Here is a 57,671-nt window from a genome sequence, read left to right as displayed (position 1 = left end):
CGGGATGCCATTTCACCGAACATCCCGTTTGTTCAAGCAGATATTAGCGACGATGCTGCACTGAACAGAGTCTTTGAGGAATTCAAGCCTGCTGCAGTCATTCACATGGCCGCTTTGATCGAAGCAGGTGCGTCGATGGTCGAGCCCGCCCGGTTTTACAAGGTCAATACCGCAGGATCACTCAACCTGTTTGAGGCCATGCGCCGCAATGACTGCAGACATATCGTGTTTTCATCCACTGCGGCCGTCTACGGCAACACGGATGTCGATCTGCTTGATGAAACGATGCAGGTTCAGGCAGAAAACCCTTACGGGCGTTCAAAGGCCATGGTCGAAACCATGCTTGCAGACTATGCGTCCATTTACGGGTTTCATGCTGTTGCCCTGCGTTATTTCAATGCTGCCGGTGCTGACCCGATGGGCCGGACAGGTGAAAGACATGACCCGGAAACGCACCTCATTCCGCTCGTACTGCAAACTGCGGCCGGCCAACGTGATCACATAAAGATATTCGGAGCGGACTATGACACACCTGATGGTACCTGTATCCGCGACTATATCCACGTTGATGATCTTGCAGATGCCCATGTAAAGGCGCTGGGTTATGTTACTTCATCTGACGAACCGGCATTCGAAATCGCCAATATCGGAACAGGTCAGGGTTGTTCGGTAAAAGAAATCATCGAGCTCTGCAAGGAAGTCACCGCCCTGGATTTCAACGTTGTCCAAGATGCCCGCCGCCCGGGGGACCCGGCCAGATTGGTTGCAAACCCGGCAAAGGCCAATGAATTGTTTGGTTGGCAGCCAAAGTACCCGTCACCGCGCAAAATCATTGAGCATGCATGGAACTTTTATCAGGCGAACATCCAAAGGTCCTGATAACCTTGAGGACTGCATTTGGCCCCAGGGAGAGCAGCCTGCCAATTGGATGTTGAACAAAGAGCCAGTCGGAAATACTGTTCGCACAATCCACCCACATTCCTGCTCTGGACTGGGGTTTCACACGTCGCAAAGGGGAAGCTTGCGTGCATAAGGTCTCAGTCATCGTTTCGACCTATAATTGGCCCGAAGCACTCGAAATGGTTTTGCAATCGCTCATCGATCAGAAGGACGACAACTTCGAAGTGATTGTTGCAGATGACGGCTCCGGGCCGGCAACCGCCGAGACCATCGCCAGAATGCAGGAAAAGTCCCCTGTTCCCATCAAACATTTCTGGCAAGAAGATCAGGGCTACCGTCTGTCACGTGTGCGCAACGGCGCCATTGCTATGTCGGAAGGCGACATCATCGTGTTTACCGACGGTGACTGTTGCTTGATGTCTGATTTCGTCTCAAGCCATCGCAAGGCGGCAGAGTCCGGTTGTTTCGTCACCGGCAAACGCGTGTTCCTCAAGGAGCGTTTTACCAAACTTGCAATGAAGAACCACCTTCGCTTCCACAAATGGCCACGTGCGATTCTCTTCATGCTGGGCCTGACCGGCAATTGCAACCGTCCATTTCAGTTCATCCCGATCCCGCAAAGCCAGAAAAGTCTGTGGGAACACGTCGATTGCTGGAAGAAAGCACAAGGATGCAACATTGCGGCCTTCCGCGAAGACATCATGAAAGTCGGCGGCTTTGACGAAGCCTATGAGGGACATGGTCTTGAAGACTCGGACTTTGTCTTGCGCATGATCCGGTCTGGCCTTAAGCGCAAGAATGTCGAGTACAGCTCCCCGGTTCTGCATCTCTTCCACGGGCGCTCCATGCCGAGCCGCCATGCAAACGCTTCGAAGAACCCCGGATATTTCAAAAGTCTTGAGGCAGATACAGATCGCTTCGTTCCGATCAAAAGCGCGTTGCTGCAGGTCGGCGAAACCGCATAACGTTTCTGATCAAAAGTATCATTTCCTGCCCCCTTGGATACGACAGCGTTTCGCGATAAAAGGTCGGCATCATTTTCCTTCGGGTGCATCTGTGCATCTCCGAAGCTCATATCAGCCGCCCTGGTGATCGGGGCATGCGTTCAAAAAGCGAAAGGGATTTTCCCAGATGGATCTCAGCAAGATTGCCGTTGGCAAAGATGTTCCGTGGGACGTAAATGTCGTCATCGAAATTCCGCAGGGCGGACCGGTCAAATACGAAGTCGACAAGGACTCCGGTGCTGTGTTCGTAGACCGTTTCCTGCACACTTCGATGTATTACCCGGTCAACTATGGCTTCATCCCCAACACGCTTGGCGAAGACGGTGACCCGGTTGACGCGATGGTCATGTTCCGCGAGCCGGTCGTTGCCGGTTCGGTTATCCGCGCACGTCCGATCGGTGTTCTGATCATGGAAGACGAAGCCGGTCAGGACGAAAAACTGATCTGCGTTCCGCATGACAAGATCGACCCGTACTACACCAACATCAAATCCCACGAAGATCTGCCGCAGATCCTGCGCGACCAGATCCAGCACTTCTTCGAGCGTTACAAAGACCTCGAAAAAGGCAAATGGGTCAAAGTCACCGGTTGGGAAGGCGCAGAATCTGCTGCCAAGCTGATCGAAGAAGGTGTGACCCGTCTGGGTAAATAATCAAAGCGCGACCGCGTCTTCGGACCGGTCTCGGCTTTCAAATGCGACGCCCCGTTAAATGTGACGGGGCGTTGTTTTTTTGACTTATTGCTTACGGAACAATACTTTGGTGGAGGGATACCACCCTTACAGGGTGGAAAAGAGGGAAAAGTTCACGTTACAGGATATCGTCCGTGACCCACAAAACGACGCCCGACAAGACCCACGCCATCGAAATCATTCTCGGCGACATCACGACCCTTGATGTCGATGCCATCGTCAATGCCGCGAACGAGGCCCTGTTGCCTGGCGGCGGTGTGTGCGGTGCCATTCATCGCGCGGCGGGCCCGGAACTGGCAGCCGCCTGCCAGCCGTTTGCGCCCTGCCCGACGGGTGAAGCCCGGATCACGCCGGGATTCGGTTTGAAAGCAAAATACGTCATCCACACGGTCGGTCCGGTGTGGCACGGCGGCACGCAGGGTGAGGCTGATCTGCTGGCAAGCTGTTATCGCGCATCAATCCTGCTTGCGGTTGAGAACAATCTGGCATCTGTCGCTTTTCCTGCCATATCCACGGGAATATTTGGCTATCCGGAAGACCAGGCCGCCAAAATCGCCGTATCAACGATTTGTGAGCTGACTGGCGAAATGCCACAAATTTACCTTTGTTGTTTCTCACCCTCGGCGCGTCAGCATATTGAGGCCGCCTACCACCAACTCAAATAAGGTCCCCAAGCAGAATGCAAAGCGACGCTGTTGCGCACACCCCGTCCCAAACGCTTGAACTGTCTGCCTCGGCCGACGGGTTGTTGCGCGTGGGTGATCACAGTTTTCGCTGTGCGCTGGGCGTCAATGGCATCACTGATGCGGATACAAAAACCGAGGGCGATGGCAAAACACCCGCCGGACGTTGGCAGCTACGTTATGTGATGTATCGGGCAGACCGCAGGCCGTGTCCACGCACGAAACTTCCGGTCACCACCATTTCCTTCTCGGATGGCTGGTGTGACGATCCCAAGCACCCCGATTACAACTGCCCGGTCCGCCTGCCCTTTGATGCCAGCCATGAAAAGCTGTTTCGTGACGATGATCTCTATAACATCATCGTCGTTCTGGGCCACAATGATGACCCGCCCGTGCCCGGCAAGGGATCGGCGATCTTCATGCATATCGCCAAACCTGATTATGCCGGCACCGAAGGGTGTGTCGCGCTGGCCGAACAGGATCTTGAAACGCTGCTTGGACTGGCGACCTATGAGACCTTCATCACCATCAATCCGTAAAATCATGGACTTGCCGTTTCCGTGGCAACAGCCTAGGTTCTAGTCCTGATTGCACGTGCCCGATCAATTCACAGGACAGGCCATGATTGAAGACGATTATCTCTATAAAAAAGGCGGCGTTGCAGGATTTGGCGCACGACTGAAAGCCATTTTCGGGTCGGGCAAATTCTGGGTGCGCAGCCTTGCTGTAATCGTTCTGATTGCCGTGATCTATTATCCGGCAGGCATGGCGTTTGTGCATAACATTGACGATGATCCCGACTTTGTCGGGGATTATCAGGGCGGCAGTCACGCGGTCAGCACCGCGGCCGGTCTGATCGATCGCGAGGTCAATCAAAACCGCTGGACGGCCAATGACCCGTTCTTCCTGCCAAGTGCGGCCCTTGATAACATGCCGAACTTCCAGACCGGCATTGTCTATGCCCTGTCGCGCTTTGCCATCGAGCTTTCCGATCAGATCGGACGCGCCCGTGGGTCCAGTCAGGTTGACCCCGATCTTGATGACGCCGCCGGCCTATTGAAGTTCCGCGGCGACAAATGGGTATTTGATCCCAGTGTTTCGCTGCTGCCCGGTGTGACGTCCGAACAGCAATACCGTCAGGCCATCCGCTCGCTGCAAAGCTATAATACCCGTCTGACCAACGGAAATGCCGTTTTTGAACGCCGTGCCGATAACCTTCAGGAAACGCTGAACCGTATTGCCAATGATCTTGGCTCGGCCTCTGCCCTGATTGATGAAAAGGTTGAAAACCCGTCGATCTTTGACCGTACGGCCGATGATGTTTTCTATGCGACCAAGGGGCGCCTTTATGCCTACAGCCTGATTCTGCGTGATCTTGGTACCGATTTCGAACAGATCATCAATGAACGCCAGATCGCCTCGGTCTGGGCTGAAATGATCTTCTCGTTGCAGGCCGCAGCCGCCCTTGACCCACTGGTTGTTGTCAACGGATCAGCCGATGGCATCGTTTTCCCCAACCATCTTGCAGGGCTTGGTTTCTATCTTTTGCGTGCACGCACCCAAATGCGCGAAATCAGCAGCATCCTGCAACGCTAACGTCAACGTGATCACAGTTTGCGCCGCACGGAATACCTGAGTTGCGTACTGCGACTTGATCTTTTGGGTTTTTTGCCCCATTTAGGGCCTAACCAAATGCAATGCAGACTGTTGAGCGGGCAGCATAAGCCCCGACAGTCAGAGTGAGAGGACCAGCCGAAATGTTCATTCAAACCGAACCGACCCCAAATCCGGCGACACTCAAATTCCTTCCGGGTGAAGAAGTCATGGGCCGCCTTGGCACGGCAAACTTCGTCAAGGGTGACGAAACCATCAAATCGCCGCTTGCACGCAAGCTGTTTGAAATTGATGGCATTGCCGGTGTTTTCCTGGGTGGCGATTTCATCACCATCACCAAGGATGACTCCAAGGACTGGCAGACCCTGAAACCGCAGATTCTTGGCGGGATCATGGAACACTACACGTCGGGTCAGCCGGTTCTTGATCAGGATTCGAACGCCGCAACCGGTACCAGCTCTGCCGCCGAGGGCGATGATGAACTGGTCAGCCAGATCAAGGAACTGCTTGATACCCGTGTCCGCCCGGCGGTGGCACAGGATGGCGGTGATATCGTCTTCCATCGTTTTGAAGACGGTGTCGTCTTCCTCGAAATGCATGGCGCCTGTGCAGGCTGCCCAAGCAGCACCGCGACGCTCAAAATGGGCATCGAGAACATGCTGCGTTATTACGTGCCTGAAGTTCAGGCCGTCGAACCGGTCATGGCCGACTAGGGTCTTATCACGATCTTTGTCGGGACTGACACGTCACCGCCCGAAATGGCAACAGACCATCGGTGACAGGTTCAGGTGCATTTTTACGAGTCGTTAACAAATTCAGACGCCCGGCGCGAACTTTTGCCCGCGCCGGGCGTTAAAATTTTGCGCCGAACGAAAAGGTTTTCTTGGCGTTTTCAACTCTCGGAGATATTGGCCGTTGCGATCATCGCGTGTCGCAGGCATAGATAACCTCCACTTGGGATGGACAGTCTGACTGATCCTGGAGATTCAAAGATGACTAGCGCAAAAACAAACAATTACCGGAATTATGCGCTTGCTTCGATTTTCGGAGCAGTAATTTTCCTGTATATTGGTATTTTCGCCGGAATTGATCTCTCGCCAACTCCGGAAGGTCTCGGCACCGAAAACGCCGAAGTCACGCCTGAAGCAATCAAAAACAAAAAGAAGAAACCGGTTTATCGCCGCGGCCCGGAAGTCGTCGCGCTCAATCAGTATTTCAAAAGCATCGACTATCATCTTGATGAGGTCGGCGAAGTCCCGCGCGTTTATATCAAGCGTGTACCCAAGGGCCTTGGCGAACTGGCATCGGTCGATGAACGCAAACACCTTTTCCTGCGGATCATGCTGCCGCTGGCCATGCGCGTGAATGAAGAAATCAGCGCACGCCGCGAACGTTTGATGTCCATTCAGGCCAAGGGTATTTCCGGCACCCAGGTCAGCCAGGCCGATCAGCAATGGGTCAACCAGCTGATGAAACGCTATCGGGTGACCGATGGCGGCATCACTGCCCTGCTTGAACGCATCGACGTCATTCCGACCTCGCTCATTCTTGCCCAATCGGCCGAAGAAAGTGGTTGGGGCACCTCGCGCTTTGTGCGCAAGGGCAACGCCCTGTTTGGCCAGTGGGCCTGGGGGGATGATGAAGGCATCGTGCCCAAGGATCGCGAAGATGGCAAAACCCACGTGATCAAGGCATTCGGCAGCCTGATGGACAGTGTCCGGGCCTATGCGCGCAACATCAACTCGCACCCGGCCTATCAGAGCTTGCGCGAACGCCGCGCGGCACTTCGCGCCGAAGGTCAGATCGTCAGCGGCTGGGACCTGGCCGATACCCTGACCAAATATTCCGAACGTGGCGCTGAGTATGTCGACAGCCTGCACGCCATCATGAGTGTCAACGGCCTCAATCAGCTTGATGGCCTGACCTTTGCGGCCGGGGATGTGCCACCGCCCCCAAAGGTTCTGGCCTCACTCGAAGAGTGAGATGACTTTTGCCACAATAAAAAAGGGATCCTTCTGGATCCCTTTTCTGCGTTTTGGGCACAACATCAGCGCTGATCAGGATCCGCCGCGATAAATCCAGCCCTTTTCGGACTTCAGCAAACGAATTTCGTCTTCGATCTCGCGGCGGTCGCCCACCTTGTAGCCCCCTTCCTTAAGGGTCAGCATCTTGGTCTTCACAAGATCAAGCGCATCACGCGCAGTATTGCCAACTTCATCCATCGACCCGGCTGCCTTGCCTTTCTCGGTCACGTCATCGGCAAAATCTGCGACGGTACGATCAAACACAAGCTCGTAACGCACCATGACAACCACTTCATTTTCATCTTCGGAAATGCTGTTTGTCTTGGTCACGTTTTCAACATGACCAACCTTGGCATAGGGATCATCGCGAAACCGTTCGATCACCGCCGTGGTGATTTCATCAGCAGTCGGCCCACTTGCCTGTTCATCTTCGCAGGCGGCAAGGAGCGGGAAAAACATGATAACGGCGAAAAACCGGGTCAACTGGCCCATGAGCGATTCCTGTTTTCTGGATTTTAGGTCGAATTATCGACTATTGCTTCTTTGATGTGGCAAAAATCAGGTCGAATGTCACATAACACTCTTTTGCGCGTCTATATGTGCATCCAGCCGTCTGCTTGTCGCCCGTTGGCGCAAAAAACGCCAAACGCATTTATGCCACGAATTTTGGTTGTCCTTTAATCATGGCAACGATACAGACATCACCTGATATGGTAATCAATACAAACGGTTTTCAGTCCTTGAAAATCAGCACACCGCTTTGCGAAAGTCTGAGCAAGATACGTGATATTTGACCTGATCATTGCTATCGCAACCGTCGGCGTTGCAATCGTGCTCTCCATGCCCCGTGTTTCGCGCTCCACGACCTGGCGCGCGGTTGTCACCCCGCTGGCCTCGATCATCGGCAGTGGCTTTCTGTTGCTCGGTCCGGTGCTCAACCTTGGCTACGGTGGCTATGCGCCGCTGGTCATGCTGGCCCTGTGCCTTGTGGCATACATGTATGGGTCGGTGATCCGCAGCAACATCGCCGCCGGTGAAGACAAGATCATCGATGGGACACACGGCAAACTGGCCCAACAGGTCGAAACCCTGTCCTCATGGTCGCTGGCCTTTGCCTATGTCATCTCGGTGACCTATTACCTCAATCTGCTGGGCGCCTTTTCGCTTAGCCTGACACCGTTCAGTTCGGCTCTTGACGCCAAACTGATGACCACGGCGGTCTTCATCATTATCGTTCTGGTCGGCTGGCTACGCGGCTTCAAAAGCCTTGAGCGTCTCGAATATGTTTCGGTCGGATTGAAACTGGCGATCATTGCCGGTCTTCTGGCCGGGCTGATTGCCCATTTCGGCGAACAGGCCATCAACGACAGACTGACTTTTAATGCCCAGAACGTCAGCGGCTGGCCCGCCATCACCATGGCATTCGGCCTTTTGATCACGGTTCAGGGGTTCGAAACATCGCGCTATCTGGGATCAAACTATGATGCCACCACGCGTATCAAGTCGATGCGGCTTGCCCAGTGGCTCTCCACCCTGATCTATCTGGTCTACATCCTTCTGATTTCCTATGTCTTCGCGCCAGATGAAATGTCGTCTTCGGAAACCGCGATTATCGACATGATGGGAATCGTTGCCCCCATATTGCCTTTCATGTTGGTGGCCGCCGCACTGGCATCGCAATTCAGTGCCGCAATTGCCGATACCAGCGGGTCTGGCGGGCTGTTTTCCGAAGTTTCGCGCAATCGCATCACCGAACCGCAGGCCTATCTGGCACTCGGTGTCATTGGCATCGCCCTGACATGGTCGGCCGACATCTTTGCGATTGTAAGTTACGCCTCGCGCGCCTTTGCGATCTATTATGGCCTGCAGGCTCTATTGGCCGCCGTCATCGCCACAAGGCAGGATAACGGATGGGTCAGGGTCGGGTTCTTTGGCCTGCTGGCCGCACTGGGGGCTGCAATCGCCATCATGGGTCAGGCTGTCGAATAATCCGGGCACTGCACCGTGCAAAGACCAGAACAGAAAAAAGGCGGAGACTGACTGGTCAGCTCCGCCTTTTTGATCTTTGGTTTCAGGACGGCTTAGCCGTGCTCTGCCTCGTGCGCAGCAAGGGCGGCCAAGTTGACCAGATCGTTCACGGTCGCGCCCATCTGGGCAATCTGGGCCGGTTTTTCCATGCCGATCATCACCGGACCGACCACCGTGCCACCACCAAGCTTATCAAGCAGTTTGGAGGCCGTCGTCGCCGCATGCAGGGCCGGCATGACCAGAACGTTGGCAGGACCCGAAAGGCGGCAGAACGGATAAAGCTTCAGAAGCTCGGTATCGAGTGCGACATCAACCGCCATATCCCCGTCAAACTCGAAATCAACATTGCTTTTTTCAAGAATGCCGACAGCTTCACGGATACGGTCGGTATCCTCGCTATAGGGGTTGCCAAACGTCGAGTGCGAAACCATCGCCACACGTGGCTCATGACCCATCTGACGGGCCTTCTCGGCCGCCTGAATGGCGATCTCGGCCAGTTCTTCGGCGTTGGGCACGTTATGGACACGCGTATCAGCGATGAACACCGTACGGCCCTTGGCAATCGCAATCGACAGCCCCATCGGGATTTCACCCTCTTTGGCGTCAATCACGCTGGCGATATCGGTAAAGCTGCGATTGAAGTTCCGGGTCAAACCGGTGATCAAACCGTCGGCATGGCCCTTGGCCACCATCAGGGACGCAAACACGTTACGCTTCTGGTTCACCATGCGCTGGCAATCGCGCCACAAATAGCCCTTGCGCTGCATGCGTTCATACATGAACTCGGCATATTCCGTGTTGTGCTCGGAAAGGGCCGCGTTGCTGATTTCAACACCTTCCAGGCTTTCGATACCAAGCTTGGTGGCACTTTCCTGAATGCGGTCTTCACGCCCGATCAGGATTGGCGTGCCATAGCCCGAGTTGCGATAGGCCACCGCAGCACGGATCACGGTTTCTTCCTCGCCCTCGGCAAAGGCGATGCGTTTCGGATGCGCGCGGACATAATCGGAAATCAGCTGCAAGTGTGCGGCAGTCGGATCCAGACGACCACGCAGCTGGTTTTCATATTCTTCCATGTCAATGATCGGACGACGCGCGACACCGCTATCCATGGCAGCCTGTGCAACTGCCTTGGGCACCGCCATGATCAGACGCGGGTCAAACGGGGCCGGGATGATATATTCCGGACCATATTGCAAACGACGCCCGGAATAGGCCGCAGCCACTTCATCAGGCACGTCTTCGCGTGCGAGCGACGCCACCGCCTGCGCAGCAGCAATCTTCATGTCCTCGTTGATCGTTGATGCCTGAACATCAAGCGCACCGCGGAAGATATAGGGGAAGCCCAACACGTTGTTGATCTGGTTGGGATAGTCCGAACGCCCGGTCGCGCAAATCGCATCATCACGAATAGAAGCAACATCTTCCGGGCTGATTTCCGGATCCGGGTTGGCCATGGCAAAGATGATCGGCTGTTTGGCCATGCTTTTGACCATCGCCGAGGTCACCGCACCCTTGACCGACAGGCCAAAGAAGGCATCTGCCCCATCCATTGCATCATCAAGGGTGCGCGCATCGGTATCCGCCGCATGGGCCGATTTCCACTGGTTCATGCCGTCTTCACGGCCCTTGTAGATGACCCCGCGCGAGTCACACATGATCACGTTGTCATGGGCAACACCCATGCTTTTGACCAGCTCACAACACGCAATGGCCGCCGCACCGGCACCATTGATGACAAGTTTGATATCTTCAAGTTTGCGACCCGTCAGGTCACAGGCATTGATCAGACCGGATGCGGCAATAATCGCCGTGCCATGCTGGTCATCATGGAACACCGGAATGTCCATGACTTCACGCAGGCGCTGTTCAATGATGAAGCATTCCGGCGCCTTGATGTCTTCAAGGTTGATCCCGCCGAATGATGCACCAAGGAAGCGCACGCAATTAACGAACTCGTCGACATCCTCGGTCGAAACCTCAAGATCAAAGCCATCAACATCCGCAAAGCGTTTGAACAGAACCGCCTTGCCTTCCATTACCGGCTTGGAGGCCAGCGCGCCAAGATTGCCAAGGCCCAGAACGGCAGTACCGTTGGAAATGACCGCAACGATGTTGCCCTTGGAGGTGTAATCATAGGCCGTCGCCGGGTTCTTGGCGATTTCAAGACACGGCACCGCAACACCCGGTGAATAGGCGAGCGAGAGGTCGCGCTGAGTGGTCAGCGGTTTGGATGCGGTGATTTCGATTTTGCCGGGGCGGCCGCTGGAATGAAACAGCAGCGCTTCGCGGTCACGAACCTTGATTTCTGTATCTGACATTGTGTTTTTTCACTGACGCTTACGTGATGAGATGGAAAGCAACCTGTTCGGTCTGTTTTGTTTTTGAAGTCCTGATTTTCCTGATCGACAAATTTCCGGTGTGGGACCGTCATGTCGAACCGCACAATAAATCAGGCTTCGGGTCCCGGGTCAAAGGCGACGTTAACGGCAACCGCAAAATTACGTAGCGTTTTCTGTATGTTGCGACGCAACATCTTCGCCCGAACCAGCACTTTTGATGCTGACATTCTGCCCGTTTCACCGAAATGATCGGTCAATCACACCACCATGATCGGCAATAGGACATGATTTTTCAGGGATATAATCGCACGCCCGCAAATCGCCGGGCAGAATAGCTTTGCTATTGTGCCGTGCACACCAGAACGGGACTATTGCCGGGGCATGAACTTTCCATGATACGAAAAACGGGGGCTAAGGCCCCCGCATTCCTGCATCTGCAACTATCAAAGTCGTGTTTACGCGCCAGACTCTGCTGCAGGCCGTTGGCAGCTTATTTCGGCATATGCAGATGGATGTTGGTCGCACCATTCTTTTCAAGGATCGCGCGTGCCTTGGCTTCTGCACCGTCATGGTCGGGATCAATGCGCACCCAAAGGATGACCGATCCGGCATCGACTGCACGGGCAAAATCCTCGGTATGCGGGGTCGACGTCACTTCTTCGATAAATTCGCGAAGGGCCACCGCACCCACGCCAGCCCCCACCGCAAGGGCCGCTGCCGCTGTTGCCGCACCACCAAACAGCGCAATCGCACCCGATGCCACCAGCGGCACTTCATATTTGGTTTCACCGACCAGTGCCGTCAGCACATCCGACCAGGACCGGCCATCCTTGCCAGCGACATCAATGGACTCGTGGGAGCTCAAAACCGACAGATCGGTGCGCTCAAACCCGGCATCACGAAGCGCATGCATCGCCGCATCGAAACCGTCCTTGGTGTCAAACAGTCCGACCAATTCCGGTGCCTGCGGGATGGTTTGTTCTTCTGCCATTTTGTACGCTCCTTGCTCACTGTTATTCTGTCACCGAAGCCGGTGTTTGGGTATTGATCCGTACCCTTATATATTTCGCAGAAATTCAGGCGTTGCAATGGCATAGATCAAGTTTTATTACCCCGCCAGTTTCCTGCTCTCGTCTTTGCACTCAGGGTTTGCTATCAAGTCATCATGAACCAGATCGCCGATACATCCGATACCACACCGACAGCACCTTCTTTTTCCAAGGATGGCGCGACACCGATGATGATGCAGTTCCTTGAAATCAAGGAACAGTATCAGGACTGCCTGCTGTTTTATCGGATGGGCGATTTCTACGAGCTGTTCTTTGACGATGCGGTCAAAGCCGCCGAAGCCCTTGATATTGCCCTGACAAAACGCGGCAAGCATCAGGGTAACGAAATTCCCATGGCCGGTGTTCCCGTCCATAGTCACGAAACCTATCTGCAACGTCTGATCCGCAAAGGGTTCCGGGTCGCTGTCTGTGAACAGATGGAAGATCCGGCAGAAGCCAAAAAACGCGGTGCCAAATCCGTGGTCAAGCGCGGTGTGGTCCGCCTGATCACGCCGGGAACCCTTACCGAAGACAGCCTGCTGGATGCACGGCGCCATAACTATCTGGCCGCCGTTTCGGAAGTGCGCGGCAAGATCGGCCTCGCCTGGCTTGATATGTCGACCGGCGATTTCTTTGTTCAACCGTGTGATATGGCGGGCCTTGGGGCAGCACTCGCCCGGCTTGATCCGGGTGAGATCCTGTTTTCGGAAAAGATGCTGAACCGATCCGAGGTTTTCGACATCTATGCCGAATATAAAAACATCATTACCCCGCAGCCGACCGCACGCTTTGATGCCGAAAATGCCCAATTGCGCCTTAAAAAGCTTTATGAGGTCGAGGCCCTTGATGCCTTTGGCGGCTTTGAAGTGGCCGAACTTTCTGCCGCCGGGGCGCTGATTGATTATGTCGAACTGACCCAAAAGGGCCAGATGCCCCGCCTTGCCCCGCCGACCCGTGTGGCCGAAGGGGCAGCGATGGAAATCGATGCCGCGACGCGTCGGTCACTGGAACTGATCCAGACCCAGTCAGGCGAACGCAAGGGATCACTGCTATCGGTCATTGATCGCACCCGTACCGGGGCTGGCGCACGTTTGTTGGCCGCCCGCCTGTCAGCACCACTGACCAATGCCGATGACGTCAACAAGCGCCTTGATCTGGTGGAATATTTCCATGATCGCGATGGGTTGCGATCAGACCTGCGCGCCGCCCTTGGTGAATGCCCCGATATCGAACGCGCGCTTTCGCGCCTGTCGGTCGGGCGTGGCGGTCCGCGCGATCTGGCCGCGATGCGCGATGGGTTGTCCTGCGCCTTTGCCATCGGCAACCTTTTGAACAAGCCCGATGGCGGCAATGACGGCCTGACCGCGCAGCCCGAAGCGCTTTCTGATCATTTGACCATGATGGGCCATCATGGCGACCTGATTGATCTGTTGCGCTGGGCCATAGCCGAAAGCCTGCCGCTTCTGGCGCGCGATGGTGGCTTCATTGCCGGCGGCTATCACCCGCCGCTTGATGAACTGCGTATGCTTTCAAGCGAAAGCAAAAAGCTGATCGCCAATCTGCAGGCGCGTTATACCGAACAGACCGGGATCACCAACCTTAAGGTCAAGCACAACAACGTACTTGGCTATTTCATCGAAGTGTCGGCCAAAATGGCCGACAAGATGATGGAAATGGATGAGTTTATTCACCGCCAGACCATGGCCAATGCGGTGCGCTTTACCACGGTCGAGCTGTCCGAACTTGAAAGCAAGGTTTCCAAGGCCGGTGATCAGGCGTTGGCTCTTGAACTTGAACTGTTTGAAGAACTGGTTCAGGCGGTTCTGGCCAAGGCCGATGACATCGCCAAATGCGCAGCCGCCCTGGCGGGGCTTGATGTTTCGGCAGCCCTTGCAGAACTCGCACGTGATCAGGGATGCATTCGCCCGACAATTGATAACAGCCTTGCATTTGACATCAAGGCCGGTCGCCATCCGGTGGTCGAAGCCGCCTTGCGTGAAAATGGCGATGCGCCGTTTGTTGCCAATGACTGCCGCCTTGAAGATGAACAAAGCCTGTGGCTGATCACCGGTCCGAACATGGCCGGTAAATCGACCTTCCTGCGCCAGAACGCCCTGATTGCGGTTCTGGCCCAGATCGGCGCCTTTGTTCCGGCGGCGAAGGCGCATATCGGTGTGATTGACCGGCTGTTTTCGCGCGTCGGTGCGGCCGATGACCTTGCCCGCGGGCGATCAACCTTCATGGTTGAAATGGTCGAAACCGCATCGATCCTTAATCAGGCAACCGATCGTTCCTTGGTCATTCTTGATGAAATCGGCCGTGGGACTGCGACCTTTGATGGATTGTCGATTGCCTGGGCGGTGGTTGAAAATCTGCATGAAATCAACAAATGCCGTGGGCTGTTTGCCACCCACTATCACGAACTGACCGCCCTTGCCGCCAAGCTTGCCCACCTGTCCTGCCACACCATGCTGATCAAGGAATGGCAGGGCGAGGTTGTCTTCCTCCATGAAGTCGGTGCCGGCAGTGCGGATCGATCGTATGGCATTCACGTCGCCCAGCTGGCTGGCCTGCCAAAACCGGTGATCAAGCGTGCCGAACAGGTCCTCAAGACTCTGGAAAAAGGCGAACAGGGTGGTGCGGTTTCCAAACTTGCCGAAGACCTGCCGTTGTTTGCAGTGGCGATTGAACAGGCCGCCAGGGAAGAACGCGCCAACACCCCGGCCCTTTCCGACGGCCAAAAGGCAGTTCTGGATGCGGTGGCCGATCTTGATCCCGATAACATGACCCCGCGCGAAGCCCTTGATGCGCTCTATCGGCTGCAAACCCTTAAGGGCTGATCACCCTGCAAAACCGGTTGCTTGTCCCCATATCACTCAAGCGCCTGTTATCTGGGTAGGTGCAGAAGGATGAAATTGTCGCTATGGTGCGGCAACTGTTAAGAAAATTGATATATAAACCCTGTCGCCGACAGACCGAATGCCAGGGCCGAGGAAACCGATCAACGTGACCTACAAGATCAAGAAGCAGCGCGAAATCATTGACCGCAAAAAGGTCTTTGCCGAGCTTGAGGCCATTGCAAACGATCCGGCCCTGAAAAGCTTCAAACAGCGCACAGCAGTACTCAACAAACTGAAATCGGTGCTTGAGGCCGGGCGTTCCGTCATTCGGGCCCGCTTTGAAGAAAGCAATTCCGGGCAGGATACGGTCTTTTCCAACAGCTTTCTGATGGATCAGATCGTGCGTCTGATCCATGATTTTGCCACCAAGTTTGAATATCCGCTGCACAATCCGACCAACGAGCAACGCATGTCAGTGGTCGCCGTCGGGGGGTATGGCCGTGGTGACATGGCGCCGCATTCGGACGTCGATATCCTGTTTCTGTTTCCCTACAAACAGACCGCCAATGGCGAACAGGTCGTCGAATTCATTCTGTATATGTTGTGGGATCTCGGGCTTAAGGTCGGTCATGCGACGCGCTCGGTCGATGATTGCCTGCGCATGGGCAAACAGGACATCACCATTCGCACCAACCTGCTTGAAAGCCGCTTTGTCTGGGGCGATGAGGAAACCTATAAACTGTTTCGTACCCGCTTCATGGAAGAGCTGGTCAAGGGCAGTGGCATCGAGTTCATCGAAAAGAAGCTTGGCGAACGTGACGAGCGCCACACCCGCATGGGGGACTCGCGCTATGTGGTCGAACCAAACGTCAAGGATGGCAAGGGCGGTTTGCGCGATCTCCATACGCTGTTCTGGATCGGCAAATACCTTTATCGCGTCAACTCCCCGATGGAGCTGGTCGATCTCAAGGTGCTGACCCGCAAGGAAGCGCGCGGCTTTCTGAAAGCGCAGAACTTCCTCTGGGCGGTGCGCTGCTGGTTGCATTATCTCTCAGACCGTGAAGAAGACCGTCTGACCTTTGACATGCAGCGCGAAATCGCCGAACGGCTTGGCTATACCGACCATGCCGGGGCGTCCGGTGTCGAACGCTTCATGAAGCACTATTATCTGATGGTGAAGCATGTCGGTAACCTGACGCGCATTTTCTGCGCCGCCCTTGAAGAAAGCCACCAGCGCCGCCCGCTGATCCGTTTTCCGGGCAAGCTGTTTGGCACCAAGGAAATTGACGGGTTTGAACTGCGCAATGATCGTCTGACCGTCGAAAGCCTTGATGTTTTCAAGAATGACCCGATCAAGATTTTGCGCCTGTTTCTGGTTGCCCATCAGAACGGGGTTGGCATTCACCCTGAAACGCTGCGTTGGGTGACGCAAAGCCTGAAATATGTTGATCACAAGCTGCAAAACGATCCCGACGCCAACGAGGTCTTCCTTGAAATCCTCACCCAGCGTGACAGTCCGGATGTAGTGCTCCGCAAGATGAACGAGGCCGGTGTTCTTGGTCGCTTCATCCCCGATTTCGGCCGGGTTGTCGCCCAGATGCAGTATGACATGTACCACACCTACACCGTGGACGAGCATACGATCCGCGCCATTGGCATCCTCAATCAGATCGAAACCGGCGAACTGGCCGAAGACGCCCCTGTGGCGACCCGTATCATGGGGCAGGTCATTTCGCGGCGCGTGCTGTATGTCGCGGTATTGCTCCATGACATTGCCAAGGGTCGTGGCGGCGATCATTCCGAACTGGGTGCCGAAGTTGCCGAAAAACTGTGCCCGCGTCTGGGCCTGTCCCCGGCAGACACCGAAACCGTCGCCTGGCTTGTCAAGGCACATCTGTGGATGAGCCTGACGGCGTTCAAGCGTGACCTAAATGATCCCAGCACCATTCGCGCCTTTGCCGATCTGGTGCAATCCCAGGAACGCCTGCGCCTGTTGCTGTGCCTGACGGTGGCGGACATCCGTGCAGTCGGCCCCAATGTCTGGAACGGCTGGAAGGCCACCCTTCTGCGCGAACTTTATTATGCCACCGATGATATGCTGTCAGGCGGTCTTAATGCCGATAGCCGCGATTCGCGTGTCGCCAACGCTCAGGCCGCCCTGCGTGACGCGCTGAAAGACTGGCCGGAAAAGGATATCGAGGACTTTATCGAACGCGGATATCCATCCTATTGGCTGAGCTTTGATACCGACATTCACGTCCACCATGCCCATCTGACCCACGAGGCGCGCAAATCCGGGGCCGACATCACCATTGATGTCCGCATTGATACCGAAATTGATGCCACCGAAATAACGGTCCACACCACTGACCATCCCGGCCTGTTTTCCCAGATTGCCGGCGCCATGGCGCTGTGCGGGGCCAACGTGGTCGATGCAAAGATCCTGACCCTGGCCGATGGCATGGCGCTTGATACGTTCTTTGTCCAGGACACCAATGACGAGGCGTTTAACGACACCGCCAAACTCGAACGCCTGCGTGAAACCCTTGAAAAGGTCATTTCCGGACAGATTCGCCCCAGTCAGGAAATCGAACGTCGCCAGACCAAGGACAACAAGCACCGCACGGCGGTCTTCAAGGTCGAACCGAATGTCATTATCGACAACAAGGCCAGCCGCACCCACACCGTGATTGAAATCACCGCCCGCGACCGGTTGGGATTGCTCTATGACATCACGCGCGCCTTGCGCGATCTTTCCATGCAGATCGCCTCGGCCCGGATTTCCACCTTTGGCGAGCGCGCGGTTGACGTCTTCTATGTCAAGGATGTGTTCGGGCTTAAAATCGACAGCCGCACAAAGTTCGTCCAGGTCAAGGAAACCCTGACCCAGGCGATTCGCAACGACTGATTCCCTTCGACAAGCGTTCCAGACGCAAACAACCCGGATCGATCCAATACCCATGCGCTACCATCAGCAACGCCACGGTATGGATCGGATCCGGCTGTTCCAGCCGATTTGGCCGGTACAGTGCTCGTGTTATTTCTTGGAAATAGTGACGGACAGGGAAGGGTAAAACCAAACCCGACAACGTGACCTGTTAACCACGGTGTCGAAATCCTCGGAGTGCAGCAGGTTGAGGTGGATCCCTGTGTTCCCCGTCCGTCAGATATTGAGGCTCGCGTCCCAACGAATCCTCAGCGAGTCAGAATATGAGGCTTCAGCAACTGTTTTTCTGTGACGGTTGTCACAGGGACCCCAAAAAAATCACCTAATTCAACTACTTTCACAAAAATGCGATATACGCCGCCGGTTTAGGATCCAAAATTACGACTATTTTCACCTTCGGCTGTCAGATTTCTCTGCTTTGGGCCTGAAAATACCGCAATCGCACGTCATCACCGCCAGAAAACCAGCAGCTGTGATGAAACTTAACGACGGAATGCCAACGCATGTCGCTTGTCCGCTCTATCGCCACGGTAAGTGGCTTTACCCTGCTCTCCCGCCTTCTGGGATTTTGCCGCGACATTCTGATTGCCGGAATGCTCGGTGCTGGCGGCATGGCCGATGCGTTCTTTGTTGCGTTCAAGTTTCCCAATCTGTTTCGCCGCCTGTTTGGCGAAGGCGCGTTTTCCGCTGCCTTCATTCCGCTTCTGGCTGGCGACATTGAAAAACGCGGACTGGACGCGGCGCGTGAATTTGCCGCACGTGCCATGTCGATGCTGGTCCTGATCACCGGTTTTCTGGTGGCAATCATCGAAATCCTGATGCCGTGGGCGATGTATGTCTTTGCCCCGGGCTTTGCCGAAAACCCTGAAAAGTTCGCACTTGCCATCGAACTGTCGCGCATCACCTTCCCGTATCTTGCCTTTATATCCGCCGTCGCCCTGATGTCGGGCGTAATGAACACGCTTCATCGTTATGCCGCCGCCGCGGCTGCGCCGATCATTCTCAATATCTGTCTGATTGGCGCATTGCTTGGCCTGACACCGATCACCGAAACCCCGGCTCACGCCTTGGCATGGGGGGTCGCGATTGCCGGGGTGGCGCAGTTCCTGATGCTGGTAATTGCCTGCAAACGGGCCGGTTTTGCCATCAAATGGCAGCTGCCGCGTATTGATGACCGCATCAAGCTTCTGGGCAAACGCATGGTCCCCGGCATGATTGGTGCGGGCGTCTATCAGATTAACCTACTGATCGATACCATGCTGGCCTCGCTTGTGTCTGACGGGGCGGTTTCCTGGCTTTACTATGCTGATCGCGTGCAACAGCTCCCGCTTGGCGTGATTGGCATTGCCATTGGCACCGCCCTGTTGCCGACGCTTTCGCGCCAGTTACAGGGCGATGATCCAAAAACCGCGATGTATAGCCAGAATCGCGGCATTGAGATCGCCCTGCTTCTGACCCTTCCGGCCGCCGTTGCCCTTGGTGTTATGGGTCTGCCGGTGATCAATGTTCTGTTTGAACGCGGTGCGTTCGGGGCGGAAGAAACGCTTATGACGGGCATGGCGCTGACCGTGTTTGCCTTTGGCCTGCCGGCCTCGGTTCTGGTCAAGGTGTTGGCGCCGGGCTTCTTTGCGCGCGAAGACACCAAGACACCGATCCGGATTGGCATTTCCTGTATGGTGCTCAACATCATTCTGATCGTGGTACTGATGCCGTGGTTCGGGCATCTTGGCATTGCCGCGGCGACCTCTGTCTCGGTCTGGGTCAATGCGATGTCGCTGGGCTTCCTGTTGCGCCGACGCGGGGATTTGGAATTTGATGCCCGCCTGCTCAAACGGGTTCCGCGTATCCTGCTTGCATCAGCCCTTATGGGCTCGGCCCTTTGGTTTGCCATTGATGCCTTTTGGCAAAATGACGCGCTTTCGATCACGCGGATCATCACCATGGCGATCTGTGTTGGCGGCGGCATGGCGGTCTATGCGATTGCTGCCCAACTGCTTGGCGCAACCAGCTTTTCCGAACTCAAAAGTACTTTGAAACGCGGAAAACCCGCCTGATTGCAATTAATCGGCTCGTTTCCTGACAAGCAGCTTGACCAAATCGGGCCAGACCCTAAACTCGCGCGCTGTTTGCTTGCATGCTCGTCCGCCGGCGGGTGTCCAAAACCTGGCGGAGTATGCAGGCCCTGTTAAACATAAATTGAAATGGACGACGACGTTATGGAACGTGTGTTTTCGGGCGCTCAGCCCACCGGTAACCTTCACCTTGGCAACTATCTTGGCGCGATCCGCAACTGGGTCGAATTGCAGAAGAAATATGAATGCATCTTCTGCGTGGTCGATATGCATGCCATCACGGTCTGGCAAGACCCCAAGGAACTGCGTTCCAACATTCGCGAACTGGCCGCCAGCATGATCGCCTCGGGCATCGACCCGGACAATCAGGTGCTGTTTAACCAAAGCCAGGTTTCCGCCCATGCCGAACTGGCCTGGATCTTCAACTGTGTTGCGCGCATCGGCTGGATGAACCGCATGACCCAGTTCAAGGAAAAGGCAGGCAAGCATCGTGAAAACGCATCCCTCGGCCTGTATGCCTATCCGAGCCTGATGGCAGCTGACATTCTGGCCTATAAGGCAACCCATGTGCCGGTTGGCGAAGATCAGAAGCAGCATCTTGAACTGGCACGTGACATCGCGCTCAAGTTCAACACCGATTACGAGGTCGAAGGCTTCTTCCCGCAGCCTGAACCGCTGATTCTGGGTCCGGCAACACGTGTGATGTCGCTGCGTGACGGGTCGAAAAAGATGTCGAAGTCCGAGGCATCGGACATGTCGCGCATCAACATGACCGATGATGCCGATACGCTGACCAAAAAGATCCGCAAGGCCAAAACCGATCCGGAACCGCTGCCAAGCGAAGCCGCCGGTCTTGAAGGCCGCCCGGAAGCCAAGAACCTGATCACAATCTATGCAGCCCTCACCGACAGCACGGTCGACGCGGTTCTGGCAGAACACGGTGGCACGCAGTTCTCTGGCTTCAAACAGGCGCTGACCGACGTGGTTGTCGAAAATCTGGCACCGATCACCGAGGAAATGGCACGTCTGAATGCCGATCCGGCCTATATCGATTCTGTTCTGGCCAAGGGTGCAGAACGTGCAAATGCCATCGCCCAGCCGATCCTCAAAGAGGTCAAGGAAATCGTCGGTTTCCTCAATGGCTGAGTGCAGCAAACAGATCTGAACAGCAATAAGCCCGCCGGTTGAAACCAGGCGGGCTTTTTATTTCTATATCGAAACGTACGCTATCAGATTGAATTTCCAGGCTGTGCCGGGTTGTTCTGCTGCATTGCCTGATATTTCTTCAGGCCATCCATCATGGTCTGACTGAACCATGCACCTACCGGCGCATCACCGTTCATGTTGCTGGACGCCTGCTGCAACAGGGGATGGTTGGCCGGATCATCAGATGCCGACGCATTTGCCACGGCGGCAGAACCGTTTTCTGTGCTGCGTGCCGTTTCGCGCGCGGTCATCTGGCCATCGTCTGCAACCGGATTGCTGCTGGCAACGGCATCAGCGGCCATTGTTTGTGCCTTGTCCCGGCCAAGAGCGGCATTAAAGCGCGCCGCCATTTCAGCGGCTGAAAGCGGGGTGCCATCCGCGGCGGTGGTCTGGATTTTCGAGGCTTCGCGTTCTGCAGTCTCGGCCTTCACGGCATTAATTTTTGCATATTTGGTTTCATGGGCCGCCATTTCAGCAGAAATCGCAAAGTGGTTGGTCTGGCGGCTAAGCCGACCGCTGCTTGCCGCGCGGGCCCAGACGGTATCGGCATCTTTGGCCATCGGACGACGCACCGGTTCATTCGCCGTGGAGCTTGAAGATATGGTCTGCGCCAGTGACGAAGCCGGGTTTGCGGTTCCGGCCGAGGCCATGGCAACGGTCAGTTCCGCCGGATCGGTTGTTGGTGGCGTTGGTGCAGAAGCAATTTCTGCTTCAGCTGGTGCAGAGTTCACGGATGCAGGGTTTACCGGGCTTTGGGGCGATGGTGCTGCTTGTGCGGCCTGCATGCCCTGTGCCCACGGTACGTTCAGATCAGATGCCTTGACCGCCAATCCACCGGTCGCATCTGCAGACGCCAGAACGGTCTGATCCACTGGTGCGGTCGGGGCCGATTGCACGATGGTGGCCTGTTCGGCAGCACTTACGCTTTGCTGGGCCTGATATCCGCTCATCCAGGGCAGAACCAGATCGCCCTGATAAGCCCCGTTTTGCGCCATGGAGTTCTGCGGGTTATTGGTTGTACCCGTCGCATCCGTTGCATCCGCCACAGCCGTGCCATCATCAATGCCACTACCGCCAAAGCTGTCCTCGACAAAGGCCATGACGTGACTGCCGGTATCATCGCCAGTCACCGCATCGACCACGGCATCAATCGCTGCCCCGGCAAGGCCAAATACCCCGCCAAACAGGCCGCCGCCCGCCACGCGCGCGCCATTGCCGATCTCGTCACCCGTCAGTGATCGATAAATCATCCCGACACCGGGAATATGCTGCAAGGGATTGATCACATCGAGGACATCGGTGAACTCAAAGCCGTCTTCACCAAACATGTATTGCGAAAATGTCCGGCCTTCGCCGTTACCTGACAACTGGTCGGCCGCATTGGATTGGGCAAACTTGCTGTCTGCTACCCCACCTGTGCCACCTGCGCCACCGGTTATGGTACCGGGCGAAATTTGCCGCCAATTCTCACCAATCGACATGTCTGTCCTCCTCTTGCCACCTGATTTGCAAAAGGAGTGCCAGTTTTAGTGTTAACTAACGCATTGAAATATATTGGTTTTAGTGGGAAGGAATTTCGCCGGATCTGCCTGTCGGAATCTTCTGCCGGGTAACATCGGCACATTTAAACGAGGCGGAATTCAAACTGTACGGGATGTGGCGAAAATGATGGGTTCGGCGGGCACTGGCGCTTAAGCGTACTTCAGGCGCGTGAACCATGCGCAGATGAGATCGTTATGTGCAGGCCATCCCACCCAGATCAAAGAAACTTAGAACAGGTGACCGGCCCGTTCCTTCTTGGTCTGCAGATAAAACTCATTGTGACCATTGGACGGGAATTTGTGCGGCACACGTTCCGATACCGTCACGCCCCAGCTTTCAAGTCCGGTGAGTTTTTCAGGATTATTGGTCAGCAAGCGCACGCTTTCAAAGCCCAACTGACGCAGCATTTCCGCCGCCGGGCGATAGACCCGTTCATCGGCATCAAAGCCAAGCTCCTCGTTGGCATCAAGGGTATCAAACCCGCGATCCTGAAGGGCATAGGCGCGCAGCTTATTCACAAGGCCGATACCGCGCCCTTCCTGACGCAGATAAAGCACGATGCCGCCCTGCCCGCTTTTGGCGATTTCGGAAATGGCGCCGCGCAGCTGCGGTCCGCAGTCACAGCGCAGCGACCCGATCAGATCCCCGGTAAAGCATTCCGAATGCAGGCGGATCAGAACCGGTTTGTCCTTGGCCGGTTCATCAATGACGATTGCCAGATGTTCCTGCCCGCCATCTTCGGGGCGAAACGCAATGACGGTAACGTTTTCCGCATCTTCAAGCGGCACACGTGCTTCGCTGACCTGGCGCAAGGATGCGGCCGAGGCATTTTCATAGCCATTGATGCTTTCGGACTGCAAAACCAACAGGTTCTGCGATCGTGCCAGGGTTTCAAGCTGATCGGCGCTGACCGGCACGGTCACAACGGCGGGCAACAGGCGCGCGAGTTTGGCCAAACGAATGGCGGCATTTTCCGCCATACTGATCGGTCGCCATTCGCCCTCGGGCAGCGCATCAAGATCAAGCAACGGATTGGCAATTTCACCCAGACGATCAGCATCAATATTGGATTGCGCCCCGCAGACAAAGGCAACAAACGGATCATCCTTGGCCGTCTGACCAAGCGATTTGGCCCGCACACGCGGCAGCACAATCGCAGGCGCCGTATCATTTCCTGCAATTTCACAAAGACGTTCCAGACCATGCTGAGACAACGGCTCGGCCGCAATCACCGCAACATTATGGGCTTCGCCGTTTTCGTGGCCCTGGACCAGAACGATCTCGCCGCGGCGCAAATCTGCCACGGCGCGCGAAACCGTCACCAGATCGGTTGCCGGGATCAGATTGCTGTCATTTTGGGCCGTCACGGCGGAGCTTTGGGTCATCGGCATCTTGTCTTTGTGATCACAACATCGCGATCCGGTGGCTATGGGGCTGGATAAAGACCCGGTTTAATTCATATAAGCGCATCAGGTGGTGCGAGACTGCTTGGTCGGTGATGCGCAAAATCGCAGGAAGAGGCGCATCTTTCAAGATTTTACGACACGCCCTTGCAGACAAATCTCCCCTACTACCTAATCCGGTTGGGTCAGGAGTTAAAGGACCAAAGCGAAAACAGTTTGTTCTTGAAAATACACCTCAGGGTCAGGACCTGTTAATTAGATTTGAATGGCAGAGCTTATATTTGTGAAATCCGAGGAAAATCCCGCAGGGCGGGTCGGCATCCCGCTCAAGGGGTTTGACATGGGAGTTCGCAAATATAAACTCTGTCCTTCGGATCGCTCAGCTTTACACGGCCTACTTTGTCGCAAAACCTTGAAAGATGAACATCTTCCGTCGGTTTTGCTCCGCGTATCCGCACAAAGCTGAGCGACCATTCGAACCAAATTCACAGGTCCTGACCCTATGATGCTGATCCTATGGTTTGGCTCTGGATACTTAATTCATATATGGCGGGCCGGACCCGAAATCGCCACAAAAACAAGCCGGTAAAATCAAGATCAGGCACAGATCCGGAATTTGCAGAAGGATCTGACAAGCAGCAAGGGATGGTGAATGTCGACAGGTAAACAGGTTCTGGTGGTTGAGGATGACGCAGCACTCAGCCAGTCTTTGACAGAACAGCTCAGACTTCATGAGGACTTCGAATGCATCGTTGCCAACAGTGGCAAGGAAGCCCTCGATCTTGCCAAGGATACTTATTTTGATGTGATCCTGCTGGATGTCGGCCTGCCCGATATGGATGGACGCGATGTCTGCAAACTGATGCGGCGCGCCAATGTCAAATCCCCGATCATCATGCTGACCGGGGCCGATAGTGACTCTGACACCATCCTTGGTCTTGAATCGGGCGCCAATGATTATGTTACCAAGCCATTCCGCCTGAACGTGCTTTTGGCCCGTATTCGCGCCCATATTCGCCAGCACGAACAAAGCGAAGACGCGGTCTTTGTCATCGGCCCCTATAGCTTCCAGCCCAGTGCCAAGATCCTGATTGAAACCGCAACCGAGAAAAAAGTCCGTCTGACGGAAAAGGAAACCTCGATTCTGAAATTCCTGTTCCGGGCGGGCGACAAACCGGTCAGCCGCGAAACCCTGCTTGATGAAGTTTGGGGCTATAACGCCGGTGTTACCACCCACACGCTTGAAACCCACGTGTATCGCCTGCGCCAGAAAATCGAAAAAGATCCGTCCAACGCCGCGATCCTGATTACCGAACCCGGCGGATACAAGCTAATCCCTTGATCGGACGATGGTTTTAAGGTCCAACAAAAGAAAATCCCGCTGACGCGGGATTTTTTTGTCACAAATTGGCTGGTGTTGCGTCTATGTCCTTGTCCTGATTATCCACAGGAAAGCAAATACGGCATCAATTGACGCCAAATACATGCAAACAGCTCAAAAACAGCCTGTTTTGCAGATTTTTGCCTCGAAACCGAATTAAATACCCAATAATTTGGCTTTTATAGCCAATCAATAGCCTCGGGACCCAAAAATAGCGGTCCCAACCCGCACATGGGTCGCACCAAACCGGATTGCGGCCTGGTAGTCACCGCTCATCCCCATGCTTTTGATTTTCAAGCCATGCCGATCGGCGATCTTGCCAAGCAGGGTGAAATGCGGGGCTGGTTCCTCATCAACTGGCGGAATGCACATCAGGCCGATGATCGGAAGATCAAGCTCTTCGCGACACATCTTGATGAAGTCATCAGCATCATTTGGCGCGATCCCAGCCTTTTGCTCTTCCTCGCCGGTATTGATCTGAATGAACAGATCCGGGCAGGTGCCGGTTTTGTCACGATGCTTGGCGAGCGCCTTGGCCAGTTTCGGGCGATCCACCGTTTCGATCACGTCAAACAGGGCCACCGCATCCTTGACCTTGTTGGTTTGAAGCGGCCCGATCAGGTGCAGCTCGATATCGGGGAATTCGGCGCGCAATCCCGGCCATTTTCCGGCGGCTTCCTGCACCCGGTTTTCTCCAAACACCCGCCGGCCATCCACAAGTGCCTTGCGCACATGATCGGCATCGTGGTTCTTGCTGACACAGACCAGCGTCACATCCTTTGGATCACGATCGGACGCCTTACATGCCGTATTGATATTGCTCTGGATTTCGGCAAGGTTGGCGGCAACATCGGTTTTGTCAGATGACAGATCATGACTGCTCATGGAGGGTGGTCCTTCATCGGTGACGGGCTCAGGTACGGCAGGTATAGCCGCCAAATCGGGAGTGTATCAATGGATAAGGCCCTGTTAAAGCAGGCACGCAGGCTAAACGCGCGCAATGGCGGCCCGAACTGCCCGATTCCGCCGATTGTCCTGATGACCGATGATCAAAGGCTCCCCGACCCCGAAGCCGCCATCCGCAGCTTGCCCCGCGACAGCATGGTAATTTTTCGACATTACGATCATCCGCAGCGGGCAAAACTTGGCGCGAAGCTCCGCACCATATGCCACGCAAAGGGCATGCCCTTTCTGGTCGCCAATGACGTGGCGCTGGCACTGAGGCTTGATGCCGATGGCGTGCATTTTCCCGAATACCGCGCCCTGACCGATCCGGGCATCTATCGCCGAATCCCGCAAGATTTCCTGCGCACCTCAGCTTGCCATTCCATGCAAACACTGCGTCAACTCACTCTGCTCCCAGAACCGGTTCGCCCCGATGGCGTGCTGATCTCGCCGATCTTCCCAACCCAAAGCCACCCCGGTGCCGCGCCGATGTCGCTCGCCGACACCAACGAAATGACCCGCATGTGCCAAAAAGCCAACATGACCCCGATCGGACTTGGCGGAATCAACGCGCAAACAATCGAAAATCTGCGGAATTCCGCCCTTGCCTCGGTGGCCGGGATCGGGTTTTCTGTTGCCAGCCACCCGCCATCCCGTTGACCGGAGTTCTCCCGCAAAATGTCCCGGGCCCCGCACCCATCACGCAAGACTTTTACCCGTTTTGCTTCCAGGCAGCCTTTTCAATTTGGCCTGCCCAATGTCAGCGCTGACCTGACCCAGGCATCAGATAACAGCCCAATCTATTTCACTCGCGCGACGTCCTTACTGCGTCGTCAGGTTTTGGCAACTGCTCCCGGTGTCAAAATCAAGTCTGACAGTTACCGGTTTCAGGTTCTGCCGCGCGATGGTTGGGGGGAGCACGATTTCTCTAACAAATCAGTTCTGTTTCTGATCCCTGACGATGCACTCGGCGATTGTGTCGGCATGGCGCTGTTTTTCCGCGCGCTCAAACAGCGTTTTGCCCATATCCGCATCGGCGTTCTTAACAGCGGTAGCGCATCGGATATCTTCGCGCTTGTCCCGGATATCGAGGTTTTCCAGCTTTTTGTCTCAGCGACACGGCTGAAAAGCTTCGCTCACGTGATCGATCTCAGTGAAATGGAAGGTTGGCGCGATATCGCCACCATGCCGGTCAATCCGGAAGAGGCGCTCTGCGAGGCCTTTGGCATCCCGCCCGTGCCACTTGAAGAACGGCAAGCCCCAACCGGAACCGGGCTCAAGATCGGCATCGTCCCAATGGCCTCCTCACCGCTCCGCACCTTGCCGCCCAAACTGGTCAGCGAAATTGCCGCGATGTTGGCCAAACAAGACTGCGACATCACCATCGTGCTCAACGCCTATCAAGGTGTGATGAAGGCCTACAAAGCAGCACTCGGTCCCTTTTCCGGCAATAGCATCCGGGTTGTTGATGGCTTCAAGACAATTGGGAACCTGATCAAGTTCGTTGGGCAGCAGGACTATCTTATCGTTGCCGACAGCGGCCCCGCCCATATCTCCAAGCTGTTTCAAACACCGGGGATCGGCATTTACACCTCTGCCGACGCCAAGACTTTGCAAGGTCGACACAAAAACCTGCGCACCTGGCAGAGTAGTTTCGAGGGACCACACTGCAGCGCGCCCTGTGGTTTGGCCAAGCTTCGCGCAACGGTGGATGGCAAAATCGGCTGTATGGGAAGCCTCGAGCTGCCAATCACCGCACTTCCCGACATTCCGGAAAAGGGTGATGCTTCATTGGCGCAATCGTTGGTCACAAATGCACCCGTGCCATGTGTCGCGCGGTTGGAAGCGGATATTCCCGAGATCTGCCACCTAATATCTCAAGACTTCGCCCAAGCCTGATCGGCAGCTGAGCACTTTCCTGCGAAACAGGCCTAATTGGGAAATAGGCAAAAAGAAAGGGCGGCCGAAGCCACCCTTTCAAAGCCTTGCATAATTCCGAAGAATTAGAAGGTAAGCGCAAGACCGGTAACGGCACCGTAGCCGTCATTGTCGGCAACTGCTGCGCTGTCAGACTCATCATCGAACCAGAAGATCGACGATTTCCAGGCAACACCTGCACCCAGAGCATAGGACATGCCAAGGTCAACCGTGCTGATTTCACCTTCGGTGGTGGTGGAACCAACGGTGCGGTTGCCGTATTCAGCATAACCATAGGTCAGGGAAACAGTTGCTGCATCCATCGCATAGGAAACGCCTACGTCAAATGCGTCGGTGTCGTCAGCAGTGACGGAGTTCTCACCCTGTGCATAATCGTCTTCGATGTGACCCCAGGAGGTACCAACAACGAAGTTGCCAAATCCAACGGTTGCACCGAGACCGTACCAGTTACCTTCGCCCTGATTTTCGCCAGTTGCGGAGAGACCAAGCGAAACTCCATCGAATTCGCCCTGATAGTTGATACCGGCCGAAAGGATGTTATCGCCATCGGTCGCGGTGTCGTTATTGTTCGAACCGCTGTCATCTGCGTAGGAAACACCAACCTGGAAGCCACTGATGCTCGGGGTGTAGTAGGTAACGCGTTTCTGGTCGCCGCTCGACGGAACGGTATCAATCAGGTATGCGTCAACCCAGTTGGTCAGGTCGCCGTCGTTCACACCGACCGGGCCAACAGACGGGGCGGTGAAGCCCATCGAGTCAGCCGCGCTGTCGTCTTTGCCGAGGCGAACCTGGCCAAAGCCGCCGCTGACATAAAGGTACTGTTCATCGATTTGGTCAGACGAGGTCTCGCCTTCGAGTTCGATTTTTGCACCAACTTCGATACCGTTATCGAGTGTGGTCGAACCGGAGAAGTGAACTTCGGTGTCAGACTGGAACGCATTTTTGGATTCGCCAACATCTTGGTCAGCAACACCAGCCCACTGTTCCATGTAACCACCGACCGAAAGTTTGATCGGCTCGGAAGCCTGTGCGGTGCCTGCAGCGGCTACAGCGACGAGTGCGCTGCTAGCAAAAAGAATCTTTTTCATCATAACCCTCAATAGAATGACGTTTCGGGACGAAGGGATTTGAACCGGACGGCCCTTCGTTCTGTCGAGGGTGATAAAGCCATTATAATGACTATTGGTCAATTATGATAACAGACCGCTGGTCATTTATATGGCAAACCGTTGTATTTTTGTCACACACATATAAGTGCGATAGCTATTTTTAGGCATATGAACACGGTTGTTATAATGGAGATCACTAAACTGAGATACTCTCTATCCCATATAAATATCTATTGGTCATTTAATTGCTTGAAAATGCTTGCTGTCGACAGGCTTTTGCCTATCTACCCTGTGAAGCCCTGACTGCAATTTAATCTAATTGGATTCCGGGGAACTGACAGAAATTGTGCCTGTAGGAAAATTGGATCAAGAATATCTTTGAAGGCAGTAAGTCAGTACAACGCCTGCTTATCGGTATCGCCAAACTGGGTTTTTCTAGTTGGTGAGGTGTTGCAGCTACCTGCATGCAAGTTATACAAAACGCGCGTGACATTAGTACTGGCGACCGAAAACAAAGACAAAAAAAGAAGGGGGTGGAAAATCCACCCCCTTCAATTCTTCGACTAATCCAGAAAGGATTAGAAGGACAGTACGAGACCGGTAACGGCACCGTAGCCTTCGTTGTCGTCTGCGTTGCCTGCGTCTTCACCCTGATCGTCGAACCAGAAGACAGAAGACTTCCAGGTCACGCCAGCACCGAGGGTGTAAGCAAGGCCGAGATCAACGGTGTTGATTTCGTTAACACCAGACTGAGCAGCGTTGTCGTCTGCTTCACCGTAAGCATAGGTAAGGGAGACAGAAGCTGCGTCCATTGCATAGGAAACGCCGATATCGAAGTCAGTGGTGTCTTCGAATTTATTAGCACCCGGCTGCGGCTCACCCTGACCGAATTCGCCGTCGGTTTCAGAAACAGAAGCGCCAACGGTGAATGCGCCGAAGCCTACGTTTGCGCCAACGCCGTACCATTCGCCTTCGCCCATGCTTTCACCAACAAGGGAAACAGCAACGGAAACACCGTCGAAGTCGCCTTTGTACTCGATACCACCAGAAACGCGGCTGTCGCCGGTGGTTACGGTGTCGTTGTTTTCCGAGGAGTCGTCGTCAGCGTAGGAGAGACCTGCACGGAAACCACCGAGAACCGGGGTGTAGTAGGTCAGACGCTTGGAGTCGCCACCAGCCGGAACGGTGTCCGGAATAGCATTGGTTGCTACCCAGTTGCCGAGGTCGCCATCGTTTGCGCCAACCGGACCAACGGACGGAGCAGTTACGCCCATGTCAGCTGCTGCGCCATCTTCAGCACCAAGTTTAACCTGACCGAAGCCACCGTTAACGTACAGGTACTGTTCGTCAATCATGGTGCCTGCGTTGCCGCCTTCACCTTCGAGTTCGATTTTCGCACCAACTTCGATGCCGTTGTCCAGCGTGGTCGAACCGGAGAAGTGAACTTCGGTGTCGGACTGGAAAGCATTACGGGACTCGAAACGGTCTTCCTGATCGGCAATACCGGCCCACTGTTCCATGTAACCGCCTACGGACAGGCTGATCGGCTCAGAAGCCTGAGCTGCGCCTGCGAAACCAACAGCGACGAGTGCGCTGGAAGCTACCAGAATCTTTTTCATCTTTTCCCTCAACGTCTTTGAATGCGTTTTACGCAATACAAATATTTGGACAGCTTATGCCGCCCGGTTCGAGGAGGATGGAGCCATCAAATCGTGCCCACGTCAACCAAAGCTGTGACCAAAATGGCACATTGATCAAATGGTGTGGCAAAAAAAACACACTGGTTTTCTTTGCTCATCTGCGAATTCCACCCTATATTCGCTGAAAATTCGGTGTGCTTGTTGAATACAATTGTCTTAAGGGCAGGAAATGCTAACCTTTTCTTCGTTCAAATCGCTGGTCATCGGAATGGGTACAGCTCTCATTCTTGCAGGCTGCTCTTATGGTACAGTTGATTATGATCAGTTCCCTGGATCAGCAAATACCGATGAACGTATCAATGGACAGGCAATGACCCGCGCCCAGGAAAAAGAACGCGGCGGTTTGTTTGGTTCCGAAGGCCTCAACATCTTTGGCGGAGACGACGCACAGCAAGGTGGCGGCTCTGGCATCGGTGTTAACAGCTTCCTGTGGCGCGCCTCGCTCGATACACTTTCCTTTATGCCGCTCAACTCTGCGGATCCGTTCGGTGGTGTTATCATCACTGACTGGTACACACCGCCAGAGTCGCCAGACGAACGCTTCAAGTTGACGACGTATATCCTCGGAACATCCCTACGTTCTGATGCCATCAAGGTATCCGTCTTCCGCCAGGTCAGCGTCGGTCCCAACCAGTGGCAGGATGCCGTTGTTGAGCCGGGAACAGTAACCTCTATGGAAGACGCCATTCTGACCCGCGCCCGTCAGCTGCGCATTGACAGCGCGAATTCTGAATAAGGGTAATGTCGCAAGACACGCTTTATATATCGCCGGAATACAACCCCCACTCGCTGAAACGCGACTGGGGGTTTCTTGTATGCCCCGAGCGCTCTGAAATATTTGAAGCATTAATGGGCGATCTGACCGGACTTCGGGCAACACTTTACCGCTCACTCATGCGAAGAGCGCTAAAGGGTCAGGAGAGGTCAGCCCCGATTCCCGATCATCCGGCAAAGGTCAGCACAGACGGACTGTCAGAGAGCAGCAATGAACTTTGCGAGGAGGCTGGACTTGATATCGTCGCACTCGCATTGCTGGCTGATGTTCCAATCCATCGCCCGTTGCATCTGACCCAAAGCGGTCTGATCGGACATTGGCGATGGCTGCGCGAGGTCTGGCGCGGTTGTGCATTGCTTCCGGCGCACCGAAGCTTGGCTCTGGAATGCACAACGCACACCCCCCCTGTGAAGGACGCCCTGAAAAACAGTAAGAACAATCTGGCAATTGCCGAATTGCGGAAACAGTTCAGAAAGGTTCAGCAGGCACCAGATGATGCTGAGCTCTACCTTTCTTTCCTGAACGACCTAACTCTGTTTTGCCCTTTTATCGGAACCGAACTATTGTGGCGCCAGGGACGGATTGATCATTATCCGTTCAAGAGATCCGACACCAAAGATAAAGAAGGTCTAATTGAATGACTTTGCGCGCGGTTTTTCCAATTGTGGCAATTTTGGCCCTGACAACACTCAGTGCCTGCGGATTTCGCCCGCTCTATGCCACAGCTGGCGACGATTACAACACTGCAGCCAGCATGGCGCGCGTCAATGTCGCGCTGATCAATGATCGCGTTGGACAGCTGACCCGTAATGCCCTGCTTGAAACCCTCACGCCGCGCGGTCAAAGCACAAACCCGCTTTATGATCTGAGCGTTACTTTGACCGAATCCACTAGTGAGCAAGGCTTTACCAAGGACAATGAAGCGACGATTGCGGATTACCTTATCAGAGCAAACTATCAACTCGTTCGCAGATCTGATTCAAAGGTATTGCGCGAAGGAACCGTTCGCGCCCGTACCAGCTACAACATCGTCGAATCGGACTTTGCCAGCATAGAGGCTGAGGACTCGGCTCGTCGCGACGCAGCACGCAATCTCGCTCAGCAATTGGCCAACCAGGTCGCCATCGGCCTGCGCTCGCAATAACACCGCCCATATTCGTCGCTCTATTCGAACACCATACCCAAGGAACCACAAGGCGCATCATGAAGCTCAAGGCAGCACAGGTTGAAAACTTCTTGCGTGCCCCGGATGCGAAGGCGCAACTCGTTCTGATTTATGGCGAGGACGAAGGGCTTGTACGTGAACGTGCGATTCGTTTGGCCAAAACCGTGGTCGAGGACCTCAAGGATCCTTTCCGCGTCATTGAACTTGGCACCGCCCAACTGAAAGAAGATGCCGGCCGTCTGCGCGACGAAGCCGCAGCCATGAGTTTCGGCGGCGGACGGCGTGTCATCCGGCTCCGCGATGTCGGCGATGCACAGGCCCCGGTGATTGCCGATTTCCTTGGCGATCCTGCCGGCGATGCCTTGATTGTCATTGAGGCCGGAAGCCTCCCGACCCGTTCCAAACTGCGTCAGGCGGTTGAAAAGGCGGGCAACGGCATGGCCCTGCCCTGCTATGCCGACAGTGGCCGGGATATCGAAACCCTGATCCATTCTATCATGGAAGAACACAAACTGCGCATTGACCGCGACGCGACAAGCTATCTGGTCGCCAATCTCGGCTCTGACCGGATGATTTCGCGAAGCGAGCTTGAAAAACTTGCCCTCTATGCGCTTAAGGACGGTCAGGTCACCTTGGCTGACGCCATGGCCTGTGTTGGCGACAGTTCCGCGCGCCATTATGACGACGTCATTCAGGCGGTGTCACAGGGCAATGTCGTCAATCTTGATGCCGCGCTCACACGATTGGTTGAAGAAGGCCTCAACCCGGTCGGCGCGCTGCGCATGATGATCAGCTATTTTCAAAAACTGCATCTGGTCAAGGGCCAGGTGTCTCAAGGTGCCAATGCAGACCAGGCGATGAAATCACTTCGCCCGCCGCTGTTTTTCAAGGCCGCAGATCAGTTCCGCACTAATCTGAATAACTGGGCGGTCAACACCCTGCAGCGTGCCCTGCAAATCCTGCTAGAGGCCGAAAAGGATTGCAAAAGTGGTCTGGCGATCCCGGAAACCATCGCCCATCGCGCCATGATCAAGGTTGCGGTTGCCCGCCAGAAACAGGTTCGGCGCTAACCCCACCTAACATCCCGTTCCACCACACGCGCCGATTCGGCCCCGCACATTTCCGCCCCTACGCCAAGAAAACAGGCATGCCGCCGCAGTACGACATGCCTGTTCAAAGACCATAGCTTTTCAAAGTAGGACCGGATTGAGCCCTAGAGAATCCGCTTTACCTCAACCGACCCCCGACGCGCTTTCGCGTCTTCCTCTTTAAGCTTCTTGAGCTGATTGATCTTTTCGCGATCAAGATCCTTCATGCTGGTTTTGGTTACGGCTTTTTTCCGGTGCCATCTGTAACCTCCTTGATCACGCCTTCATCGACATCTTCCGGCGTGATTGCGGTATCGCCTGCAGTTTCCTCGATCAGATCGTCAAGCTCGTCCTCGCTGACTTCTTCGCTTTCGATCGGTTCATCACCTTCGGGGCCTTCGATGACGAAATCATCATCTTCGCTTTCCGGAAGGGTCGCATCGGCGATCGTTTCAAGCTCTGCGGTCAGATCATCCTCGTCGGAGTCGTCACCCTCATCCGAGTCGTCATCTTCGATAAACATCGAATCGAATTCGTTCTCATCGCCATCCGCTGTTTCGACCTCGCCCCCATCATCATCGCCAAGCTCGGTCGCCTTGCCATGGGTCAGGCGCTGCAGGATGTCATCAAGCTGCTCAAGCGTTTCATAGCGGATCGAGATTTTACCCGCCGCCCCGTCAAAGTCGATATTGACCGCCAACCCCAACATATTGCTAAGGTCACGCTCCAGAGACACTGTATCTGGGTCTTTTTCGGCCGATGCGCTACCAGACGACTTCTTCGGGCGTGATGCCTTGCCGCCATCAGTTTTCACAAGCTTCTCAGCCTGACGGACATTCAAACCCTTCTTGACGATCTGTCCGGCAAGCTCAACCGCGTTTTCAGCCCCCAAAAGCGCACGCGCGTGGCCAGAGCTCAGAACCTTGTCAGACAGCATTTGCTTGATCGGGGCCGGCAGACCCAGGAGGCGCAGGCTGTTGGCAATGTGGCTTCGGCTTTTGCCCAATGCCTGACCAAGTGCTTCCTGTGTGTGGGAAAACTCGCTCATCAGGCGGTTATAGCCTTCGGCTTCTTCCAGCGGTGACAGATCCTGACGCTGCAGGTTTTCGATCAGGGCAATTTCGGCCGTTTCGCGATCATCAAATTCGCGGACCAGAACTGGCACTTCATGAAGCTGTGCGCGCTGGGCTGCGCGCCAACGACGTTCACCGGCAATGATTTCATAGGTGGTTTCGCCGGTTGAAGACGCCCGCACCAGAATCGGCTGAATGATGCCCTTTTCGCGGATCGAGGCCGCCAGATCATCAATCGCGTCATCATCAAAATTGCTGCGCGGCTGAAACGGTGACGGTTTCAGATCGGTAATCGCAATATGCTGCGTCGTTCCGCCCGGGCCCGGATGGGCGACCTCGCCGGTATCATCACCGCTGGCGGCAACCGCGACATCCTCGTCCTCTTCGCCCAGAAGTGCAGACAGTCCCCTTCCCAAGCCGCGTTTTTTTGCTTCGCTCATGCTTTCACCCCTTCGCGTTTCAGGACTTCGCTCGCCAAATTCAAATAGGCCCGTGAACCCGGGCACTTCATGTCATAAACCAACACCGGTGCGCCGTGGCTGGGCGCTTCGGAAACGCGGACATTGCGCGGAATCACCGTGCGATAGACCACATCCCCGAAATAGTCGCGCACATCATTGGCAACCTGGGCTGACAGATTGTTACGCTTGTCATACATGGTGAGCACAATGCCCTGGATCTCAAGGTTCGGGTTGAATGCCTTTTTGACCCGCTTGATGGTCCGCACCAGGTGGCTGACGCCTTCAAGCGCAAAGAACTCGCACTGCAGCGGCACCAGAACCGCATCAGATGCCACCAGCGCGTTCAGGGTCAAAAGACCCAGCGACGGCGGGCAATCGATCAGGACGTAATCAACATCATTTGGCAGTTTGCCAAGCGATTCTTTCAGCTGCGTCTCGCGGCGTTCGAAATCGACCAGTTCAATCTCCGCCCCCGAAAGATCCATGCCTGACGGCACAATGCTCAGCCGCGGAATGCTGGTTTCCTTACGCGCCTCTTCGAGGGTATTTCCATTGATCAGCACATCATAGGAACTGATTTCGCGATCTGACGGCCGCAGGCCCAAGCCGGTGCTGGCATTGCCCTGCGGATCAAGGTCGACAATCAGCACGCGCTGGTTCACCGCCGCCAATGCGGTCGCCAGATTGATGGTCGTCGTGGTTTTGCCCACCCCGCCCTTCTGGTTGGCTACGGCGATGATACGCGGGCGATGCCCGACACCCTCTGATTTTGTCGAAAGCGGCAAATCAATAACATCCGTCACCGGCCCACTCCTTTTAAGATCATCACAACACCGTCCGGATCAACCAGACTGGCATGCGTGGTTACATCAAATGCCCAACCGGCATCGCGTGCGTCCGCCAGCTCATCCTCAAAGGCACGTCCCTTCAGCAGCACATAATGGCCACCGTCTTTCAAATGGCGCTGCCCCAACTCCAATAGCTTCGGCAAAGGGGCAAAGGCCCGCGCTGTAATCACGTCGGCCTGCCGCGGGGCGGCGGCTTCGATTCGCTCGCGGGCAATTTCAGTTTGGCCCAGCACACCGCATACCCGGGCGGCTTCCATCAGGAAGACCGTCTTCTTGGTGTTGGATTCCATCAGGGTGACGTTGGTGGCGCCAAGGATCGCCAAAACGATCCCCGGGAAGCCTGCCCCCGAGCCAAAATCAACAATCTTGCCGTTGGTCGCGACATCCTGAAGATGCGGCCAAAGCTGCGCGGAGTCCTGTAAATGACGTCCCCAAACGTCTTCGGCCGTGCTGGCGCCGACGATATTGATGCGCGGCTGCCACTTCACGACAAGGTCTGCATACTGGTTGAGCCGGTCCAATGTTTCACGTGAAACATTCAAATCCTGCTCAAACCATGTTTTTACGGGTGTGGAAATTGTCTGCATACTTGATTTATAGGCCGAGGCAAAAAAACACTCCAGTCTTGATTTTCGTCCTTTTGCATTTTTGGCTGTGTCGGATGCGATAAATCCCCTAAAAACGCATCGAATGTTTCACGTGAAACACTCACACACTCAAAACACATCGCCGCAGACCGAAAACACCACAGATTCGATGAACTTCACGCTTTGGCAAATGACACAACGGCGACTCCACGCTCCTGCCGGGCTAATAATCCCTGCGACTCGACAAAACGCTGTGATACCCCATAAAAAAAACCGGGCTTGCTTATCCACCTAACGACCTACCCTGCGCAAGCCCAAAAACAAAACGCCCGGCCAGTGGATTTGGCCGGGCGCTGTGAATTGGCTCAGACGCGTCCCGCTAGGGACACTATATATACTGTATGACCGAAACTCGGTCAGGCCGTCCTGCTGACCGCGCTGGTCTGATGCTTGTGGCTTTTGATATGGCCGAGCAATGCGGTGACCGCTGCCGGAGTGACCCCCGGGATCCGCGACGCCGCCCCAATAGTTTCTGGCTGGATTTCTTTTAGCTTGAGACGGATCTCAGCCGACAGCCCGCCGACCTTGTCGAAATCAAGACCGCGCGGCAGACGCAATTCCTCGTCCCGGCGGAAGGCCGCGATGTCCGCTGCCTGGCGATCGAGATAGCCTTTATACTGGGCATCAATCGACACCTGTTCCTTGATCGCCGGATCAAGCGCACCAAGCTGTGGCCAGACTTTGGTCAGGGTATCGAAATCAATATCCGGATAGGCCAGAAGGTCATAGGCCGACCGGCGCACGCCGTCCTGATTGATCCGGATATCAAACTTGGCCAGACCATTTGGCGTCTCGGTCAGTTCTGAGACTTCCGCCTTGGCCGCATTCAGAGCCGCCTTCTTGGCATCCCAAACCTGCGCACGGGTCGATGCGACACAGCCAATATCAAGACCGCGATCTGTCAGGCGCTGATCGGCGTTATCGGCGCGCAGCATCAGGCGATACTCGGCGCGCGAGGTAAACATGCGATACGGCTCGCGCGTGCCAAGGGTGACCAGATCATCAATCATCACCCCGATATAGGCATCGGCGCGATCCAGAACAAATTCACGTTCGCCACCGCCCGCGATGAGTGCGGCATTCACACCGGCGACAAGCCCCTGCCCGGCGGCTTCTTCATAGCCGGTCGTGCCATTGATCTGACCGGCAAAGAACAGCCCGGCGACCTTTTTGGTTTCGAGCGTATGGCGCAGCTCGCGCGGATCAACGAAGTCATATTCCACTGCATAGCCGGGACGGAAGATCTCGACCTTTTCCAGTCCCGGGATGGTGGCCAGCATGGCGAGCTGCACATCTTCAGGAAGCGAGGTTGAAATGCCGTTCGGATAGACGGTCGGGTCATCAAGGCCTTCGGGTTCGAGGAAAATCTGATGCTGATTTTTCTCGGCAAAGCGCACGACCTTGTCTTCGATTGATGGGCAATAGCGCGGACCGCTGCTTTGGATTTTGCCGCTATACATCGGCGCGCGATCCAGATTGGCGCGAATGATTTCGTGGGTCGCCTCGGTCGTCCAGGTCAAATGACACGGGATCTGCGGCACGGTGATTTCTTTGGTCAGGAAGGAAAACGGCTCTGGCGGGGTGTCGCCCGGCTGTTCCTGCAAGCTGGCCCAATCGATGGTCCGGCCATCCAGACGCGCAGGCGTGCCGGTTTTAAGCCGTCCTAATCGGAAATCATATTTTGCCAGCGTGTCCGAAAGGCCCGTTGCCGGGGCATCGCCCATACGACCGGCCGGTTCGGATTTCTCGCCAATGTGAATAAGCCCATTAAGGAACGTGCCGGTGGTCAATACCACCGCACCGGCCATGTATTCGGTCCCGTCGCCAGTGATGACACCCTTGACCCGGTTATTGTCATCAACGATCAGGTCTTCAACGCCACCTTCCAGGATGGTGAGGTTTTCCTGTTCGGCCAGGATATCCTGCACTGCCTGACGATAAAGCTTGCGATCTGCCTGCGCACGCGGGCCACGAACCGCCGGCCCCTTGGAGCGATTGAGCATGCGGAACTGAATACCGGCACGGTCAATTGCACGGCCCATGACACCGTCAAGCGCATCGACTTCGCGCACCATATGCCCCTTGCCCAGACCACCGATGGCCGGGTTGCACGACATTTCCCCGATGCGATCCGCACGGTGCGTAACCAGTGCCGTGGATGCCCCCATGCGCGCAGCAGCCGCTGCGGCATCACACCCGGCATGGCCACCGCCCACCACGATCACGTCAAAACGGTTATTTGGCACGTTCTGTGACATCGACTTCCTCACTCAATCCCCGCTGCTTATCGCGCGGCGGGCGTGAACCTTGTTTGGTTCGAATAGGCATATATGGTCAAGCTTGTGACGAATGTTTCACGTGAAACATTGGCAGGGTTCAAGTCTAACGACTCTTCCCTAACTCTATTTGCCGATACAGAAGTCCCCGAAGATAATATCGAGCAAGTCTTCCACATCGACGCGTCCGGTAATCTTGCCGATTTCGCGAACAGCAAGGCGTACATCCTCTGCTGCCAATTCTGCGATATCGGTCTGCAATCCGCGATCCAGATGATCGCTGGCACTTTCAAGTGCCCGCCGATGGCGCAGCCGTGTCAACGGCACGGGCCCGGCGAAATCGAGCCCCTCTTTTACGCGAGTCTCCAGCAGTTGCAAGAGGCTTTCCATCCCCTGCCCGGTCATGGCCGATATGGCCAAAACGGGAAGCTCCAGCGCCTGACCGTCTGCCGAGGTTCCCTGCCAGCTTGCCGGGATGTCCCTGGCATCGGTCGCATCGACCTTGTTGATCAGGATCAGTGTCTTGTCATCGATCAGGCGCGCGGCCTCCGGATCGATGTTCGGCCAGTCATTGCGATCAATCACCACCAAACGCAGATCAGCATTTTCGGCCCGCTCGGTCGCGCGGCGCACCCCTTCGGATTCGATGACATCACCGCTTTCGCGCAGGCCTGCGGTATCGACCATGGTCACCGGGAAGCCGCCCAGATCCAGATGGACCTCGATCATGTCGCGCGTGGTGCCGGCAATCTCGGAGACAATCGCGGCATCGCGCTGTGCGAGACGGTTCAGCAGGCTTGATTTACCGGCATTGGGCGCACCGAGGATAACAATCTGAAACCCTTCGCGCAGGCGTTCGCCGCGGCGGTTATCGGCCAGATGGCGTTTGACCGCGTCATTCACACTGCGCAAATCGCCATGCACCACCGGCACGATGCCGTCTGGCAGGTCTTCGTCGGGGAAATCAATATCGGCCTCGATATGGGCAAGCGCCTTCATCAGGCGCGCACGCCAGCCTTCATAGAGCGTACCCAACTCACCGGCCATCTGGCGCACAGCCTGACGGCGCTGGGCGGCGGTTTCGGCATCAATCAGATCAGCGATGCCTTCGGCAGAGGTCAGGTCCATCTTGCCGTTTTCAAAGGCACGTCTGGTATATTCGCCGGGTTCGGCCACACGCAGACCATCCTGACGCGACAGGCAATCGAGCACCCCTTCAACCACGGCCCGCCCGCCATGGACATGCAGCTCAACCACGTCTTCACCGGTAAAGCTTGCCGGGCCCTGGAAATAGATCGCCACCGCATCATCAAGCCGCTCATCCGATTGCGGATCGCGGATCGGGGCATAGATCGCATGGCGGGCTTTGGGCATGGTATCGCGACCCAGCAAAGCACACAGCACCGCACCCGACCGTGGCCCGGACAACCGGATCACGGCAACACCGGCGCGGCCTGCGCCGGACGACAGGGCAAAAATGGTTTCTCGGCTGGCAATCATGTTGGGTCCGTCAGTTTGAATGCGCGTTTGCTTGGCCTGAGGATATCGTTCAGACAGCGGCAAAGGTCAACATATCGCAGAAAATAACCAACAGGGCTTTAATGAAAGCACGCATGAAAAAACCGGCCAGCGATATATGCGTGGCCGGTTTTTTGGTCTCACTCGCCTATTGATCGGGCGTAAGCTGCAATCGTTCGACGACCTGCCCGCCGATCAGATGATCATTCAAGATCGCCTCGATGTCTTCCATCGTCTCGTAGCGATACCAGGTGCCTTCGGGATAAACCACCATCACCGGGCCCAGTTCGCAGCGATCAAGGCAGCCTGCGGTATTGATCCGCGTCATTGGCAGGCCCAATTCCTTGGCACGCACCTTCATGTAATTGCGAAGCTTGGTGGCCCCTTTGGATTGGCAACATCCGCGTTCATGGCCCGCGGGGCGTTCGTTCTGGCACACAAAGACATGTGCCTGATAGTAATGTTCACGCATGGTATCGGATCTGCCTAGCCTTTATCCTTGTCACCGGTGCCACCGGTGCCTGCATTGAACTGGCCCCAGAAGGCTTTCTGAAGCTGTTCCCAGTTCTGAATGCCCTGCGGCAGCCAGGTGTTGAGCATGGTTTCCGGATCCATCGCCGCCAGATTGGCTTTCATGCGGTCTTCGATATCTTGCATCATCGCCTTTTGCATCGGCTGAACATCAGGAAGACCAAAGAAGACCCGTGCCTCTTCCGGGGTGCAATCAATATTCACGGTTACTTTCATGGCCCTGATCTCCTCATGCGCTTTTTGTTCGCGTTATCGCTGTCTGTTTGTCGCCATTATGACGGGGAATGGCAACATCTCAATCACAAAGCGCGCAGAGATCCGACAGCCGGATACAAAAATCCCGGCAGATTTGCAAAAATAGATCGCCCGGATGCCCTTAAATCGGCAAAACTCCGATGTCCAAAACCGTGCGTCAGGCTGTGGCCCGCGCCAGCGGCGCAATCACCGGTCGCCCCCCCGGGCGTGCCACAAGGTCCACATCAAGCCCATAGCACCTGCGGATGTTTTCAACAGAAAGCACATTCTCGGGCGCATCCTGATGGATAAGCCGACCATCATGGATCAGGACAAGCTGATCGGCATATTGCATGGCGATGTTGAGATCATGAATGGCCATCAGGGCAAGGGCGTTGTGGCGCACGACATAGCGTTTCAACAGCATCAGCACCGAAATCTGATGGGACATATCGAGCGCACTGGTCGCCTCATCAAGCACAAGCAATCCCGGCTGACGCACCAGACGTTGCGCCAAAAGGACAAGCTGCTGCTGCCCGCCCGAAAGGGTCGTCATGCAGCGCGACGCCAGATGGGACAATGACAATTCCGCCAGAATATCGGTGGCACGCGCAATATCGCTTTGCGACACCCGCCAGCCCAGCCGCTCATGCGTGCCCAAAAGCACAGTTTCAAGCACCGTCAAGGCAGCCGAGACCTTACACGATTGCGGCATATAGCCGACATCGGCACTTTCGGGCCGCCGCCCATACCCGGAGCCAGCCCCAGAACCAGACCAAGTTACCGTCCCTGAAAAGCCCGATTGCCCGGCCACGGCCGAAAGAAGCGTTGATTTGCCCGCCCCGTTGGGACCGATCACACCGACCACCTGCCCGGTGGTCAGAGAACAACTTACACCCGACAGAATATCCGTGCCTGAACGCCGGACATGCAGATCATCGATGGCAAGGGTTTGCGTTTTCATGAGGACCGCCTTTTACGTGCGTAAATAACCAGAAACAGCATGGGAATGCCCGCCACCGCGGTGATGATGCCAACAGGAATAACCCCGCCCGGCGAGATCAGCTTGCCAAACACCGATGCACTGGCAAGGATCACCGCCCCCACCATGGCCGACAGCGGAATGGCAAAGCGATGGTCTTCGCCAACCAGTGCCTTGGCGACATGCGGGGCAACAAGCCCGACAAAGCCGATGGTGCCGACAAAACTGACGGCCGCGGCTGTTAAAAGCGCAATCAGCACAAAGCTGCGCCGACGCAATCGACCAACCGAAATGCCCAGACTTGCCGCATTGGCATCGCCCAAACGCAAAACGGTCAGTTTCCAGGTATCGTGTAAAATGAAGGGCAAACAGGCCAATGCCACCAGGCTGGTCACCGTCACACTGGTCCAGTTGGCTTTCAACAAGCTGCCAAACAGCCAGAAAACGATCTGCTGCAGGATTTCCGGCGAGGCAAGATATTGCAAAAGCGATTGTAGCGACTGGAACAGAAACAGCACGCCAATCCCGCACAAAACAAGGATTTCCGGCGTTTCGCCCAGCGCGTGCACCATGCCATAGACAATCACACAGGCCAAAATCGTCATGGCAAAGGCGGCAATCGGCGTGATGAGATATTCCGGCAACGGCAAAGCCGCCCCGAACATGATGGATAATGCTGCCCCGAACCCGGCAGCGGCCGAAAAGCCCAGCGTAAAGGGGCTGGCCAGCGGGTTATCAAGGATCGTCTGCATCTGAAGCCCGGCAATGCCAAGGCACATGCCCACAATCACCGCCATCAGGCTTTGCGGCATGCGCAAATACCAGATGATGGTCGCTGTGGCGCGGTCCGCACCATCCGGCCCGGCCAGAACGGCATCAATGACGTCTGACAGCGGCATGCCAGATGGCCCGATCGACAGATCAAGAATGACCAGCCACAGCATCACGACAAGGGCGGTGACCATGGCAATGGCGCGCTTGAAGGCCATGCGTCGATACCCGGCAATGTGCCGGGTATCGAATGCCACTATTTCGCTGCTCATTGCCCGACAGGAACGTACCGGGCAACAAACACACCATCCGGCGCAATCGGCAGCCAGTCGGCATAGAATGCTTCAAGCTCCTTGAGCGGATGGACATCGGCAAAGCTGTCAGGATAGAGCGCCTTGGCAACCATGCGCATATAGACGAAATCCGAAAGTGTCCGCGCACCACCATGGTAAAGCGCATAGATCTCGCCGTTTTTAACCGCCGGCAGGTCCGACCAACCCGGACGGGTCAGGTACGCCGCCATCCGTTCATTGACCAGTTTGGGGTCGGCACCAAAGCCAACCGGCACCGCACCGGGCGACCCCAGCCATTCAGAACCGGCAAGGAAAATGACGTCCGGCTTGTTGGCCAGAACATATTCCGGGTTCAGCGGACCCCAGTTTTCGATCTGACCATTGGCGATATTGTCCCCGCCGAGCGTATCGATCAGACCACCCCACATGCCATTGGCATAGCTATTGCCGATTTCAGACGGACCATTTTTGGCCAGTTCGACATAGACTTTCTTGCGCGCAGCGCTGGATTCCCCGACCCGTTTAAGCGTGTCGTTGTAATAGGATTGATAAAGTTCTGCGAGCTTCTCTGCCCGGTCTTCGGTGCCCATGGCCTTGCCAAGTGCACGGGTCGAGGCCAGGTGACGTTCCAGCGTCTGGGCATTGTAGTCAATCACCAGAACCGGAATACCGGCCTGTTCGATCTGCTCGACATTCTGACCAAGGGCGCGGTATTGCCAGGCGGCCATGATCGCCAGATCCGGACGGGTGGCGATGGCGGCCTCGATTGAGAACGTCCCGCCCTCGGTATCGCCAACGTCGGTCATCTGATCAATTTCGGGGAATTTGGCGACATAGGCTTCGTATTGTTTGGGACGCCATCCCTTCCAGACCGGGCGAGAGATCGCAACAACACGATCAAGCGCATCGTCGCCGGCAATCGCCATAAAGTCTTCGAAGTTAAAACCAAGCATCACCCGTTCTGCGGGCTTTTCAAGGGTAATGGTGCGGCCTTCAACGTCGGTGATTTCAATTTCGGCCTGTGCCTGGGTCGCGCCAAACAGCGCAATCGCACCAATGGCAACTTTCGCAAAGAATTTCATTGTCGTTTTCCTGATAGGATTTTCTCATCACCATGACCTTGCCACTGGAATCTGTGCTGCGAACCAAGCGCGCAGCAGCAATCTCCGTGGGATCACGGTCTTTTCGTGCACTCGCAAAAAGCGGGATTCACCCGATCAGGACGGGCGGTGCACGCGGAGAGATATCCTGGAAAACAGGTTCTGCGAGATAAACGGGTTCCTGTGCCTTGGGAAAGACAATCCTGGCATAGGGATCACGGACCTTAAGCCCGGGCTCTGGCGCTGGCAGAACGATAGAGGAAATAATACGACAGGCCGGGCAATCCTGCGTCAGACCGGATGCCGGTTCGTCATCTGTGCCTGTCGGGTATGCGGCAGAGCAAATGAACGGGATCGATCCGTCTGGCAGGGCATAAGAGGCAAGATCAAGCTTCCCTGCCCCGTTGCCCTGCGGAAACTGCGGGACCAGATGAGCAAACCCCACCAGAACAAGCGCCAACGCACAAAGCGCGCGGACGACATTGCCTGCCAGAGGATTTTTGAACTTGCTCGTCACAATAAGCTGATCTCGAAAGTTTGACGCATTCGGGCTTTTTCAATCAATCGCGCGTCATTTGCCATGATTTATCGCAAATGTGTCAACGATCATCAAGAATTAGTGAAATTTGCCCCCTAACAACCTCCGATGACTTGTTATTTTGTCCACGATCTCTAGGCTTGGTGACAACAAACAGCCATGAACTCAAAAACAGCCTAGCCACATAACCAATTGGCGTTCGGGCACAGGACACAAAATGGAACTCGCGCGCAACAACCTCGGTTCGGAAACAAGCCCCTATCTTCTTCAGCATCGCGACAATCCGGTGCATTGGCAGCCCTGGAGCAACGAAATCCTTGCCGCCGCAAAGGCTGCGAACAAGCCGATCCTGCTGTCGGTCGGTTATGCGGCGTGCCATTGGTGCCATGTCATGGCCCATGAAAGCTTTGAAGACGCTGAAATGGCCGGGTTGATGAACGAGCTTTTCATCAATATCAAGCTCGACCGTGAAGAACGCCCGGACCTTGATGCGCTGTATCAGAATGCGCTCGCCCTTCTGGGGCAACAGGGCGGTTGGCCGCTGACCATGTTCCTGACACCGGATGGCGAACCGTTCTGGGGCGGGACCTATTTCCCCAAGGAAGCGCGCTATGGCCGACCGGGATTTGGTGATGTGCTTAAAACTGTGGCGAAAATCTATGCCGAAAAGCCCGATGATGTGCGCCACAATGTCAGCCAGATTTCCAATGCGCTGATGAAGATGAACCGGGCGACAGTCGGCACGATCCCGACCCTTGAGATGATTGATCGCTGCGGCCATGGCTGTTTGCAGATCATGGACGGGGAAAATGGCGGTACGTCAGGTGCACCAAAGTTCCCGCAGCCCAGCCTGCTGTCCTTTATCTGGCGGACCGGTGTTCGCACCGATGACGACGAACTTAAACGCATCGTCAAACACAGCCTTGATCGCATGTGTCAGGGCGGGATTTATGATCATCTGGGCGGCGGGTTTGCCCGCTATGCGGTTGATGATCAGTGGCTGGTGCCGCATTTCGAAAAGATGCTGTATGACAATGCCCAGCTGATTGATGTTCTGTGCGATGTCTGGCGCGTTGATGCCAATCCGCTTTATGCCAAGCGGGTCGAGGAAACCATTGGCTGGATCTTGCGCGAAATGCGCATTCCCGGTGGCGCCTTTACCGCAAGCCTTGATGCCGACAGCGAAGGCGTCGAAGGCAAGTTTTATGTCTGGTCCGAGGATGAGATTGACACCATCCTTGGCGCCGATGCCGACCTGTTCAAGAAATTCTACGACGTTTCCAAGGGCGGCAACTGGGAAGGCCACACGATCCTGAACCGCACGGCGTCGGGCTTGGGTCTTTCTGATGAAACAACCGAAGCAAAACTGGCGGAGCTTCGCACCAAGCTTTTGTCTGAGCGCGCCAAACGCATTCGTCCGGGCTGGGATGACAAGGCGCTGACCGACTGGAACGCCATGACGATTGCCGCCTTTGCCGAGGCCGCCATGACCTTCCACCGTGCGGACTGGCTGGATTATGCCAAGCTTGCCTACAGCTTTGTCACCAATACCCTGATGCAGGGTGACCGCTTCCTGCACAGCTATCGCGATGGCCGGGTCCAGCATGCCGGGATGCTTGAAGATTACGCGCATATGATCCGCGCGGCGCTCAGACTTTATGAATGCTTTGGCGAGGATGCCTATCTTAACGAGGCCATCAGCTGGTCGGCGACGGTCGAAACCCTGTTTGCCGATGCGCAGGGCGGCTATTTCCAGTCAGCTTCTGATGCCAGCGACCTGATGATCCGCCAGAAACCGTTCATGGATAATGCCGTGCCGTCGGGCAATGCGATCATGGCGCAAAACCTGGCCAAGCTTTATGCCCTGACCGGGGATACCCAATATCGCGACCAGGCCGAAATCACGCTTTCGGCCTTTGCCGGGCGGATTGGCGAACAGTTCCCCAACATGCCGGGCCTTATGATGGCGGCTGAAATGCTGCAAAACCCGGTACAGATCGTTTTGATCGCCAAGGATCGCAGCCAGACCTATCTGGAAATGCGCCGGGCGATTTTTGGCGCTTATCTGCCAAACCGGGCGATCACCATCCTGTCTGACGGCGATCCCCTGCCCGATGGCCATCCGGCCCAAGGCAAAACCGCGATTGAGGGCAAGGAAACCGCCTATGTCTGTCAGGGGCCGGTTTGCTCTGCGCCGGTAACAAATGCCGCCGATCTGACCAAGCTGCTGGCCGAACTGCCAGCCAAGGTCGCCTAGCCATGGCGCAAATCTCTCTCAACAGCCCGGTCGGTGCAATTACGGTTTTCGCCTTTGAAGATCAAATCGTTGCGCTTGATTGGGGATTTGTTGACGAAATTGAAAGCACAGCCGTGCTTGAGGAAGCCAAAAAGCAGCTGGCGGCCTATTTCGCTGGCACGCTGGATCGCTTTGATTTGCCACTTGCGCCAGATGGCACCGATTTTCAAAAAACCGTCTGGCAGGCGATGTGCGACATCCCGATGGGCAAGACCGCGACCTATAAGGAGTTGGCCGAAAGCGCCGGATCGCCCAAGGCGTTTCAATCGGTCGGCACGGCGTGCGGCCTTAATCCGATCCCGATCATCATTCCCTGCCACCGCGTTCTGGCATCAAACAACAAACCCGGCGGCTATTCCGGCCAGGGCGGGCTTGAAACCAAGCGCACGCTTTTAAAGATCGAAGGAGTGGACCTCCCGCTACCCGGCGATCAGGGCGATCTTTATCTTTTTACGTTTTGAATCATAAATTTAGGTACCCGCATTCACAGGTCTGAATATTTTGTTTCTTCTGACAAAACGGATCTTATAAGTAGAAATATTACTTTAATACAAATTATGATTGAAAATATTCAACCATTACGATAATTATAAATTTCTAATTTTTGGGGTTTGAAACGCACCCCCTATAAGCGTTGTCATTGCAACCACAAACTGCAATATGTCGTGCACAACATTCAAATATCATTGAAAATCTGACCCATTACAGGAGAAGTATTCGATGCCTATTGTAGCACTCTCACCAAAAAAATCCGTCGAACTTAGCGAATGCAAAGATCGTGATCCGATGGCAGAGACATCAATCTCCAACAATACGGACAAAGTCGCAAAATATGTGATCAGCTATGACGATATGCCACTCTCTGTTCAGCACACATTGAAAGCACACCAATCTGTTACGATGTGCTCACCGGCAGGTACGATCACAAATGACGGTGACGTTGAACTTATAGTAGAAACACCAGGACTATAGTCCTTTCGAAAAGCATCACACCGTATGAGTTTTCTAATTTCGACAAGGTTTGGCCAGTAGCACTCAGCGCTGCTGAGATATCTACTGGCCACACTCAAAGTTCCGGGTGACAAGCCTTACGCCTATTTCAGGCAAGGCGCGCTTGAAACCAAACGCGCGCTTTTAAAGATCGAAGGGGTGGGTCTCCCCTGCCGAGCGATCAGGGCGATCTGTTACTTTAGCCCTGTTTTTCAAGAGGTTAATCTTAGCTTCCGGCGTAGCACACGGCCTGCAGCTTGTTACCATCCGGATCTCGGACATAGGCGGCATAGTAGTTCGGGCCATAATGCGTACGCAGGCCGGGTTTGCCCTCATCCATGCCACCAAGTTCAAGGGCAGCGGCGTGAAAGGCATCGACCTGATCGCGGCTATCCGCAACAAACGCAACATGGGTGCCATTGCCCCAGGTTGCAGGGCGTCCATCAGCAGGCGTGTAGATATAAATCGTTGGCATCTGCCCATCACGCTCATAGGCCAATGGCTTTTCCGGCGGTTTTGGCAAACGCGCAAAGCCAATCGCCCCCAGCACGGCATCGTAAAACATCGCAGAGCGGGCCTTGTCATTGGTTCCGAACGTGATGTGACTGATGACCGTCATGGGTGATTCTCTCCGACCTGAGCTGAGGCATTTCATGCAAGGACATCAACTGTAGCAAATTCCGGTGACAGGATATGTCAGGAGCAAGGGTTTTGTTTCTCTGCCCCTGTTGTGACCGGTTGAGACTCAGCTGATTTGCCCTGCTGCAAAAATCCTCTATCTGCCCTACACTCGGCCCATTGACGAAACATGCGTTCCAAAACGCAAACAGGGAGGTCATTCATGACCAAAGCATTCCGATTTTACGAGACCGGCGGCAGTGATGTCCTGAAATTTGAAGATGTTGATGTCGGCACCCCGGGCGAGGGCGAAGTCCGCCTGACGCAAAAGGCGGTTGGGCTCAATTATATCGATATCTATTTCCGTTCCGGGGTTTATCCCGCCCCCAGCATGCCGTCCGGCCTTGGCCTTGAAGGCGCCGGGATCATTGAGGAAGTCGGCCCGGGTGTGGCAGATCTCGCCGTGGGTGATCGCGTGGCTTATGCCGCACAGCCGCTTGGCGCCTATGCCGAGGCCCGCGTGATGCCGGCCAAGGGGCTGGTGAAAATCCCCGATGATGTCAGTTTCGAACTGGCCGCAGCCGCGATGTTGCAGGGCATGACCGCGCAATATCTTCTGCGCCGGACCTATGAGGTCAAAAAGGGCGATACCATCCTGATCCACGCCGCGGCAGGTGGTGTTGGCCAGATCGTTTGCCAGTGGGCCAAGCATCTTGGTGCGACCGTGATCGGGACTGTGGGCTCCAAGGAAAAGGCCGAGATTGCCAAGGCCAAGGGTTGTGACTATCCGATCCTGTACCGCGAAGAAGTGGTTTCCGAACGGGTCAAGGAAATCACCAATGGCCAAGGTGTTGAAGTTGTTTATGATTCGGTTGGCAAAGACACCTTTGATGATTCGCTTAAATGCCTGAAACGTCTGGGCATGATGGTCAGTTTCGGTCAGTCATCGGGGGCAGTACCGCCGGTATCGCTGGCCCAGCTGGCACCGGGTGCTTATTTCCTGACCCGTCCAAGCATCTTCCACTACAACGCCACCCGTGAAGAGCTTCTGGCCAGTGCCGGTGAGCTGTTTGACGTCCTGAAATCGGGCATCGTCACGATTGATATCACCGCGACCTACCCGCTGGCGGATGCCCCAAAAGCCCATGACGACCTTGAAAGCCGCAAAACCAACGGTTCCATCGTCTTTACCGTCTAGGTCGCAAAGCGCCTGATGAAAAAAGACTAGGAAGCGTCACATAAAAGCCGATAGATTGCGCTATCGGCTTTTATTTTTGCCTTCGCATATCGGAATCTCTGTAATGTCTGTTTCAAAAGTTCAACAATCTGTCATTGCCGCGTTCAAGTCGGCAAAAACCTATCAGGATCCCTATCAACACTGGATTCTTGAAGACGTTTTGCCAGAAGGCATGGCAGAAGCCGTTTGCGCTCTTCCGATTGATGCACCTTTTCTCGAAGTCGATGATGCCGGCACGCGTGAAGCCAACAATTCAAGCCGTCGCTACTTTGATCAGGAAAACATTGCGAAGTTCGAGGCCGCCAACGATATCGCGCAGGCCTTCCATTCCCGCGAGGTTGTCGACACGGTCGAGGAAGTGTTTGGTGCTGATCTGAGTGATTCGCGCATTCGACTGGAATTTGCGCAGGATCGCGATGGTTTCTGGCTGCAGCCGCATACCGATATCGGCGTAAAGCGCTTTACCATGTTGCTGTATCTTTCAGACGAACCGGGTCACGAGAAACTGGGTACCGATATCTACAGGGATGCCGAAACCCACGTTGGTGCATCCCCGTTCAAGCCGAATTCTGCCCTGATCTTTGTCCCAGCCGACAATACCTGGCACGGGTTTGAAAAGCGTACCATTCCCGGGATCCGAAAATCGCTGATCATCAACTATGTCACGCCTGACTGGCGCGCAGTTGAACAGCTGCCGTTCCCCGACACTTATGTGAAATAGTGCTCGGCAGGCACCAAACAATCAATAATCTGCCTGGTTTACTTATCTTCACGGCGAAACCACGGCTTTGGCTCATTTGACAGTCAATCCATCCACCAACCAGCCTTCATTCAAAGGTTTTCAAACACACGCAAAGGCAGGGAAATTTCCCTGCCTTTTTTGCTGCTGTTGCAGCGCTGGAGAAATCATCGCGATCCGGAAAATGATAACTTTCCGGAAATTGATAAAAGACCGCGCTTGACCCCATTTTACCCCAGCCTTAATTTTCCTCGTAATTTCAAGTAGATGACGGAAAGCCACGCTGCCTGTCATTGGATGTGCACCATCCTCGGCCCCCATATTCGCCAAGCATTCCGGTATGGAATCTTATGCACATGCCTTCGCGTTAAATCAAACGGGGTAAGTTTATGAAAAACTTCCTGCCGGGCATTTTGCTCGTAACGGCAGTTGCAGTATTTGGCCCTACCCCGGCGGTTGCGCAGCAAACTGACAATAAATGGGGCGCGCATATCGACCTTGAAGGCAAGGTCGGCACAGATCGCAACCTTGGCGAAACCGACCTGTTTATTCCGCTTTGGCAAGACGACACCACGCTGGCCTTTGGCAGCATCCGGACGCGGATGGATGACAATAACAGCCGCGAAGGCAATTTCGGCATCGGCATCCGCCAGATGCAGCAAAACGGATGGAACATTGGGGGGTATGGCTATTTTGATCGCCGTCGCTCCCCCTATGGCAATCATTTCAACCAGGCGACATTTGGCCTTGAAGCCCTGTCACGCGATATCGATGTTCGGGTGAATGGCTATGTGCCGCTTGGCAAACGGATCAGGCAGGTCGATGCGCTTAATGATGTCAGCATATCGGGCACGTCCGTCATGTTTGTTGGCGGCGAAGAACGTAGCCTTGGCGGGTTTGATGCCGAAGTTGGCTGGCGCGCACCCGTTTTTGCCCCGGATGCCGGGCAACAATTACGCCTGTACCTTGGTGGATATCGCTTTGCCGACGGGGATGTTCCCCAAGTTCAGGGACCGCGCGGGCGACTTGATCTGACTTTTGATGAGGTGCCCCGGCTTTGGGCTGGTTCCCGGTTAAGTCTTGGGGCGGAAATCCAGCATGATTCGCCGCGCGGCACACAGGCCTTTGCCTCCATCCGGTTGCGCATTCCGCTTTATGGCGGCGACAAAAAATCCAGGCTTTCGGTACAGGAACGCCGCATGACGGCACCGATCATCCGCGATATTGATGTTGTGACCCAGGCTGGCGCCTTTGGAACACCCGAAACCGCAACAACACTGGACGGGGATGACATCAAACTGCTTGATTCCAGCAGCACATCAGACCTTGTCAACGCCATTACCAATGCCGGTTCTGATGCAACGGTCATGTTGTCGGGCAGTTTCAACACAACCAATGAAGTTACGGTCCAGTCCGGTCAGACGATTGTTGGCGGCGGTACCATGACGGTGAAAAGCCCATCAGGCCGTACCGCCACCCTGTCGTTGCCGTCCGCAACGGTTACCGGCTCCTTTAGCGGGGCCACCGGAAACGCTGTGTTCCAGATGGCTGACAACAGTACGCTTAAGAACGTGACGATTGATCTGACAAGTACCAACGGCACGTCGCAGGCCATTGACATTGCCAATGTTAGCAACGTCACGATCAGCAACAACACCATCACGTCCAGATCAGCAACCGCCGGCTTTGCTGCGCGCGGCATCATTTCCAATACCGTCAGCAATGTGACAATCGAAAACAATACAGTGAAGGTTACAGGCGATAACCACGACGCATCCGGCATTTTTATCAATGGTGCTTCGACCAGCAACACCATTGATAACAACAAGATAACGGTGTCCTCGGGTTCGAACTTTGCGTTCGGTATCTCGCTTGGTGCCAATGCGGAAACTGTCATCAGCAACAACACCTTTTCCTCAACCGGCGGCGGACTTTCCAATGCGTCGATCAGCATGAATGACAGCACGATCCTTGCCGGATCGACCGGTAATGTCCGCACAAACAATGAGGCCTGCCGGACGACAGGTACAAATACCGGCAGCGCCAGCTTCACCGATGCATCGACCTGCCCGTAACAGGGTTGCGGATCCAAAAAGCTGTTTGAAAGCTAAGTGTCAGAACTGAAATGGATGGGGGGCAGAGCTTCGGCTATTTCCCGGCGACTGCCTTTTGGTCCTGATGAAACAGCCGCACATCACGGGCAATGGCGTCAAAACGATCCGACAGGTTATCGCTGACCACCCGGCACGGGGCGATGACGGCTTCGGCCCAATCGACATAGGTCAGGATCTGCTTTTCATCCCAGCCAATCGGGGTGTCGGTCAGCATCGCACCGACATTGGCCACCTTATCTGCCAATCGCACCAGTTTGGCCCCGTTGGTCAGGTTCGGGGCGGTTTCGATCTGTTTTGCTTTGCGCTCGTCACGTGGCAGGGCCTTGTCATCGCTGACTTCCAGAACGATATCGGCAATGATGTCGTTAAAGCAGGCCGCGATTTCATCGCGCGTCGCCCCGCAATCCTCGATCACATCATGCAGAATGGCGGCACAAAGGATATCCTCCTCCGTGCCCGGTTCGCATTCGATAATCAGGCGGGAAACCTCAATCGGGTGATTAATATAGGGTTCCTGTGCGGCCCCTTTGCGACGCTGGTCGCGATGGGCGCGGGCGGCGAAATCGACAGATTTGAGTAGAAGCTGCATAAAGCGCAATACAGTCGTGAACAGGACGTCCAGAGTCACATGGCTTTTGCGTGGTTTCAAGCTTTCATGCGCCCTGCCCGGGCAAAATCATCCAAACCCATGAAAAACCGCGGCAAACAGGATAGTATTGATCCAGTGACATGATCAGGGAGAGCTCGAAAATGTCAGAGGAATTGCGTCTGAAACTAACCTTGCGGAATGAAAACGCCGACAATCCCCTGCATCTGAGCGGCCTTGCGCCCAAGGAGGGCTGGCAAAGTCCCCCGCCCAACCGGATTGAAGCCGGTGAGACAGTGGTTTGCGAGATTACGGCCGCGAACACTCTGGCGATTACGCTCAATTACGGCACTTGTCACATCGGCATCCAGCTGAGTGATGACAGTTTCAGCATTGAGCCGGGCAACGCGCGTGTCGATCGGCAGAAACTTGGTGGTGACCTGGCGGAAGTGAGTTTGGCACTGGGCTAAAGCACGCAATCACAGTTTCATGTGAAACATCGCCCTGATCCGATTCCGATGCGCAGATAAAAAAACGGGACCGCAAAGGGCCCCGTTTGTCTTTTTCGATCCAGTCACCGGGCCCATCAGGCCCGGGCGGACTTATCCGTTCATGGAATCGAAGAAATCGTCGTTGTTTTTGGTCGATTTGAGTTTGCCCAGAAGGAACTCCATCGCGTCCTGCGGACCCATCGGGTTGAGGATACGGCGCAGAACCCACATCTTGGACAGAACACCCTTGTCGACAAGAAGCTCTTCCTTACGGGTACCCGATTTAAGGATATCAATCGCCGGGAAGATACGTTTGTCAGACAGTTTACGATCCAGGATAAGCTCGGAGTTACCGGTCCCTTTGAATTCCTCAAAGATGACCTCGTCCATACGCGAACCGGTATCGATCAGGGCGGTTGCGATGATGGTGAGCGAGCCGCCTTCTTCGATGTTACGTGCCGCACCGAAGAAACGTTTCGGACGCTGCAGCGCATTGGCATCAACACCACCGGTCAGGACCTTGCCCGAGCTTGGCACAACCGTGTTATAGGCACGCGCCAGACGGGTGATCGAGTCAAGCAGGATGACGACATCATGCTTGTGTTCGACCAGACGTTTGGCCTTTTCCAGAACCATTTCGGTAACCTGAACGTGACGCTGGGCCGGTTCATCAAAGGTGGAGGAAATAACTTCACCTTTTACCGAACGGTCCATGTCGGTCACTTCTTCCGGGCGTTCGTCAATCAGAAGAACGATCAGATAGGCTTCCGGGTGGTTTTCCTCGATCGCGTGCGCAATGTTTTGCAGCATCACGGTTTTACCGGTGCGCGGCGGCGCGACGATCAAAGCACGCTGACCTTTACCAAGCGGCGAAACCAGTTCGATGACGCGGTTGGTGGTGTCCTTGTTGGTACCTTCCTGATCGGATTGACGCTCCATCTTGAGCGGCTGATCGGGATAAAGCGGGGTCAGGTTATCAAAGTTGATGCGATGACGGACTTTTTCCGGCGCATCGAAGTTGACCTTGTCGACCTTTAGCAGGGCGAAGTAACGCTCGCCTTCTTTGGGCGAACGGATCTGGCCTTCGACCGTATCGCCGGTCCGCAGACCAAAACGCCGCACCTGGCTTGGCGAGACATAAATGTCATCGGGGCCGGCAAGATAGTTTGCCTCGGGGCTGCGCAGGAAGCCGAAACCATCGGGCAGCACTTCAAGAACGCCCTGACCAAAAATGGCGTGGTCGTTCTCGGCCAACTGTTTGAGAATGGCGAACATCAGCTCCTGTTTGCGGAGCGTGCTGGCATTTTCGATTTCAAGCTCATCAGACAGAGCAAGCAGCTCGGTCGGAGATTTCTTTTTAAGGTCCTGAAGATGCATATGTGCGTTTAATGATCTGTGGTTGCCGAAATGGGCGAGGATTTTAAGGAGATAGATAAAGAGAAGATGTGCGGTTGACCGTCAGGCAAGGCACTCAGGCTTTTGCTGGGGCGTGCGGACGGTTCGAAACCTTGGAGTTGCAAGAAAGGCAGGTTTTTTCATGTTTCTGGATCGAAACACCACCGATTGATACCCTCGAAAATCGCAATAGTCAAACCGTGATTCGATGAATTCAGCTATTTTGATGCCGAAGTTGTACAAAAAACACGCTTTTCGCCGGGAATTACCCCAAATCCGATCAACAGTTACGGAAACAAGGCTTTAAACCGGGCGTTCGCGCACGATTTCAAGGATGCGATCAAGCTGATCGTCGCTTAATCCGGCAATCCGTTCCGAGAGCAGATTGGCAAGTTCGGTTGCTGCGGGCTCAAGCCCGGCTGTATCGACGGTTACCTTGGGGTGAGAGAGCTGGGCCAGACGTTTGATATCGTCTACCTCGTCCCAAACCAGATTGAAATAGCCACAGATTTGCTGCACCAGTCCGGGGCTGGGGCGCCCGCGATGACCATGTTCAAGGGCTGACAAATAGGCCGGTGACAGCTGAAGTGCTGTTGCCATATCGGTCAGCGTCACATTGTTGCGTGCGCGGAGTTCCCTGATACGGTTGCCAAAAGGTGTCACGGGCGTCTCCGTTTCAACAAGACATAGAAGGCCCCGGCACCACCGTGCTGGATCTGGGCCTGATTGATGGCAAGGATGCGATTGCGCAGACGTGGTGCGCTGAGCCATTGCGGGGTGCGTTCACGCAATAGGCCGGTGCGGCCATATTCATCAGCGCGCGATCCCTTGCCGGTAATCACCAGCACACAGCGCTTTCCGGCCCGCCAGCTGTCCTCGATAAAGGCATTGAGCGCATTATGGGCCACTTCCTGGGTCATGCCGTGCAGATCGATGCGCCCGTCAATCAGCATCTTGCCTTTCTGGAACTTGTTGGCGGTTGATCGATCAATCCCGTCGGTGACACCGGGTTGAAGTTCGCCGAGTGCACGTTTTTTGATCTGCGGTCCACGGTCGGCATTGCGCGCAGACGGCAAATTGCGTGCCGCCCGGTTTTGTTCGGATTTTTCAAGATTGTCCGACAGATTGTCGGGCAATGGCATGGCGGTATCGCCACCCGGCGCGTCATCATCAGGCGAAAACACAGCATCGCCGCCCTTGCCCCTTCTATGGCGCAAAGGTTTGACGTCACGGGTAAAGACCTCCCACAGGGTCTTTTCATCTTCCGTGATGGTACGGCGTCGCTTATTTGGTTTCTTCTGACTCATCGACCAAGACAATATGCAGTCGGCGCGGTCCATATGCGCGAGGCTTTATCGCCAAAGCGATATCACCTGTCCGCAACAAGCCCGGTCACCCAAGGAATGTTCGCGGCATATTGCCGTGTCCTACCTTTTCGCGCAACCGCGCCTATCGTTCTTGTCAGGTATCGACACATCCGCGACCAG

Annotated in this window: 51 protein-coding genes (1 of these 51 cut by a window edge); 27 read left to right on the top strand and 24 right to left on the bottom strand. The window is 55.1% G+C overall.

What is annotated here, in order from left to right; all coding sequences use genetic code 11:
• The 8 genes from galE to HED22_RS05640 all read left to right on the top strand — a co-directional run.
• Positions 1-879, top strand: the 3' portion of a protein-coding gene (galE, locus tag HED22_RS05675; protein WP_167720020.1) for a UDP-glucose 4-epimerase GalE. The gene continues 114 nt to the left of window position 1, outside the view; only the last 879 of its 993 coding nucleotides appear in the window; its start codon lies off the left edge, out of view; it ends in the stop codon at positions 877-879.
• A gap of 146 nt (positions 880-1,025) precedes the next feature.
• Positions 1,026-1,865: a glycosyltransferase family 2 protein gene (locus tag HED22_RS05670; protein ID WP_167720018.1), complete on the top strand. Its 840-nt coding sequence runs from the start codon at positions 1,026-1,028 to the stop codon at positions 1,863-1,865.
• A gap of 166 nt (positions 1,866-2,031) precedes the next feature.
• On the top strand, positions 2,032-2,556 hold the full coding sequence (gene ppa, locus HED22_RS05665) for an inorganic diphosphatase (protein ID WP_167720016.1): 525 nt from the start codon (positions 2,032-2,034) through the stop codon (positions 2,554-2,556).
• A gap of 173 nt (positions 2,557-2,729) precedes the next feature.
• Entirely contained in the window at positions 2,730-3,260 is a 531-nt protein-coding gene (locus HED22_RS05660; RefSeq protein WP_167720014.1) for an O-acetyl-ADP-ribose deacetylase, read from the top strand.
• Positions 3,261-3,274: 14 nt separating this feature from the next.
• Positions 3,275-3,817, top strand: a complete 543-nt coding sequence (locus tag HED22_RS05655; protein ID WP_167720011.1) for a L,D-transpeptidase — start codon at positions 3,275-3,277, stop codon at positions 3,815-3,817.
• 82 nt (positions 3,818-3,899) lie between these two features.
• A complete protein-coding gene (locus HED22_RS05650; RefSeq protein ID WP_167720009.1) occupies positions 3,900-4,874 on the top strand; it encodes a DUF2333 family protein in 975 nt (324 codons plus the stop codon).
• Between the two features lie 161 nt (positions 4,875-5,035).
• On the top strand, positions 5,036-5,605 hold the full coding sequence (locus tag HED22_RS05645) for a NifU family protein (protein WP_167720007.1): 570 nt from the start codon (positions 5,036-5,038) through the stop codon (positions 5,603-5,605).
• Between the two features lie 279 nt (positions 5,606-5,884).
• Positions 5,885-6,874 (top strand): glucosaminidase domain-containing protein, encoded by a 990-nt coding sequence (locus HED22_RS05640; RefSeq protein WP_167720005.1) that lies wholly within the window; start codon positions 5,885-5,887, stop codon positions 6,872-6,874.
• A gap of 75 nt (positions 6,875-6,949) precedes the next feature.
• On the opposite strand, the gene HED22_RS05635 is transcribed toward HED22_RS05640, so the two are convergent.
• Entirely contained in the window at positions 6,950-7,408 is a 459-nt protein-coding gene (locus tag HED22_RS05635; protein WP_167720003.1) for a hypothetical protein, read from the bottom strand.
• Between the two features lie 291 nt (positions 7,409-7,699).
• Between HED22_RS05635 and HED22_RS05630 the strand changes: the two genes are divergently transcribed.
• Positions 7,700-8,905, top strand: a complete 1,206-nt coding sequence (locus tag HED22_RS05630; RefSeq protein WP_167720001.1) for a hypothetical protein — start codon at positions 7,700-7,702, stop codon at positions 8,903-8,905.
• A 92-nt stretch (positions 8,906-8,997) separates the two neighbouring features.
• On the opposite strand, the gene HED22_RS05625 is transcribed toward HED22_RS05630, so the two are convergent.
• Together HED22_RS05625 and HED22_RS05620 are read right to left on the bottom strand one after the other, a co-directional pair.
• Positions 8,998-11,265 carry an NADP-dependent malic enzyme gene (locus HED22_RS05625; protein ID WP_167719999.1) on the bottom strand — a complete coding sequence of 756 codons (2,268 nt, stop codon included), beginning with the start codon at positions 11,263-11,265 and terminating at the stop codon, positions 8,998-9,000.
• A 511-nt stretch (positions 11,266-11,776) separates the two neighbouring features.
• Positions 11,777-12,277 carry a hypothetical protein gene (locus tag HED22_RS05620; RefSeq protein WP_167719997.1) on the bottom strand — a complete coding sequence of 167 codons (501 nt, stop codon included), beginning with the start codon at positions 12,275-12,277 and terminating at the stop codon, positions 11,777-11,779.
• Positions 12,278-12,451: 174 nt separating this feature from the next.
• On the opposite strand from HED22_RS05620, the gene mutS reads away from it, so the two are divergent.
• From mutS to trpS, 4 genes are all read left to right on the top strand, one after another.
• Positions 12,452-15,175: a DNA mismatch repair protein MutS gene (gene mutS, locus HED22_RS05615; RefSeq protein ID WP_167719995.1), complete on the top strand. Its 2,724-nt coding sequence runs from the start codon at positions 12,452-12,454 to the stop codon at positions 15,173-15,175.
• 166 nt (positions 15,176-15,341) lie between these two features.
• A complete protein-coding gene (locus tag HED22_RS05610) occupies positions 15,342-18,083 on the top strand; it encodes a [protein-PII] uridylyltransferase (RefSeq protein WP_167719993.1) in 2,742 nt (913 codons plus the stop codon).
• Positions 18,084-18,625: 542 nt separating this feature from the next.
• Positions 18,626-20,176, top strand: a complete 1,551-nt coding sequence (gene murJ, locus HED22_RS05605; protein WP_167719991.1) for a murein biosynthesis integral membrane protein MurJ — start codon at positions 18,626-18,628, stop codon at positions 20,174-20,176.
• A gap of 162 nt (positions 20,177-20,338) precedes the next feature.
• Positions 20,339-21,340 (top strand): tryptophan--tRNA ligase, encoded by a 1,002-nt coding sequence (gene trpS, locus HED22_RS05600; RefSeq protein ID WP_167720406.1) that lies wholly within the window; start codon positions 20,339-20,341, stop codon positions 21,338-21,340.
• An 83-nt stretch (positions 21,341-21,423) separates the two neighbouring features.
• Here the strand turns inward: trpS and HED22_RS05595 are convergent, their stop codons facing one another.
• Both HED22_RS05595 and ribA read right to left on the bottom strand, forming a co-directional pair.
• A complete protein-coding gene (locus HED22_RS05595) occupies positions 21,424-22,881 on the bottom strand; it encodes a hypothetical protein (protein ID WP_167719990.1) in 1,458 nt (485 codons plus the stop codon).
• A 288-nt stretch (positions 22,882-23,169) separates the two neighbouring features.
• Positions 23,170-24,327, bottom strand: a complete 1,158-nt coding sequence (gene ribA / locus HED22_RS05590) for a GTP cyclohydrolase II (protein WP_167719988.1) — start codon at positions 24,325-24,327, stop codon at positions 23,170-23,172.
• 670 nt (positions 24,328-24,997) lie between these two features.
• Between ribA and HED22_RS05585 the strand changes: the two genes are divergently transcribed.
• Positions 24,998-25,687: a response regulator transcription factor gene (locus tag HED22_RS05585; protein WP_167719986.1), complete on the top strand. Its 690-nt coding sequence runs from the start codon at positions 24,998-25,000 to the stop codon at positions 25,685-25,687.
• 228 nt (positions 25,688-25,915) lie between these two features.
• On the opposite strand, the gene HED22_RS05580 is transcribed toward HED22_RS05585, so the two are convergent.
• Positions 25,916-26,611 (bottom strand): YggS family pyridoxal phosphate-dependent enzyme, encoded by a 696-nt coding sequence (locus HED22_RS05580; protein ID WP_167719984.1) that lies wholly within the window; start codon positions 26,609-26,611, stop codon positions 25,916-25,918.
• Positions 26,612-26,680: 69 nt separating this feature from the next.
• Between HED22_RS05580 and HED22_RS05575 the strand changes: the two genes are divergently transcribed.
• Both HED22_RS05575 and HED22_RS05570 read left to right on the top strand, forming a co-directional pair.
• Positions 26,681-27,331: a thiamine phosphate synthase gene (locus HED22_RS05575; protein WP_167719981.1), complete on the top strand. Its 651-nt coding sequence runs from the start codon at positions 26,681-26,683 to the stop codon at positions 27,329-27,331.
• 324 nt (positions 27,332-27,655) lie between these two features.
• A complete protein-coding gene (locus HED22_RS05570) occupies positions 27,656-28,570 on the top strand; it encodes a glycosyltransferase family 9 protein (RefSeq protein WP_254869796.1) in 915 nt (304 codons plus the stop codon).
• A gap of 104 nt (positions 28,571-28,674) precedes the next feature.
• Here the strand turns inward: HED22_RS05570 and HED22_RS05565 are convergent, their stop codons facing one another.
• Both HED22_RS05565 and HED22_RS05560 read right to left on the bottom strand, forming a co-directional pair.
• Positions 28,675-29,697 carry a porin gene (locus HED22_RS05565; RefSeq protein ID WP_167719977.1) on the bottom strand — a complete coding sequence of 341 codons (1,023 nt, stop codon included), beginning with the start codon at positions 29,695-29,697 and terminating at the stop codon, positions 28,675-28,677.
• A gap of 599 nt (positions 29,698-30,296) precedes the next feature.
• Positions 30,297-31,337, bottom strand: coding sequence for a porin (locus tag HED22_RS05560; RefSeq protein WP_167719974.1), 1,041 nt, complete (start codon positions 31,335-31,337; stop codon positions 30,297-30,299).
• Between the two features lie 250 nt (positions 31,338-31,587).
• Here HED22_RS05560 and HED22_RS05555 point away from each other — a divergent pair, with 250 nt between their 5' ends.
• The 4 genes from HED22_RS05555 to holA are packed head-to-tail and all read left to right on the top strand — an operon-like array spanning position 31,588 to position 34,428.
• Entirely contained in the window at positions 31,588-32,154 is a 567-nt protein-coding gene (locus HED22_RS05555) for a DUF3576 domain-containing protein (RefSeq protein ID WP_254869795.1), read from the top strand.
• Between the two features lie 5 nt (positions 32,155-32,159).
• On the top strand, positions 32,160-32,834 hold the full coding sequence (locus HED22_RS05550) for a hypothetical protein (protein ID WP_167719972.1): 675 nt from the start codon (positions 32,160-32,162) through the stop codon (positions 32,832-32,834).
• Positions 32,831-33,337 carry an LPS assembly lipoprotein LptE gene (gene lptE, locus HED22_RS05545; RefSeq protein ID WP_167719970.1) on the top strand — a complete coding sequence of 169 codons (507 nt, stop codon included), beginning with the start codon at positions 32,831-32,833 and terminating at the stop codon, positions 33,335-33,337. The genes HED22_RS05550 and lptE overlap by 4 nt, the downstream gene beginning before the upstream one ends.
• Positions 33,338-33,396: 59 nt before the next feature.
• Positions 33,397-34,428, top strand: coding sequence for a DNA polymerase III subunit delta (holA, locus tag HED22_RS05540; RefSeq protein WP_167719968.1), 1,032 nt, complete (start codon positions 33,397-33,399; stop codon positions 34,426-34,428).
• A 256-nt stretch (positions 34,429-34,684) separates the two neighbouring features.
• Here holA and HED22_RS05535 read toward each other — a convergent pair whose 3' ends face one another.
• From HED22_RS05535 to HED22_RS05485, 11 genes are all read right to left on the bottom strand, one after another.
• The gene (locus HED22_RS05535) at positions 34,685-35,959 is read right to left on the bottom strand and encodes a ParB/RepB/Spo0J family partition protein (protein ID WP_167719966.1); all 1,275 of its coding nucleotides are present in this window, start codon (positions 35,957-35,959) and stop codon (positions 34,685-34,687) included.
• Positions 35,956-36,783, bottom strand: a complete 828-nt coding sequence (locus HED22_RS05530) for an AAA family ATPase (protein ID WP_167719964.1) — start codon at positions 36,781-36,783, stop codon at positions 35,956-35,958. The genes HED22_RS05535 and HED22_RS05530 overlap by 4 nt, the downstream gene beginning before the upstream one ends.
• Positions 36,780-37,415: a 16S rRNA (guanine(527)-N(7))-methyltransferase RsmG gene (rsmG, locus tag HED22_RS05525; protein ID WP_167719962.1), complete on the bottom strand. Its 636-nt coding sequence runs from the start codon at positions 37,413-37,415 to the stop codon at positions 36,780-36,782. The genes HED22_RS05530 and rsmG overlap by 4 nt, the downstream gene beginning before the upstream one ends.
• 416 nt (positions 37,416-37,831) lie before the next feature.
• The gene (mnmG, locus tag HED22_RS05520) at positions 37,832-39,733 is read right to left on the bottom strand and encodes a tRNA uridine-5-carboxymethylaminomethyl(34) synthesis enzyme MnmG (protein ID WP_167719960.1); all 1,902 of its coding nucleotides are present in this window, start codon (positions 39,731-39,733) and stop codon (positions 37,832-37,834) included.
• Between the two features lie 144 nt (positions 39,734-39,877).
• Positions 39,878-41,251: a tRNA uridine-5-carboxymethylaminomethyl(34) synthesis GTPase MnmE gene (gene mnmE / locus HED22_RS05515; protein ID WP_167719958.1), complete on the bottom strand. Its 1,374-nt coding sequence runs from the start codon at positions 41,249-41,251 to the stop codon at positions 39,878-39,880.
• A 166-nt stretch (positions 41,252-41,417) separates the two neighbouring features.
• The gene (locus tag HED22_RS05510; protein ID WP_167719956.1) at positions 41,418-41,741 is read right to left on the bottom strand and encodes a ferredoxin; all 324 of its coding nucleotides are present in this window, start codon (positions 41,739-41,741) and stop codon (positions 41,418-41,420) included.
• A gap of 14 nt (positions 41,742-41,755) precedes the next feature.
• Positions 41,756-42,016, bottom strand: coding sequence for a DUF6489 family protein (locus HED22_RS05505; RefSeq protein WP_167719954.1), 261 nt, complete (start codon positions 42,014-42,016; stop codon positions 41,756-41,758).
• 196 nt (positions 42,017-42,212) lie between these two features.
• Positions 42,213-42,998, bottom strand: coding sequence for an ABC transporter ATP-binding protein (locus HED22_RS05500; protein WP_167719951.1), 786 nt, complete (start codon positions 42,996-42,998; stop codon positions 42,213-42,215).
• Positions 42,995-44,044, bottom strand: a complete 1,050-nt coding sequence (locus HED22_RS05495; RefSeq protein WP_217701859.1) for an iron ABC transporter permease — start codon at positions 44,042-44,044, stop codon at positions 42,995-42,997. Before HED22_RS05495 ends, HED22_RS05500 begins: the two co-directional genes overlap by 4 nt.
• An 11-nt stretch (positions 44,045-44,055) precedes the next feature.
• Entirely contained in the window at positions 44,056-45,162 is a 1,107-nt protein-coding gene (locus HED22_RS05490) for an ABC transporter substrate-binding protein (protein ID WP_167719946.1), read from the bottom strand.
• A gap of 127 nt (positions 45,163-45,289) precedes the next feature.
• Positions 45,290-45,697: a hypothetical protein gene (locus HED22_RS05485; protein WP_167719944.1), complete on the bottom strand. Its 408-nt coding sequence runs from the start codon at positions 45,695-45,697 to the stop codon at positions 45,290-45,292.
• Between the two features lie 238 nt (positions 45,698-45,935).
• On the opposite strand from HED22_RS05485, the gene HED22_RS05480 reads away from it, so the two are divergent.
• From HED22_RS05480 to HED22_RS05470, 3 genes are all read left to right on the top strand, one after another.
• The gene (locus HED22_RS05480; RefSeq protein ID WP_167719942.1) at positions 45,936-47,975 is read left to right on the top strand and encodes a thioredoxin domain-containing protein; all 2,040 of its coding nucleotides are present in this window, start codon (positions 45,936-45,938) and stop codon (positions 47,973-47,975) included.
• Between the two features lie 2 nt (positions 47,976-47,977).
• Entirely contained in the window at positions 47,978-48,475 is a 498-nt protein-coding gene (locus HED22_RS05475) for a methylated-DNA--[protein]-cysteine S-methyltransferase (RefSeq protein WP_167719940.1), read from the top strand.
• 259 nt (positions 48,476-48,734) lie between these two features.
• Positions 48,735-48,986 (top strand): hypothetical protein, encoded by a 252-nt coding sequence (locus HED22_RS05470; protein WP_167719938.1) that lies wholly within the window; start codon positions 48,735-48,737, stop codon positions 48,984-48,986.
• 244 nt (positions 48,987-49,230) lie between these two features.
• Here HED22_RS05470 and HED22_RS05465 read toward each other — a convergent pair whose 3' ends face one another.
• Positions 49,231-49,623: a VOC family protein gene (locus tag HED22_RS05465; protein WP_167719935.1), complete on the bottom strand. Its 393-nt coding sequence runs from the start codon at positions 49,621-49,623 to the stop codon at positions 49,231-49,233.
• A 222-nt stretch (positions 49,624-49,845) separates the two neighbouring features.
• On the opposite strand from HED22_RS05465, the gene HED22_RS05460 reads away from it, so the two are divergent.
• From HED22_RS05460 to HED22_RS05450, 3 genes are all read left to right on the top strand, one after another.
• Entirely contained in the window at positions 49,846-50,820 is a 975-nt protein-coding gene (locus tag HED22_RS05460) for a quinone oxidoreductase (protein ID WP_167719933.1), read from the top strand.
• Between the two features lie 103 nt (positions 50,821-50,923).
• Complete coding sequence (locus tag HED22_RS05455; RefSeq protein ID WP_167719931.1) at positions 50,924-51,580, top strand: 2OG-Fe(II) oxygenase; 657 nt, start codon at positions 50,924-50,926, stop codon at positions 51,578-51,580.
• A gap of 407 nt (positions 51,581-51,987) precedes the next feature.
• Complete coding sequence (locus HED22_RS05450) at positions 51,988-53,673, top strand: right-handed parallel beta-helix repeat-containing protein (RefSeq protein WP_167719929.1); 1,686 nt, start codon at positions 51,988-51,990, stop codon at positions 53,671-53,673.
• Positions 53,674-53,746: 73 nt separating this feature from the next.
• Here HED22_RS05450 and HED22_RS05445 read toward each other — a convergent pair whose 3' ends face one another.
• Complete coding sequence (locus HED22_RS05445; protein WP_254869794.1) at positions 53,747-54,361, bottom strand: HD domain-containing protein; 615 nt, start codon at positions 54,359-54,361, stop codon at positions 53,747-53,749.
• Positions 54,362-54,462: 101 nt separating this feature from the next.
• Here HED22_RS05445 and HED22_RS05440 point away from each other — a divergent pair, with 101 nt between their 5' ends.
• Complete coding sequence (locus HED22_RS05440) at positions 54,463-54,768, top strand: hypothetical protein (protein WP_167719927.1); 306 nt, start codon at positions 54,463-54,465, stop codon at positions 54,766-54,768.
• Between the two features lie 132 nt (positions 54,769-54,900).
• On the opposite strand, the gene rho is transcribed toward HED22_RS05440, so the two are convergent.
• The 3 genes from rho to HED22_RS05425 form a co-directional block, all read right to left on the bottom strand.
• Positions 54,901-56,166: a transcription termination factor Rho gene (rho, locus tag HED22_RS05435; RefSeq protein ID WP_167719925.1), complete on the bottom strand. Its 1,266-nt coding sequence runs from the start codon at positions 56,164-56,166 to the stop codon at positions 54,901-54,903.
• A 321-nt stretch (positions 56,167-56,487) separates the two neighbouring features.
• Complete coding sequence (locus tag HED22_RS05430) at positions 56,488-56,847, bottom strand: helix-turn-helix domain-containing protein (protein ID WP_167719922.1); 360 nt, start codon at positions 56,845-56,847, stop codon at positions 56,488-56,490.
• Positions 56,844-57,491: a Smr/MutS family protein gene (locus HED22_RS05425; protein ID WP_167719920.1), complete on the bottom strand. Its 648-nt coding sequence runs from the start codon at positions 57,489-57,491 to the stop codon at positions 56,844-56,846. The genes HED22_RS05430 and HED22_RS05425 overlap by 4 nt, the downstream gene beginning before the upstream one ends.
• Positions 57,492-57,671 lie beyond the last annotated feature (180 nt).

The sequence above is a fragment of the Thalassospira sp. HF15 genome (genome assembly GCF_011806525.1).
Taxonomy (GTDB): Bacteria; Pseudomonadota; Alphaproteobacteria; order Rhodospirillales; family Thalassospiraceae; genus Thalassospira.
This window is presented reverse-complemented; position numbering and strand designations above follow the sequence as displayed.

What these genes read in the sequence shown, in the direction of transcription:
- HED22_RS05555 (WP_254869795.1), top strand. Translation starts at nt 31,588, where the DNA reads ATGCTAACCTTTTCTTCGTTCAAATCGCTGGTCATCGGAATGGGTACA.
- HED22_RS05505 (WP_167719954.1), bottom strand. Translation starts at nt 42,016, where the DNA reads ATGAAAGTAACCGTGAATATTGATTGCACCCCGGAAGAGGCACGGGTC.
- HED22_RS05455 (WP_167719931.1), top strand. Translation starts at nt 50,924, where the DNA reads ATGTCTGTTTCAAAAGTTCAACAATCTGTCATTGCCGCGTTCAAGTCG.
- HED22_RS05550 (WP_167719972.1), top strand. Translation starts at nt 32,160, where the DNA reads ATGTCGCAAGACACGCTTTATATATCGCCGGAATACAACCCCCACTCG.
- HED22_RS05650 (WP_167720009.1), top strand. Translation starts at nt 3,900, where the DNA reads ATGATTGAAGACGATTATCTCTATAAAAAAGGCGGCGTTGCAGGATTT.
- HED22_RS05575 (WP_167719981.1), top strand. Translation starts at nt 26,681, where the DNA reads ATGGATAAGGCCCTGTTAAAGCAGGCACGCAGGCTAAACGCGCGCAAT.
- HED22_RS05475 (WP_167719940.1), top strand. Translation starts at nt 47,978, where the DNA reads ATGGCGCAAATCTCTCTCAACAGCCCGGTCGGTGCAATTACGGTTTTC.
- HED22_RS05640 (WP_167720005.1), top strand. Translation starts at nt 5,885, where the DNA reads ATGACTAGCGCAAAAACAAACAATTACCGGAATTATGCGCTTGCTTCG.
- HED22_RS05655 (WP_167720011.1), top strand. Translation starts at nt 3,275, where the DNA reads ATGCAAAGCGACGCTGTTGCGCACACCCCGTCCCAAACGCTTGAACTG.
- HED22_RS05425 (WP_167719920.1), bottom strand. Translation starts at nt 57,491, where the DNA reads ATGAGTCAGAAGAAACCAAATAAGCGACGCCGTACCATCACGGAAGAT.
- mutS (WP_167719995.1), top strand. Translation starts at nt 12,452, where the DNA reads ATGAACCAGATCGCCGATACATCCGATACCACACCGACAGCACCTTCT.
- HED22_RS05625 (WP_167719999.1), bottom strand. Translation starts at nt 11,265, where the DNA reads ATGTCAGATACAGAAATCAAGGTTCGTGACCGCGAAGCGCTGCTGTTT.
- HED22_RS05570 (WP_254869796.1), top strand. Translation starts at nt 27,656, where the DNA reads ATGGCGCTGTTTTTCCGCGCGCTCAAACAGCGTTTTGCCCATATCCGC.
- HED22_RS05500 (WP_167719951.1), bottom strand. Translation starts at nt 42,998, where the DNA reads ATGAAAACGCAAACCCTTGCCATCGATGATCTGCATGTCCGGCGTTCA.
- mnmE (WP_167719958.1), bottom strand. Translation starts at nt 41,251, where the DNA reads ATGATTGCCAGCCGAGAAACCATTTTTGCCCTGTCGTCCGGCGCAGGC.
- rsmG (WP_167719962.1), bottom strand. Translation starts at nt 37,415, where the DNA reads ATGCAGACAATTTCCACACCCGTAAAAACATGGTTTGAGCAGGATTTG.
- HED22_RS05535 (WP_167719966.1), bottom strand. Translation starts at nt 35,959, where the DNA reads ATGAGCGAAGCAAAAAAACGCGGCTTGGGAAGGGGACTGTCTGCACTT.
- HED22_RS05580 (WP_167719984.1), bottom strand. Translation starts at nt 26,611, where the DNA reads ATGAGCAGTCATGATCTGTCATCTGACAAAACCGATGTTGCCGCCAAC.
- HED22_RS05595 (WP_167719990.1), bottom strand. Translation starts at nt 22,881, where the DNA reads ATGTCGATTGGTGAGAATTGGCGGCAAATTTCGCCCGGTACCATAACC.
- murJ (WP_167719991.1), top strand. Translation starts at nt 18,626, where the DNA reads ATGTCGCTTGTCCGCTCTATCGCCACGGTAAGTGGCTTTACCCTGCTC.
- HED22_RS05645 (WP_167720007.1), top strand. Translation starts at nt 5,036, where the DNA reads ATGTTCATTCAAACCGAACCGACCCCAAATCCGGCGACACTCAAATTC.
- HED22_RS05450 (WP_167719929.1), top strand. Translation starts at nt 51,988, where the DNA reads ATGAAAAACTTCCTGCCGGGCATTTTGCTCGTAACGGCAGTTGCAGTA.
- HED22_RS05565 (WP_167719977.1), bottom strand. Translation starts at nt 29,697, where the DNA reads ATGAAAAAGATTCTTTTTGCTAGCAGCGCACTCGTCGCTGTAGCCGCT.
- HED22_RS05585 (WP_167719986.1), top strand. Translation starts at nt 24,998, where the DNA reads ATGTCGACAGGTAAACAGGTTCTGGTGGTTGAGGATGACGCAGCACTC.
- mnmG (WP_167719960.1), bottom strand. Translation starts at nt 39,733, where the DNA reads ATGTCACAGAACGTGCCAAATAACCGTTTTGACGTGATCGTGGTGGGC.
- HED22_RS05490 (WP_167719946.1), bottom strand. Translation starts at nt 45,162, where the DNA reads ATGAAATTCTTTGCGAAAGTTGCCATTGGTGCGATTGCGCTGTTTGGC.
- HED22_RS05510 (WP_167719956.1), bottom strand. Translation starts at nt 41,741, where the DNA reads ATGCGTGAACATTACTATCAGGCACATGTCTTTGTGTGCCAGAACGAA.
- holA (WP_167719968.1), top strand. Translation starts at nt 33,397, where the DNA reads ATGAAGCTCAAGGCAGCACAGGTTGAAAACTTCTTGCGTGCCCCGGAT.
- HED22_RS05465 (WP_167719935.1), bottom strand. Translation starts at nt 49,623, where the DNA reads ATGACGGTCATCAGTCACATCACGTTCGGAACCAATGACAAGGCCCGC.
- rho (WP_167719925.1), bottom strand. Translation starts at nt 56,166, where the DNA reads ATGCATCTTCAGGACCTTAAAAAGAAATCTCCGACCGAGCTGCTTGCT.
- trpS (WP_167720406.1), top strand. Translation starts at nt 20,339, where the DNA reads ATGGAACGTGTGTTTTCGGGCGCTCAGCCCACCGGTAACCTTCACCTT.
- ppa (WP_167720016.1), top strand. Translation starts at nt 2,032, where the DNA reads ATGGATCTCAGCAAGATTGCCGTTGGCAAAGATGTTCCGTGGGACGTA.
- HED22_RS05560 (WP_167719974.1), bottom strand. Translation starts at nt 31,337, where the DNA reads ATGAAAAAGATTCTGGTAGCTTCCAGCGCACTCGTCGCTGTTGGTTTC.
- HED22_RS05440 (WP_167719927.1), top strand. Translation starts at nt 54,463, where the DNA reads ATGTCAGAGGAATTGCGTCTGAAACTAACCTTGCGGAATGAAAACGCC.
- HED22_RS05470 (WP_167719938.1), top strand. Translation starts at nt 48,735, where the DNA reads ATGCCTATTGTAGCACTCTCACCAAAAAAATCCGTCGAACTTAGCGAA.
- HED22_RS05635 (WP_167720003.1), bottom strand. Translation starts at nt 7,408, where the DNA reads ATGGGCCAGTTGACCCGGTTTTTCGCCGTTATCATGTTTTTCCCGCTC.
- lptE (WP_167719970.1), top strand. Translation starts at nt 32,831, where the DNA reads ATGACTTTGCGCGCGGTTTTTCCAATTGTGGCAATTTTGGCCCTGACA.
- ribA (WP_167719988.1), bottom strand. Translation starts at nt 24,327, where the DNA reads ATGACCCAAAGCTCCGCCGTGACGGCCCAAAATGACAGCAATCTGATC.
- HED22_RS05480 (WP_167719942.1), top strand. Translation starts at nt 45,936, where the DNA reads ATGGAACTCGCGCGCAACAACCTCGGTTCGGAAACAAGCCCCTATCTT.
- HED22_RS05460 (WP_167719933.1), top strand. Translation starts at nt 49,846, where the DNA reads ATGACCAAAGCATTCCGATTTTACGAGACCGGCGGCAGTGATGTCCTG.
- HED22_RS05620 (WP_167719997.1), bottom strand. Translation starts at nt 12,277, where the DNA reads ATGGCAGAAGAACAAACCATCCCGCAGGCACCGGAATTGGTCGGACTG.